The following is a 57,671-nucleotide window of genomic DNA, read 5'->3' as shown; positions in this document are numbered from 1 at the left end:
CGACGGCTCACATTCCCTGTGCAGGTCAGTCGATGACTTTGGCCGACTTGATGAACACAGGATCGGCAGGAACGTCTTTCATGCCGCCGCGAGTGGTGGTCGGCGTGTTGACGATGATGTCGACAACGTCCATGCCTTTGACGACTTTGCCGAACACCGCATAACCATCGCCGGTGTCGAGGAAGTCGTTGTCTTTGACGTTGACGAAGAACTGGCTGGTGGCCGAATCCGGGTTCGAAGTGCGGGCCATCGACAAGGTGCCACGGACGTTATGCAAACCGTTTTTCGATTCGTTCTTGATCGGCGCTTTGGTGTCTTTCTGTTGCATCTGTTGGGTGAACCCGCCGCCCTGGACCATGAAGCCCGGGATCACGCGGTGGAAAATCGTGTTGTTGTAGAAGCCGCTGTTCACGTAATCAAGAAAGTTCTTGGTACTGATCGGTGCCTTGACCGCGTCCAGTTCGATTTCGATCTGTCCATTGGTGGTTTCCAGCAGCACATGCGGGGCTTTGGCGGGCGTGGCGGCCATCAGGTTGGCGGCGAACAGAACGGAGCCGGCGACGAGGGCGATTTTTTTCAGCATGGGTCAGTGATCCTGATTGGTGGTGTCGACTGCGGTGAGAAACTCGAGCAGCGTTTGGTTGAAGCGTTCGGGTTGATCCAGCGGGGTGGCGTGGCGCGAATCGGCGATCACCACCAGCCGCGCATCGGGCAGCAGTTTTACATAGGTTTCTTTCAGCGCGACCGGCGTGTAGTCACGGTCGGCGGCAATGATGAGGGTTGGACAGGCGACCTTCGAAAGTCGTTCCTGAACGCCCCAGCCGACAATGGCATCGAAGCTGGCGAGATAAGCATGTTTGGCGTTTTTTGCCCAGCGCTCGGCCATTTTCTGACGCAAATCGGCTTGCTCCGGTTTCGGAAACAACTTGCCGCCCAGCGCTTTGCCGATGGTGCCGAGGCTGAGGACGCGCATCAGGCTCCAGCGCTTGAACCACTGCCAGTAATCGTCGCGACTGCGCAATTTGACCTCGGGTGCGCTGTTGACGATGCACAGGCTTTTGAGCAATTGCGGCTGATCGGTGGCCAGTTGAAAACCGATCATTCCCCCCATCGACAAGCCGACGTAATGCGTCGGGCCGAGGTTCAGGTGGTCGATCAGCGCGATCAGGTCGGCGCTGAACCCGGCGATGCTGTAACGCTCGCGGGGCTTGTCCGAGCGACCGTGGCCGCGCACGTCCGGGACGATCACCCGGTAGCGGGCGGCGAGCGCCGGGATCTGCATTTCCCAGTCCAGCGTGCTCGAACCCAGCCCGTGGACCAGCAGCAATGGAGCGCCGTGGCCATATTCCTCGTAGTGCAGGTTGCAACCTTCGTGTTCGAAATAGGCCATGCAATTGCTCCGTGTCAGGCTTGTTCTGGTGCGGCGAAAGGTGCATCCAGCGGCGCGGTATCGAAGGTGCGCAGCAGGTCGATAAGAATCTGCGTCGCCGGGCCGAGGGGTTTGTCCTTGTTCGAATACAGGTAAAAACTCGGATTACGGCTGCCGCCCTGGTCCAACGGTAGCAGCTTGAGCGTGCCGTCCTTCAATTCGCGTTCGATCATGTGCCGTGGCACCCAGGCAAACCCCAGGCCGTTGCTGACAAACGTGGCGGCGGTGGCGAGGCTGCCGACGGTCCAGCGCTGTTCGGCGCCGAGCCAGCCGACGTCGCGTGGCTGCTGGCGGCCGGAGTCGCGGATGACCACTTGCATCTGGGTTTCGAGGTCCTGAAAACTCAGTTCGCGGTTCAAGCGGTGCAAGGCGTGATCGGGGTGCGCGACAGCGACGAATTCAACGTCGCTGAGCTCCGCGCCGAGGTAACCGGGGATGCTGAAACCGGTGATGGCCAGATCGGCCACGCCTTCGAGCAACACTTCTTCCACGCCCGACAACACCTCTTCGCGCAGGCGCACGCGGCAGCCACGGCTTTGCGGCATGAACGCGGTGAGGGCGCGCACCAGGCGCGCGCTCGGGTAGGCAGCATCGACCACCAGACGCACTTCCGCTTCCCAGCCTTGCTCCATGTGATGGGCGAGGTCTTCGAGTTGGCTGGCCTGTTTGACCAGTTGTCGCGAGCGGCGCAGCAACACGCCGCCGGCCTCGGTAAGCACGGCTTTGCGACCGTCGATGCGCAACAGCGGCACGCCGAGTTGGTCCTGCATGCGGGCGACGGTGTAGCTGACAGACGATTGCGAGCGATGCAGCGCTTCGGCGGCCTGGGCGAAACCGCCGTGGTCGACCACGGCTTGCAATGTTCGCCATTGATCAAGCGTCACGCGGGGCGCTTTCATGATGAGCTCCTCTTGTCCTAAGCTGGCGGTCCTTATTGGAGACTGCCGAATGAAAAAATTCTGTTATGGGGTGTCGGGTTGTGTCTTGTTGGCGCTGTTGCCGCTGACCGCGCAGGCCTATCCGATCGATGTCAGCAAACAGCTCAATGGCCTGAGCATCGATTACAACGCCTTCGACACGGACAACGACATCGCCTCCATTCAGGTCAATAACTACGGCAACACCGACGCGACCTGCCGGGTGGTGTTCAACAATGGACCGGAAGCACCGCGCACCCGCACCATCGAAGTGCTGGCCGGCAAGCATAAAAACGCGACTGCCAAGTTCACCCGCGAAATCATCAAGATGCGCATCACGCTGACCTGCACCCCGAAATAAGATAAATCCCTGTAGGCGCGAGGCTTGTGTGGCGAGGGGGCTTGCCCCCGTTGGGTCGCGAAGCGGCCCCAAAACTTCCACCGCAGTGTTTCAGCTGAACCGCGATGGCTGTAATACGACCGCTTCGCAGCCGGACGGGGGCAAGCCCCCTCGCCACAGAAGTTGATTGATGCATCGCTTGATGAGCTTATAAACGAATTTATCGATGCGTTATAGCAGTTATTTGCGCTTTTTCATCGATATGACTCTGTTTAATCTCCACTCCATCGCCTTACAGCATTCTCAGATGGAGCCTACAAGCCATGTCCAACGTTCTGATCGTTGAAAGCAGCGCCCGTCAGCAAGATTCGGTTTCGCGCCAACTGACCCAGACCTTCATCAGCCAGTGGAAAGCCGCGCACCCGGCCGATCAGATCACTGTTCGTGACTTGGCCATCAATCCGGTGCCGCACCTCGACAGCAACCTGCTTGGCGGCTGGATGAAAGCGGCGGACCAACGCAACGACGTCGAACAGGCTTCGCTGGACCGCTCCAATCAATTGACCGATGAATTGCTCGCTGCCGATGTGTTGGTAATGGCCGCGCCGATGTACAACTTCGCGATCCCGAGCACTCTCAAAGCGTGGCTCGACCACGTGTTGCGGGCCGGCGTGACGTTCAAGTACACCGACACTGGCCCGCAAGGCGTGCTCACCAACAAGCGCGCCTACGTGCTGACCGCTCGCGGCGGCATCTACGCTGGCGGCCCGGCGGATCACCAGGAACCGTACCTGCGCCAGGTCATGGGTTTCATCGGCATCCACGACGTCACGTTTATTCACGCCGAGGGCATGAACCTGGGCGGCGACTTCCAGGAGAAGGGCTTGAACCAGGCCAACGCCAAGCTTTCCCAAGTCGCTTGAGGGTTTTAATCGCCAGATAATCGCTGGCTGTTCAAGTGACCTGGCGCAACCCCTTCAAGGCTTTACGCGCATCGACCTCCCTTTGCACTTGTTGCTCCTGAGTGCTGTAGCCCGATTGAACGCATTAGCGAGATCGGGCTTTTTTTTGCCCGGGATTTGCGTGTTCTCGCGATTGATGACAAAACCCGCTATCGTCGCCGCCATTCAAAACGAGGCGAGCATGGGCTATCTAATTTTTGTCACGCTGATCCAGGCGTTTTCCTTCAGCCTGATCGGCGAATACCTGGCCGGGCACGTCGACAGTTACTTCGCGGTGCTGGTGCGAGTGGTGCTGGCGGGGCTGGTGTTTATTCCGCTGACGCGCTGGCGTTCGGTCGAGCCGGCGTTCATGCGCGGCATGTTGCTGATCGGCGCGTTGCAGTTCGGCGTGACCTACGTCTGCCTGTACCTGAGTTTTCGCGTGCTGACGGTGCCGGAAGTCTTGCTGTTCACCATCCTCACCCCGTTGCACGTGACGCTGATCGAAGACGCACTGAACCGCCGCTTCAACCCGTGGGCGCTGGTCGCCGCGCTGGTAGCCGTGGCAGGCGCGGCGGTAATTCGCTACGACCGCATCAACCCGGACTTCTTCATGGGTTTCCTGCTGCTGCAACTGGCCAACTTCACCTACGCCGCCGGGCAAGTGCTCTATAAACACTTGGTCGCGCGGCATCCGAGCGACCTGCCGCATTACCGACGCTTTGGCTATTTCTACCTCGGCGCATTGGCGGTGGCGTTGCCGGCGTTCCTGCTGTTCGGCAAACAGAATTTCTTGCCCGAAGCGCCGCTGCAATGGGGCGTGCTGGTGTTCCTCGGGTTGGTTTCGACGGCGCTGGGTTTGTATTGGTGGAACAAAGGCGCGTGCCTGGTGAACGGCGGGACGCTGGCGGTGATGAACAACCTGCACGTGCCGGTGGGGCTGCTGATCAATCTGCTGATCTGGAATCAGCACGAAGAACTGGGGCGACTGTTTCTCGGAGGCTCGGTGATTCTGATGGCGGTGTGGATCAGTCGGTTGGGTATCCGCAGACCTGCAATCGCACACTGAACCCTGTGGGAGCGAGCTTGCTCGCGATAGCGGTGTGTCAGAAACATCGATGTCGGCTGACACACTGCTATCGCGAGCAAGCTCGCTCCCACAAGGGATTGTGGTGCTACATCAGGTGTTTTTCAGGCTCCGGAATGTGGCTCGCACCCAGCACCGCCGGCAGCAACCCGGCCCTTAAATCACCGCCACTCGGCTGCTGATACAGGTTCAAGCCAAACTCCGGCAGCACCGCCAGCAGATAATCGAAAATATCGCCCTGAATTCGCTCGTAATCCGCCCACACCGTGGTGCGGGTGAAACAGTAGATTTCCAGCGGAATGCCCTGCGCCGTGGTTTGCATCTGGCGGACCATGCAGGTCATGTTCGGCTGGATCTCCGGATGACTCTTCAGATACGCCAAGGCATAAGCGCGAAACGTGCCGATATTGGTCATCCGCCGCCGATTGGCCGACATTGCCGCAACGTTGCCCTGGGCCTCGTTCCAGGCCTTGAGCTCGGCTTGTTTGCGGCCGATGTAGTCGGTCAACAGATGCACCTGCGACAGCTTCAACTCTTCGTCATCGCGGACAAATCGCACGCCGCTGGCGTCGATAAACACGCTGCGCTTGATCCGCCGCCCGCCGGACTGCTGCATCCCGCGCCAGTTTTTGAATGACTCGGACATCAGCCGCCAAGTCGGAATCGAGACAATGGTTTTATCGAAGTTCTGCACTTTGACTGTGTGCAACGTGATGTCCACCACATCACCGTCGGCGCCGACTTGCGGCATCTCGATCCAGTCGCCGACCCGCAGCATGTCATTGCTGGTCAGCTGCACACTGGCGACGAACGACAGCAACGTGTCCTTGTAGACCAACAAAATCACCGCCGACATCGCGCCCAGACCCGAGAGCAACAGCAGCGGCGACCGGTCGATCAGCGTCGCGACAATGATGATTGCGCCGAGCACGTACAAGACCATTTTCGTCAGTTGCACGTAGCCTTTGATCGAGCGGGTGCGCGCGTGTTCGGTGCGCGCGTAGATGTCCAGCAGCGCACTAAGCAGGGCGCTCGCCGCCAGCAGCAGGAAGAGAATAGTGAAGGCCAACGCGACATTGCCGAGGAAAATCAGGCTGGTTTTGCTCAGTTCCGGCACCAGATAGAGGCCGAACTGGATCACCAGCGACGGCGTCATTTGCGCCAGTCGATGAAACACCTTGTTGTGCCGCAGGTCGTTGACCCAGTGCAGCGCCGGTTGGCGGCCGAGCATCTTGGTCGCGTGCAGCATCAGGTAGCGCGCCACTCGTCCGAGGACCAGCGCGACGATCAGCAGCAGCATCAGCGCCAGGCTGGAATGCAGGAGCGGATGCCGGTCGAGGGCGCCCCAAAGGTCTTGGGCATTGAGCCAGAGCTGTTTGATATCCATGGGTGAAAACGGTTCTTCTGTGGGTTGCGTCGGGGCGATTAGAGCATTTAAGACGCTGCGGATGACGTTTGGAGACTCATCGGGCAACAAAATAGCCACTGTTTACTGTCGTTTGCATAAAGAAACTCGGCCTGCGCGCTCGAAACCGGTAACCTATGCAGCTGTTTTTTTGTATTTCTTCGAGGTAGCACCCGTGTTTTCCGATTTCGCCCTGCACGAACGCCTGCTAAAAGCTGTGGCCGAGCTTAAATTTGTCGAGCCAACGCCTGTGCAAGCAGCGGCTATTCCGCTGGCGCTGCAAGGGCGTGACCTGCGGGTGACAGCGCAAACCGGCAGCGGCAAAACCGCTGCGTTCGTTTTGCCGATCCTCAACCGCTTGATCGGCCCGGCCAAAGTCCGCGTCAGCATCAAGACCCTGATCCTGCTGCCGACCCGCGAGCTGGCACAGCAGACCATCAAGGAAGTCGAGCGCTTCGCCCAGTTCACTTTCATCAAGTCCGGCCTGATCACCGGCGGTGAAGACTTCAAGGTCCAGGCCGCCATGCTGCGCAAGGTGCCGGACATCCTCATCGGTACGCCGGGGCGGATGATCGAGCAACTGAACGCTGGCAACCTCGACTTGAAAGAAGTTGAAGTGCTGGTCCTCGACGAAGCCGACCGCATGCTCGACATGGGTTTTGCCGAAGACGTGCAGCGTCTGGTGGCAGAGTGCACCAATCGCCAGCAGACCATGCTGTTCTCCGCCACCACCGGCGGTTCGGGCCTGCGCGAGATGGTCGCCAACGTCCTGAACAACCCTGAGCACTTGCAGCTCAACAACGTCAGCGACCTGAACGCGACCACCCGTCAGCAGATCATTACCGCTGACCACAACCAGCACAAAGAACAGATCGTCAACTGGCTGTTGGCCAACGAGACCTATCAGAAGGCCATCGTATTCACCAACACCCGGGCCATGGCCGACCGCATCTACGGCCGTCTGGTGGCGCAGGAATACAAGGCGTTTGTGCTGCACGGTGACAAGGACCAGAAGGATCGCAAACTGGCGATCGACCGTCTGAAGCAGGGCGGAGTGAAAATCCTCGTCGCCACCGACGTCGCCGCGCGCGGCCTCGACGTGGAAGGCCTGGACTTGGTGATCAACTTCGACATGCCACGCAGCGGCGACGAATACGTACACCGTATCGGTCGTACCGGGCGTGCCGGCAACGACGGCCTGGCGATCTCGCTGATCTGCCACGGCGACTGGAACCTGATGTCGAGCGTCGAGCGCTACCTTAAGCAGAGCTTCGAGCGCCGCACCATCAAGGAAGTCAAAGGCACCTACGGCGGACCGAAAAAGGTCAAGGCCTCGGGCAAAGCCGTTGGCGTGAAGAAGAAAAAGGTCGACGCCAAGGGCGACAAGAAGAAAACCGGCGCCAAGGCCCCGACCAAACGCAAAATCGCCAACCGCCCGAAAACCGACGCACTGTCGCTGGTGAGCAAAGACGGCATGGCCCCGCTCAAACGCCGCAAGCCGGAAGCGCCTGCTGCTGAGTAAACCTGAGGCAAGGACCTGCTGTGGCGAGGGAGCTCGCTGTGGCGAGGGGGCTTGCCCCCGTTGGAGTGCGAAGCGCTCCCGGTTTTTTTTCTGGCTCGCTGCACAACCCAACGGGGGCAAGCCCCCTCACCACAAAAGCTTGCGCACCACAGGTTCAGTGCAACGCCTGCTGACCCAATAAAAAACCCGGACAATGTCCGGGTTTTTTTATGCCCAACGTTTATCAGCTCCCGAGCAAACCACTGCTGTCAGCATCAAAACCCTGCTTCGCCCGATCAGCCGCAGGTTTGAGCAACGCCAGCAGCGCCGCTTCGCTGTACAACTGAGTGACCGCCAATTCCTTCGGCGTCGGCTCAATCGGGATCAGCACGTCTTCACCGTCGGCATGCAGCCAGATCGCCACCAGATGAATCGCCGAGACAAACAGCACACGCAATTCGACGGTTTTACCCTGCAATTGCGCCGACTGTTCCGCCAGTTTCAGCGCGCCAACCGTGGCGGCCGCGATGACCCCGTGGTTCAGCGAGGCGAACTCGACGTGGCCGCGCACGTCCGCCAGTTGCGCATCGGCAATCGTCACGCCGTCAGCGAATACCAGGTAATGCCAGTCGCCGACCTTGGCGTCTTGCAGACCTTTGCCGTGGCTCAAGTCCTCCAGACTCAGCGAGTAACCGCGATAGGCCTCGCTGAGGCTGATCTTGCTCGCGGTCGCATTGGCAAACTGGCGATTAACCCCGAAACCTTTGGTGTGCAGCGCCGCTTGCAGCGCCGGGCGTAATGTTTGCACGCCGTTGGAAGGCGCCTTTGGATAAGTCAGTTGCATGATCTCGCCCTCCTAGTTTTTCGCAGTGAAGTAAGTGTTGGTCCAGTTGCCGCCGCCGTTATACGAACCGGGGAACGAGTTCAGCGCGCGCGTCGAATAGCCGTAGATCGAATCGGCGATCAACAGGTAGTTGCCGTTGGTCCCGTAGATCGTCAGGAAGTGCGCGCCACCGCCGTACCAGGCGCAGCGCAGACCAATCGGTCGGCCCATGTTGATCTGGTTCTGAATCGCCGACATCTGCAGCGAGCCCTGATTCATCCCGTTGAAACTGCGCGTGGTGCGCAGCGCCGAATCGAGATAGCCATAGACGTTGCACGGGCCCGGTTGATTGCAGCAATTGCGATCCAGGTTAGCGCTGGCCACACCGCATTGCGTCCACGACCCGGTGCCGTAATAGTTGCCGACCGACGCCGACACCGCGGCCCAGCACCAGTTGCTTTGCGTCTGTTGCTGCATCGTGAAGTTGAGGCTGGCGGCGGCCTGCGCGTTGAGCGGTGCCGCCGATTTGGCGTCGACCAGTTGCGCGTCGAGCAAGTGATCGAGCAGGCACCTTGGCAGGGTTTCGCCGGTGAATTGCGTTGCTTCAGTGGTTAACATTTTTCAATCCTCCATGAGAGAAAAAACAAGCTCCAGCTTGTGATGGTGTTGCGATTTTGCTGAGCCGCTGATGGCGGGCTCGAAGTAACATTAGGATGTAATATGCGTTAACGCAAACATAAAAATGCATTAATGCAAAATCATGCACAAAAAAATGCAGCCTGAAGCATCTGCCTGAGGCTGCTTTTGTGAACTGGCTGTTAGCTGTCGGCCTTCTTCTCGGCAGTCCCCAACTCTTTCAGGCGCTGATCGATCAACTGGCACTTGTCCGGCAAATCGGCGCTGGCGGTGCCGAGATCCATCTTCTGCAATTCGTCGTTGATCTCTTTGGCTTTCTCAGGGTTCTGCTGAGTGAGCTTGGTCACTTCCTTGGCCAATTGCTCACGTTTGATCGTGGCTTCTTCGGGCGTGCAGGCCCAGGCGGGCAAGGCGCAGGCAAGCGTGGCGGCGAGTGTCAGTTTGAGTAAGGTTTTCATCGGCGAGGCCTCGGGGTTCCGTGTCGGGCGGGTTATTCGGTTGAGGGTGAAATGGCATGAAAAGTTCAGCTTGTCGGCATCGGCACGGCGAGTAGGCTGAATGCTCTCGCACAATCAACCGTCCGCATTCCTTCAATAACACGTTAGTATCGACGCCAATCATTAAGGAGCCCATACATAATGCGCGGCAGTGAATACGCCCAGCTACGGGCTTTCGTAGCGGTGGTCGAGCATGGCAGTTTCGTGCGGGCGGCCGCTCATCTCGGCATGTCGGCGTCGGCCCTGAGCCAGACTATCCGCCAACTCGAAGAGCGCCTCGAGGTGCGTTTGCTCAATCGCACCACGCGCAGCGTCTCGCCCAGCGATGCCGGCGCGCGGCTGTTGTTGCGTTTGCAACCGGCGCTCAACGAAGTGGACGCGGCGCTGGCCGGCATTGCGCAGACGCCCGGTGCGCCGCCCAGTGGACGTTTGCGCATCAACGCGCCGAGGGTGGCGGCGGTGCACTATCTGGCGCCGTTGCTGGGGCCGTTCCTCAATACGTATCCGGGTGTGAGCCTCGACATCGTCACCGACGAACGCCCGGTGGACGTGGCGAGCGGTGGTTTTGATCTCGGCATTCGGCTCGGGGAAAGTCCCGAGGACGACCTGATCGCTGTGGAGCTCAGTGGCCACTTGGAAATGATGGTGGTCGCCTCACCGGCCTATCTCGAGCAGTTCGGCACGCCGCACACGCCTCACGATCTGAGCGAGCATCAGTGCCTGTCTTTCCGCGAAGCCAGCGGCGGCAGTCTTTATCCCTGGGATTTCGAGCGTGGCGGCGAACGGCTGGCGATTTCGGTCAATGGTCCGTTGGAGGTCACTGAGCCGGAAATGCTCACCCGCGTGGTGCTGGCAGGGGCGGGCATTGCCTACCTGTTCGAGCATCAGGTGCGCGAGCACATCACTTCCGGGCGGCTGGTGCATTTGCTGGCGGAATGGACGCCGGCCTTTCCCGGGTTTTACTTGTATTACCCCAAGCAACGGCAGACGGAACCGGCGTTGCAGGCGTTTGTGGATTTTGTGAAGAAGCCGCTGCGGCCGGATTCTTGATCCGCGTGTGGGAGAGAGCTTGCGCGGCCTACCAGCGCTGCGATGTCGGATGTCCGTGAGCAGGCTCGTTCCCACATTGGAGCGGATGGGTGATCACTTTTTATGGCAGCAACTGGACGAACCCTCGTCGTCATATTTGTCATGGTGTTTCACCCACTCCATGATTTCCTCTTCGTTACGGCCCTTCGGCGTCAGGTCGAGGTAATTGTAGGCGCCGACCAGCAGGTCCAGACCGCGTGCATAGGTTGAGTAGGTGTGAAAAATGTCACCACTTTCGTTGCGATAAAACACGCTCAGCCCGGGGAGTTCTTCCTCGGTCCAGTCGGATTTTTCGTAGTTGTACGTAGCCTTTCCAGCCGCGACATCCTCGGCCCGGGCGGAGACGCCAAAGTCGTAGTTGAAGTCGCAACCTTCTGACGACAGCCAGTCGAACTTCCAGCCCATACGACGCTTGAAAGCCTGGAATTCGGCGAACGGTGCGTGGGAAACCACCACCACTGCGACGTCATGATGGGCCAGATGCAAATTGGCGCCGTCGATGTGGTCGGAGAGGAACGAGCAGCCGTCACAGCCTTCGCCCCAGCCCTTGGCGAACATGAAGTGATAGATCACCAGTTGGCTGTGGTCGCCGAACAGGTCAGTGAGTTTCAGTTCGCCGTTGGGGCCCTGGAAGCGGTAATCCTTGTCGATCTTTACCCAGGGCAGGGCGCGGCGTTCGGCGCTGAGCCGGTCGCGTTCTTTGGTGAAGGCTTTTTCGTCGGCCAGGTGTTGCTTACGGGCGGCGATCCATTCTTCCCGCGATACCACGGGATGATTCTGCAGGTTCATCGGATTTCTCCTGCGCAGTGTGGGGCGTTCACTTACACAGCCTAGTCGTCTGAGGTGCGCGGATTTCGACATACCGCCGGTCGGTACTGCTCGAAAACCCGGCTGAACGGCTGCCGGCCGCGCGGGTCACAACCAATGAAGGCCATCACACACTCTGGCTTGGAGGTTGAAAGGATGACGACTTATAACTGGGATTTGATCGAGCGCTTGTTGCACGAAGTGCAGCACGCTGACAGCAGCTTCGCCCCACGGGCTTATGCCGAGGATCACGCCGCTGCCAAGGCAAATGAAGAGGACGGTGCGCCAGCCGAGAACCTTGATCACCTTAAAGCGGTGGCCGGCGAGTACGAAAAGTTATTGCTGGAGCGGGGTTTTATCGAGCCTCTGCCGGAAGAAGAGGGTGGCACTGGTTCTAACTACAAATTGACGCCGCGTGGCTCGAGTCTGCTCAGCCTGATCGACAGCAGCATTCCGGGTAACGACCATCCACGCCAAGTGCTGGATGAACAGGAAGATGCGCTGGATGAGCTGACGTTTGACGAAGTCGCATCGAAAGCGCAAATCGCCTGATCAACACGAAACCCATGCAGGAGTGAGCCTGCTCGCGATACCGAAGTGACATTCGACAGCAATTTCGAATGTTATCCCGCTAGCGCGAGCAGGCTCACTCCTGCATTTGATCTGCGTTCGGCTTAGCTTTGCTTAGCAGCTTTCAGGCATTTCAGATCGTTGAAGTCTTTTCTCACACCTTCGATCTTCTTCAACAGGCGCTGGCGCTGTTCCGGCGTGCTCTCGGCCATCAAATCCACCAGCAAGCTGCGCGCTTGTGCTTCGGTGTTGTCGTAGGCCTGCCGGTAAGCCGGTGTCCATAAACTCTCGCGATTGACCAGAAGCGTCTCGATTCGTTGTGGGAATTCTGCACTTTGGCGCTGCGCCACGGCCGCGCTGAACTGGTTCTGCCAATGTGCGCGGTTGGCGATCCATTGCTGATTCTGATCTCCCAAGGCGTTCGACCACGCGCTTACACGCTGCTGCTGAGTCGGGCTGAGCGGTCCAAGCCAGTCGTTCAGGCGCTTGTTCATGCGTTCGCTGCGTTCCTTGATCTGCTGCGCGAGCGACGGCTTGAGGTATTCCTCCTGACGCTTGCGCTGGTCCTTGGCAAACGCCTCGTTCATTTCCGCGACTTGCTGATCATCCAGGCCCTTCAGCAATTGAATGGCCGACGGGGTAATTTCCTTGGCCGTTTGCGCAATCGCCTGTTTGGCTTCCTGAGTGCGCGTCTTGAGCGCCTCGTCGGTGACCTGGTTGGCCTCGACCATTGCCTGCAACCGGTCGAGCCAATCCAGATAACCGGGCAGTTGCGTGGTGCAGTGCCAACTCAGGTGTTCCTTGAGGCGCTCGTTGAACCAGCCTTTCTGCTCGCCGCTCATGTCCAGGTAGTCGCCGAGCGTCCACGGAATGATCACGTCAAGGTTGCGGTAAGCCAGGCCAACGCGGCTGCATGCGCCGAGGGCGAGGCTGATGATGAGGAGGAGGGCGACGCGTTTGAACCAGCACGACATGGTCGAGTCCTTGCGAAAGCCTGGCTTCTGAGGGGTTGTCTATCAGAACGCAAGATAAGCCCGGCAGTTCAAGCCGATCAATAAAAGGCGCGTTCGGCCTTCAACGTGACCAGCCCGTCGCACTGACTGTTGTGCCCGGAATAGGCCGAACAATCGCTGCCGCTGAGGTTGGAGTCGCTGTAGATCAAGTCGAGGTCGACGCCCATGAAGGCGCGGGACAATTGCAGCGACCAGTCGGTAAAACTGCTGATCGAACCACTGTCGACCGAGACCGGCGTGTTCAGTTGGTGGGTGGTGTATTTCATGCTGATGCCGATGCCGAACGGCTGGTTGCCACCGAGGTCGGCGAAGACCGTGCTGTTCTGTTTGTCGGGATCGTTGCTGAACGCCGCGCCGAAGCGGCTGCCGAGAAAAGTCAGGCCGCCGAACAGCTCCTGGCTGTCGAGCGTGTCCACTTTCGGGTAGCTGTATTGGATCATGCCGACTTCGTAGCCGAGGGTGCGGTCGAAAGGCTGCTTGAAACCCATGTAGGAATCGATTTCAAGGTTGCTGCCCGGATTCAGACCGGCGCTCGGTGACCACTGGCCGACGTAGAAACCGCTGTCGTGGCTGAGGTCGAGGCCGCCGTGGAATGAACCGGTGGCGGCGGGCTTCACCAGGCCTTGGGCCATGCTGCGGCTGGGGGTGGTGCCCAATTTCAGATCGAAGTCACCCAATTCGCGCTGGAAGATTTGCGCGTTGGCTGACGAACACGACAAGAGGAGGCTGCCGAGCAATAGATAAGAGGGTTTGAGCATGCATCACTCCATGAACAGCGAGGAGCAGGAACCAAAAACCTACTGAAACGCTTGATCTAGACGTGTGCAAGCATACCGGCGAATGCTCGGCATCGAAGGCCGTTCGTCGATTTTTGCAATATTGAGGTTTTTTGCGCGGGCTGCGGAGGGCGTTTCGGGAGTGGTTCAGAAGTGTTGCGGGGAGGTTCCAGTCGAAGCGCTTCGAAGCTCAAAGCGCTTATGGACCAGTTGAAGCAGGCCTTACTTTTTGCCGAGCGTGATTTGCTTGGACGGGCCGAATGTCTGGCCGCTGACGCCTTTGGCAATTTGCTGGATCTCGCCACCAGACTTGAGGAAAGCAGCGATCTGATTGTTGATCGATTCGCTGGTTTCAACGGCTGGAGCTGGCTTTGCTTTGCTGTTGGATGCTTTTACACGCATGGCGGCCATTAACCTGTAGAAAATTAACTTGGCCAGGCATAGTACAGGAAATACTTGACAATTGCTTGGCAAATATCCCCCTGAAATAACCGAGGCTATTGCTCGATTATTCGCAAATTATTGTTCGAAATATCCGCCTAAGCTGCTGTTTTAAATAACAACAAGGCGATTCGCGTGGCGCCTGCGCAGCAGCAAATATTGATGAAGACCGAGCAATCCGTCGGACGAGCGGCCGTATCACCTTCGAGCAGCCCAGCAAAATAAAGGCTTGCAGAGGATTTTCTCGCGCCACCGGGCCGGGTGGCGAACGCAGCTCGCAAAACCGGGTAGAATGCCGCCCACGCAATGAGGGTATTGGAAATGGCTTTAGTCGGGCGCTACAACAGTTTGCAAGTGGTTAAACACACTAACTTCGGTTTATATCTGGACGGCGGCGCGGATGGCGAAATCCTGCTGCCGAATCGTTATATCCCCAAAGATATTCCCAGCGAAGATGAAGATTGGCTCAACGTTTTTGTTTATCTGGACAGCGATGACAAACTTATCGCAACTACCGAAACACCGAAAGTTCAAGTCGGTGAATTCGCCAGTTTGAAAGTCGTTGAAGTCAACAGCATCGGCGTGTTCCTCGATTGGGGTTTGCCGAAGGACCTGTTGCTGCCGTACTCCGAAGAAAAACGCCAGATGACGGCGGGCGAGTACGTGGTCGTACACGTATACCTCGACAAGCACACCCGCCGCATCACCGCGACTGCGCGCCTCGATCGTTACCTGGACAAGATGCCGGCCAACTACACGCCGGGTCAGGAAGTTGATTTGCTGGTGGCCGAAGCGACCGACATGGGCTTCAAGGCCATCATCAACAACAAGCACTGGGGCTTGATTCACAAGAACGAAATCTTCAAGTTCATGCGCGCCGGTAAAGAAGAAAAGGGCTTTATCAAGGAAGTGCGCAGCGACGGCAAGATCAGCCTGAGCCTGCAACCGGTCGGCGAAGAAGCCGCCACCAGCCTGAACTCGAAGATCCTCGCCAAGTTGCGCGACAACAACGGCACGCTGCCGATCAGCGACAAGAGCGATCCGACCTTGATCAGCAGCATGTTCGGGGTCAGCAAAGGCAACTTCAAGAAGGCCATCGGCGCGTTGTACAAGAACGGCCAGATCGTCATTCACGCGGATCGCATTGAACTAAGCTGACCTCGCACCGGCCCATGTAGAACATGCAGGACCAGTAAAACGCTGCTCCCGCGCCGGTGTTCACTTGAGGTCGGTCTGATGAAAAAAATCCTGTTCGCTTACGTCGGCACCCTGCTGGCGTTTCTGCTGCTCGACGGCCTCTGGCTTGGCGTATTGATGGCGCCGACCTATCACGCGCTGCTCGGTTCGCTGATGCTCGAACAACCGCTGCTGGTCCCGGCAGCGGCGTTCTATCTGTTGTATATCGTTGGATGCGTGGTGTTTGTCGTGTTGCCGGCGCAGAGCTGGCAACGCGCGGCGCGGCTCGGCGCATTGTTGGGGCTGGTGGCGTACGGCACGTATGACTTGACCAACTGGGCGACATTGAATGGCTGGCCCGCGCAACTGGCGTTGATGGACATGGCGTGGGGCACGTTGGCAACTTGCCTTGCTTGCGTTGCCGGATATTGGCTTGCGCGCAAAGCGCTGTAAGCCATCTTGCGCGCGACAACAGCAGTGCTTGCAGGCGGCTTTTTCCGGCCAACTGGTTAATAATCGACAGCACACATTTTTCGCCCCGGCGATGCCTGGTCAACAGGCACGCCGGGGCTTTGTTTTGACTGTCGAGTGACTGCCATGGATTGTGTTGTCGAGGTGTTCCGGTGAGCGTTACAAGGCGTAGCGCCGATGGCTTTGCCCTGCAAGTGATGCTCGGGCTGTGCCTGATCTGGGGCGTGCAGCAAGTGATGATCAAATGGGCGGCGCCGGACATCGCGCCGGTCATGCAAGCCGCCGGGCGCTCGGGAATTTCCGCGTTGCTTGTAGGAATTCTCATCTGCTGGAAGGGTGGTTGGGATCAAGTCAGCCATACCTGGCGCGGTGGACTACTCGCCGGCGGGCTGTTCGGCCTGGAGTTCCTGTTTATTTCCGAAGGCCTGCAACTGACGACGGCCGCGCACATGTCGGTGTTCCTCTATACCGCGCCGATTTTCACCGCGCTGGGCGTGCATTGGTTGCTGCCGAGTGAGCGTTTGCGCCCGGTGCAATGGCTGGGGATTGTGCTCGCGTTTATCGGGATCGCTATCGCGTTCGCTGGCGGCGTGTCGTGGGACAACCTCGACCGGCGCATGTTGCTCGGCGATGCGTTGGGCGTACTGGCCGGCGCGGCGTGGGGCGCGACCACCGTGGTGGTGCGGGCCTCACGCCTGTCGGAAGCGCCGGTAACGCTGACCTTGTTCTATCAATTGATCGTCGGTTTTGTCGGCTTGTTGCTGATCGCGGTGCTCAGCGGCCAAGTCACCCACGTCAGCCTGACCACCGTGGCGGTGGCCAGCGTGCTGTTCCAGGGGCTGGTGGTGTCGTTCTTCAGTTACCTGACCTGGTTCTGGTTGCTGCGCCGTTATCTGGCGGCCAACCTGGCGGTGTTTTCGTTCATGACGCCGTTGTTCGGCGTCACGTTTGGCGTGGTGCTGCTGGGCGAAGAGTTAAGCCTGAACTTTGTGATCGGCGCGGTGCTGGTGCTGCTCGGCATCACATTTGTCAGCGCTGAGCAGTGGGTTCGCCGTCGTTTGCGCAAAGCCCTCGGCCAGAACTGAGCGGGCTCAGCGACAAGCCGCCGGCAATCAACAAGCCGCTGCCGGCGACCACCAGCGCTGGTTGCAAACCACCGCTGAAATGGCTGCTGATGGCGGCGAGCAGCGGCCCGGCGAGCTGACCCAGGGCAAAGCATGCGGTGAGCAATCCGGCGTTGCGTTGGGTGGCGTGCGGCGCCAATTCCCGCGAGCGTTGCATCACCAGTTGCATGCACGCCAGGAACGGCCCGCCGCAAAGGATCACGCCCAGCGCGAGGCCCAGGCCGCTGCCCAATAAGCAGGCAAATACCCCGAATCCTTGCAGCCACAAAGTCGCCATCAGCCAGTGCCGCGTGGCATTCGGGTTGTGCCGACGAAGACTGACGAGTACAACGCCAATCGCCGCGGCGAGGCCGAAGCACGGCCAGAACAAGTCCGCCATCCACTGCCCATGGGGCTGGCCACTGAACTGCGCGTTGGCCATCTGCGAGAGAAAGGTCGCCGGGATGATGTAGCCCAAACCGTACAGCGCGTAGATCACGCCGAGGCGAGCAATGCCTTGATTGCCCGCAGTGCTGACGGTCGGTGCCGAGCTGACCGTGGCTGCCGGTTGCGGCAGGAACGGCAAAATGCCCAACAGCATGACCAGCGCGACGGCGGCATACACCAACCACAAAGTGGCGGAGGTTTGCCCCAGCAGGTGTGAGCCCAATGCCAACAAACCTGTGAGAAAAATCCCCAGACCTGGTCCGGCGAATACCAGCGCGCCCAACCGAGGACGGCCAGCCGCAGCGGCTAACGGCTGGCTTAACGCCGAGATCATCACCAGCACCCAGGCGCTGGCCACGCCGGTGCCGAAACGCAAAACAAGGTGCGACCAAAAGCCGTCGGCCCAGAACGATGCCAGCGTCAGCAGCACGCACAACCACAAACCGCCGAGCAGTCGCAGCCTCACGTGGTGGTGACGCCGCGCAAACATCGCGTCCACCGCACCTACGAAGTAGCCGAGGTAGTTGGCCGCAGCAATCAGACCAGCGGCGGTCAGGTCGATCTGACCTTCGCTGAGCAAGTGCGGCAGTTGCGGCGTAAGGGCGAAACGCCCGATGCCCATGGCCATCATCAGTGCTATGAAGCTGGCGGATAAGCGAATCAGCGGACTCATGGTCGGCACTCCTGCAATTGGATCGATGACCGTCAGGCTAGGACTGATTGACTTTCTTTAAAAATGAATAATAGTGAGCAACTTGTTCTGATTTGGAGAGGGTCGTGGAATTCAGCCAATTGCGGATCTTTCAGGCAGTGGCTCAGGAAGGCTCGATCACCCGCGCCGCCGAACGCCTGCACCGAGTGCCGTCGAATCTGTCGACGCGCCTTAAACAACTGGAAGAGCAACTCGGCGTAGAGCTTTTCCTCCGTGAGCGTCAGCGTTTGCAGCTGTCACCTGCAGGAAAAGTCTTGCTGGACTACACCGCCAAGCTGTTTGCCTTGCATGACGAAGCCAGCGCGGCAGTGCAGGGCGGGCAACCGGCCGGCGACTTTGTGCTCGGCACCATGTACAGCACGGCGGCGATTCACCTGCCGGGATTGCTCGCGCGTTATCACCGCACTTATCCGGCGGTGAACCTGCAAGTGCAGTCCGGCCCCAGCGGCGAATTGCTTGAAGGTCTGCTCACCGGGCGCCTCGATGCGGCGCTGGTGGACGGTCCGCTGGAACTCGCCGGGCTCGACGGTGTGCCGCTGTGCGACGAACGGCTGGTGCTGATCAGCGAGGCCGATCATCCGCCGATCCGCAGTGCGCTGGATGTGGAAGGGCGCTCGGTGTTTACTTTTCGCCAGGGTTGTTCGTACCGGATGCGCCTCGAAGCGTGGTTCGCCCATGACCGCGCGGCGATGGGGCGAGCAATCGAGATTGAATCGTACCCAGGCATGCTCGCGTGCGTGATTGCCGGTTCTGGTGTGGCGCTGATGTCGGAGTCGATGCTCGCCAGCCTGCCGGGCCGTGAGAGCGTCGCGGTGCACCCGCTGGCCGAGCCGTTCGCCAGCGCCACGACGTGGCTGATGTGGCGCAAAGGCATGCTCGGCGCGAATTTGAACGCGTGGCTGGAGCAGCAGCAGTTGGTTTATCCAACAGCGCTACCACAGGCTTTGGCGACGGCTTGAACTATCGGTCAATAATTTTGATCAATTCAGTAACAGATCATTGCGATCTTCGGCGAGCATTGCGTAGGACTTCGGACTATTATCAGTGCGAAGTGGCTACAGAATTTTCGCCACTCGGCACTACCCTGAAGGGGGCACCATGAAAGAGAAAATCGAAAACTGGCTGCACGATCTGGGTGTTGCACTCGGTCTGATTGAACCGCCTATGCAACCTGTGCCAATCCGCACGGACGACGAACAGCGCCGACGCCAACCGCGCCGCCGCTAAGGGCCCCATCTCCCGCAGCTGCCAGCACCGTTTTGTAGCAGCTGCCGAGCACCGCGAGGCTGCGTTCGACTGCGCAGCAGTCGCCGAACCTGGCGCACTTGAATTCCATTTTCACGACGACGTTGTTGCCGAACGCAGCCTCGCGGTGCTCGGCAGCTGCTACAGGTGCGCGTTGTGTCTAGCGCTGGCTGATATTCAACAGACATCTGCTCCCATTCCCTCAGTTTTCTTCAGACGAAAAAAAACGGGTGTGGCAACCGACGCCACACCCGTCGAAGAAAACATCAAGTCGTTACAAGCCTTACGCAGCGCTCGCCACTACTGCCGGGCGACGCGACAGCAGACTCACCACCACGAAACTCACCAGACTCACGCCGAGGCTGTAGTAGATCGGCGTGTTGGCGTCGAAACCGTCCTTGACCATGAAGATCAGCGCCGTTGCGAAACCCAGGCCCATGCTGGCGATGGCGCCGGAGGTGGTCGCGCGTTTCCAGAAGATCGCGCCCATTAACGGAATCAGCATGCCGCCGACCAACAGGTTGTAAGCCAGCGTCAGCGCGCTGATCACGTCGTTGACCACCAGCGCAATCCCGAGGACAGCGATACCGGTCAGCAGGGTGAACAGGCGGTTGATGCCCAGGCTCGACTGCTTGCCGCCCCGCAGTTTTGGCAGCAGGTCTTCGGTCAACGTGGTGGAGGCGGCGAGCAGACCGGCGCTGGCGGTGGACATCATCGCGGCCAGTGCGGCGGCGATCACCAAGCCACGGATGCCGTCCGGCAAGGACAGTTTGACGATGGCGGCGAAGGCGTTGTTGACGTTGTCCAGGTCCGGAATCAGCACGTGAGCGGCCATGCCGATCAATGCGCAGGCGAGGCCGTAGAGAATGCAGTAGAAGCCTGCGAAGGTGCCGGCGTACTGGGCGATTTTTGCGGTTTTGACCGTGAACACGCGCTGCCAGATGTCCTGGCCGATCAGGATCCCGAAGAAGTAGATCATGAAGTACGTGATGATCGTGTCCCAACCGATCGTGGTGAAATTGAACGCGGTCGATGGCAGTTTCAGCACCAATTCATCCCAGCCGCCGACGCGGTACAGGCAGATCGGCAACAGGATAAACATCAGGCCGACGGTCTTGATCACGAACTGGACGATGTCGGTCAGGGTCAGCGACCACATGCCGCCGATCGCGGAGTAAACCACCACTACACCACCACCGAGCAGCACCGACATCCAGAACGGCAAGTTGAACAGAACTTGCAGCACGGTGCCGATTGCGAGGATCGAGGTCACGCCGATCATCAGCGCGTAGGCCAGCATGATCGCCGCGCTCGCCGAGCGGGCCATCGGGTTATAGCGTTTTTCCAGGACTTGGGTAACGGTGTAAATCTTCAGTTTGAGCAGCGGTTTGGCGAGGAACAGGTTCAGCGCAACAATCCCGCAACCCAGCGCGGCGCACAGCCAGAAACCGGAAATGCCATGCACGTAGCCCAGGCGCACGGTGCCGACGGTCGACGCACCGCCCAGCACGGTGGCGGCCATGGTGCCCATATACAGCGTGGGGCCGAGGTTGCGACCGGCGACGAGGTAATCTTCGTTGGTCTTGGCTTTGCGCATGCCGAAGTAACCGAGCACAAGCATCGCGGCGGCGTAGATGAGGACGACGAATAAATCCAGGGCCATGGTGGCGTGTCTCCGATTGTCTTTTTTATGGTGAGGCTGAAATTCAGTTCCCGTAGGAGCGAGGCCTGCCCGCGAAGGGGGCTGCGCGGTCGGTCAGACTGAGCGCGTGATCGTTCTTCGCGGGCAAGCCTTGCTCCTACAGGTCATTCGTTGGTCAGGCGGCTTGTCGCAGTTCAGGCTCGGGGGCGGCTCCCTTGCTGCGAGCATCCTTCGGGCCGAACACTTCCCGTGGTTCCGGAAACATACTCAGCAGCGCCAGGTACACCAGCGACGCCAGTCCCAAAGTCACCGGCAAGCTGATGTCGATGCCGCCGGCCAGATCGCCGAGCACACCGACGAACTGCCCCGGCAGGTTGACGAAGCACAAACCCACTAGCGCACTCGGGATCCACGCGCCCAGACCGCGCCAGTTCCAGCCGTGGGTGAACCAGTAACGCCCACCTTTTTCGCCGCGAGTGAACACTTGCAGGTCGTCCGGGCAATAGAATCCGCGACGCACAACGAGGCCGATGATCATGATCACCATCCAAGGCGTGGTGCAGGTGATGATCAGCACAGCGAAGGTCGAGACGCTTTGCACCAGGTTGGCGGCAAAGCGCCCGATGAAGATGAAAGCGATCGACATCACGCCGATCAGCAACGTCGCTTTGACCCGCGACAACACGCGCGGGAACACGCTGGACATGTCCAGGCCGGTGCCATAGAGGGAAGTGGTGCCGGTCGACATGCCGCCGATCACCGCGATCAGGCACACCGGCAGGAAGAACCAGCTCGGCGAAACTGCCAGCAGGCCGCCGACGTAATTGTTCGCGGCGATGTAGTCCGGTGCCTTGATCGCAACGATGGTCGCGGTGGCGAGGCCGAACAGGAACGGGATCAATGTTGCGAGTTGCGCGCCAATCACCGCCAGCATGATCCGAGCCTTCGGCGTTTCTCGCGGGATGTAGCGCGACCAGTCGCCGAGGAAAGCGCCGAAGGAAATCGGATTACTCATGGCCACCAGCGCGGCACCGATGAAGGCTGCCCAGAAACCCGCCTGACCGACCGCGACGGTGCCGGCGAACTGGCTGTCGAAGGTCGGCGCGAAAGCAAAGATGCCGAGCAGGAACAACAGGCTGGCGGCCCATACCGCGATGCGATTGACCCACAACATGAAGCGGAAACCGTAGATGCACACGGTCAGCACGAGGATCGCGAACAAACCGTAGGCCAGGCCCAGCGTCAGGTCGGTTTCCGGCAGACCGATCAGGCGTTTGGCGCCACCGATCAGCGCATCACCCGAGCTCCACACCGACAACGAGAAAAACGCGATAGCGGTCAGCAGCGACAGAAACGAGCCGACAATCCGCCCATGCACACCAAAATGCGCACCGGAAGACACGGCGTTGTTGGTGCCGTTGAGCGGACCGAACAGGCCCATCGGCGCCAGAATCAGCGCGCCGAGCACCACGCCCAGCACAATTGCCCACACGCCGGCCTGAAACGACAGCCCGAATAACACCGGAAAACTGCCGAGTACCGCAGTGGCGAAGGTATTGGCGCCGCCGAAGATCAAGCGAAACAGATCGCTGGGTTTGGCGTCGCGCTCATGGTCGGGGATCTGTTCAACCCCGTTTGTTTCAATGCTGCTAAGGCTTTTTTCTTTGTTGTTGTTATTCATGATCAGCTCCGATCATAAAGGCGCGCTCATCGTGCGTGAGCGTCACCTGTTTGGCTAAGGGGGTGGCAGCCCTTCCGGCATCGCGGACAAATGTTCATGACAGGCCAGCCATAGGCCTTGTTGTTCTTGGCCAGACGCTTGTTTTTTGAAAACAATCGTCTCGCGCTCCTGGCTGAAATGTTGCTCCCCTTGCATGCGCAGCTCGGTGGCGACGTCATGGATGAAAATCGCCACATCACCTTGCAGGCTGACGAAGGCGTTGCTCGAGGTGCACGAAAGCACTTCGAAGCCATCCTCGGCGCGCCAGTTGTCCCACAACGCCTGATAGGCGTCGCGCGACAACAGTGGCTGTCCGAGGGTGTAGAACACGAAGCTCGCGTCGCTGCTGAATGCACCGAAATAAGCTTCGCGATCGTTACGGGCGAAGGCGCTCACCAGATTGGCGGCGGCTTGCAAAACCTCATCGCGCTCGTTCATGACCAGCCCTCAGCGGTGTGCTACGCCAGGCAGTACGCAGAGCATTTCGTAAAGCAGATTGGCGGCGAGCAGCGAGGTGTTGCCGGTGGTGTCGTAAGCCGGCGAGACTTCTACCAGATCGCAACCGACGAGGTCGAGGCCCTGGCAACCACGGACGATTTCGATCGCCTGAATGGTAGTCAGACCGCCGATTTCCGGGGTGCCGGTGCCAGGCGCCCAGGCCGGGTCAATGCCGTCGATGTCGAAGCTCAGGTATACCGGACCGCCGCCGACTTTCTCGCGGACTTCGGCCATCAGCGGTGCCAGGGATTTGTGCCAGCACTCTTCAGCCTGAACCACACGGAAACCTTGTTTGCGGCTCCAGTTGAAGTCTTCGGAAGTGTAACCCTGCGCCCGCAGGCCGATTTGCACGACGCGATCCGGGTCCAGCAGACCTTCTTCGACGGCGCGACGGAACGTGGTGCCGTGGGCGATTTTCTCGCCGAACATGTGATCGTTGACGTCGGCGTGGGCGTCGATGTGCACCAGCCCGACCTTGCCGTGCTTTTTATGGATCGCCCGCAGGATTGGCAGCGTGATGGTGTGGTCACCGCCGAGGGTCAGCGGGATCACGTCGTGTTCGAGGATGTTGTGGTAGGACTCTTCGATGATCCGCACGGCGTCGAGCAGGTTGAAGGTGTTGATCGCTACGTCACCGATGTCGGCAACCGACAGCGAGTCGAACGGCGCGGCGCCGGTCGCCATGTTGTACGGGCGGATCATCACCGATTCGGCGCGGATTTCGCGAGGTCCGAAACGAGTGCCGGGGCGCAGCGAAGTACCGATGTCCAGCGGCACGCCAATGAAGGCGGCGTCGAGGCCGGCAGCGGTAGGCAAGTGGGGGAGTCGCATCATGGTGGCGATGCCGCCGAAGCGCGGCATTTCGTTGCCGCCCAGTGGTTGGTGAAGAATCTTGTCCACGGGTAGGGCCTCATCGTCGTTGTTTTATTTATGTCGGCGCGCCGTTCTCGGAAGGTCGGGCACCGCTGTGGCCGGATGATGCGAAATGTAGTGGGCAGGAAGAATCGCTACGGGCAAATACTTAGTTCAGATTTTTCTAAACTAATGGCTGAAGGGGGATTAGACTTTGCGGCATTGAGTTTTGTACTCGCCTCAAGAACGACCCCTCACCCTAACCCTCTCCCCAGAGGGTAGAGGGGACTGACCGAGGTGTTCTCGGGAATTACATCGACCTGCAATATCGAGTCGAACTCAGGATTTGAAAGTCATGGAGATCGGCTCCCTTTTCCCCTCTCCTCGGAGGGTAGAGGGGACTGACCGAGGTGTTCTCGGGAATTACATCGACCTGAAATATCGAATCGAACTCAGGATTTGAAAGCCATGGAGATCGGCTCCCTTTCCCCCTCCCCTCAGGGGGTAGAGGGGACTGACCGAGGTGTTCTCGGGAATTACATAGACCTGAAATATCGAATCAAACTCAGGATTTGAAAGCCATGGAGATCGGCTCCCTTTCCCTCTCTCCTCAGGGGGGAGAGGGGACTGACCGAGGTGTTCTCGGGAATTACATCGACCTGAAATATCGATTCAAACTCAGGATTTGAAAGCCATGGAGATCGGCTCCCTTTCCCCCTCGCCTCAGGGGGTAGAGGGGACTGACCGAGGTGTTCTCGGGAATTACATCGACCTGAAATATCGAATCAAACTCAGGATTTGAAAGCCATGGAGATCGGCTCCCTTTCACCCTCTCCTCAGAGGGTAGAGGGGACTGACCGAGGTGTTCTCGGGAATTACATGGACCTGAAATATCGAATCAAACTCAGGATTTGAAAGCCATGGAGATCGGCTCCCTTTCCCCCTCTTCTCAGGGGGTAGAGGGGACTGAACGAGGTGTTCTCGGGAATTACATCGACCTGAAATATCGAGTCAAACGCAGGATTTGAAAGCCATGGAGATCGGCTCCCTTTCCCCCTCTCCCCCGTGGGGAGAGGGTTGGGGTGAGGGGGGGATTCAACAGGCAACACATTTCTAAAGCCCGGAGCTCCCATGGCCAATGCTTTACCCGACCTGAAACTCCTGCGTATTTTTGTCAGCGTGGTGCGGCATCAGGGGTTTGCCAACGCCCAGCAAGAGCTCAACCTCTCGACCTCGGCGATCAGCACCTACATGAGCCAGCTCGAAGCGGCGCTCGGTCTGGTGCTGTGCCATCGCGGGCGCGGTGGGTTCAGCCTGACCAGCAAAGGCGAGTTGTTTCATCAGGAAACCTTGCGGCTGCTGGGCGAACTCGAAGGTTTCGAGCAATACGCCGCCGCGTTGAAAGGCGAATTGCGCGGCACCCTCAACCTCGGCGTGATCGATTCGACCGTCAGCGACAAGGCCTTGCCTTTCGCCGAAGCCATCGGCGCCTACAGTCAGGAGCACCCGGCGGTGCATTTGCACCTGTCGGTCATGAGCCCTTACGAACTGCAACTCGGCGTGCAGGACAACCGCCTCGACCTCGCCATCGGCGCGTTTTCCACGCGCATGAGCGGGTTGGTCTACATGCCGCTGTACCGCGAACAACACTGGTTGTATTGCAGCAGCCGCCATCCGCTGTTCAGCGAACGGCGCATCCCCGAGCAAGTCATCACTCAGCAACGCATGGTCGGTCGGGGTTATTGGAGCCAAGCTGAACTGGCGCGCCACGGTTTCAAACACAGCGCCGCGACGGTCGAAAGTATGGAAGCGCAACTGATTCTGGTGCTCTCCGGTGCCTACATCGGCTACCTGCCGGAGCACTACGCGCAGGCGTGGGCCGACAAGGGCGATTTGCGCGTATTGCTGCCGGCGACGTTCGGCTATCAGGCGCCGTTCTCGATGATTGTGCGCCGTGGCCGCAGTCGCGAACCGCTGATCCAGACGTTCCGCGATCTGCTTAAAGCGCAGCTCAACCAGGCTGCTTGAAGGAAAGGCCCGTATGCCCAGAATCCACTGCCCGCGCTGTCTGCGCCCACAAACCCATTGCTTGTGCCCGATGATCCCGCGCCTTGACAGCCGCACGCGGGTGTTGCTGTTGCAGCATCCGAGCGAAGTGAACCATGCGTTGAACACCGCGCGACTGGCGGCGCTGGGGCTGACCAATGCCGAGTTGATTGTCGGCGAAGTGTTCGAGGATTTGCCGAGCCTGTTGAACCGGCCGGGGTATCAGGCGCGGTTGTTGTTCCCCGCCGATGACGCGCAGCCGTTGCAGGCGTATGCCGAAAATGCTCTGCCGTTATTGCTGGTGGTCCCTGACGGTACTTGGCGCAAGGCGCGCAAGATGTTGCACCTCAATCCGCTGCTGGCGGCGTTGCCGCGTGTGACGTTGGCGGGCGGCGGGGTGTCGCGGTATCGACTGCGCAAGGCCCCGGGGCCAGGGGCGTTGTCGACGGTGGAAGCGATTGTGCAGGCGCTGCAGGTGCTGGAAGCGCCGACATCGTTCGAACCGCTGTTGAAACCGTTCGAGGCGCTGATCGAAGGGCAGATTGCGGCGATGGGCGAGGAGACTTACCAGCGTAATCACGGCCCGAAATAGGCTGCGCCTGAAAGGGCCTCATCGCGAGCAAGCTCGCTCCCACAGGGTTTGAGTCGTACACAAATAATGAGCACAGCACACAACACTGTGGGAGCGAGCTTGCTCGCGATAGCGCTGTAACCATCACAGCAAATTCCAGCCAGGGACTAGCGCTCGCGCATCGCCTCGGTCCGCGCTTTCAGCACCGGTTTGAGCAGGTAATCCAGCACGCTTTTCTCGCCGGTAATAATGTCCACCGTCGCCACCATTCCCGGAATGATCAGCAGCGGTTTGGCGTCGCCGCCCAAATGGTTTTTGTCGGTGCGAACCTGGATCAGATAGAAGCTATTGCCCTTGTCATCGGTGATTGTGTCCGCGCCGATTAGCTCAAGCTTCGCGCTCAATCCGCCATAAATCGTGTAGTCGTAGGCACTGAACTTGACCATGGCTTTCTGGCCCGGGTGCAGGAACGCCACGTCCTGCGGGCGGACCTTGGCTTCGATCAGCAAGTTGTCTTCCAGCGGCACGATTTCCACCATGTCGCTGCCCGGTTGCACCACGCCGCCAATGGTGTTGACCTTCAACACCTTGATGATCCCGTGCACCGGCGACACCACCGTGGTGCGGGTCACGCGGTCTTCGATGGCGATGCTCGACGCGGTGATTTTCGACAGGTCGGTGCGCTTCTCATTCAGCTCCTTGGCCGCGTCCGAGCGGAAGGATTGCTCCGATTCGTCGATCTTGCTTTTGATCTCGTTGATCGCCGATTCCGCCCGCGGAATCGCCAGCGTCGTCGCATTCAGCGAGCCGCGAATTTCCACCGCGCTGCGTTTCAACCGGAGGATTTCCACCGGCGAAACCGCGCCCGTGCCAACCAGCGGCGCCGACATGTTCATCTCTTGATTGAGCAACGCCAAGCTCGAACTGAACTGCCCCTGTTTCGAGCGGAATTCCGCCAGTTCCTGGGTTTTTTGCCGAAGTTGTTCCGTCAGCGTGCGCTGCTCACTGGCCAGTCGACGCTGGCGTTGTTCGTACAGCGAACGCTCGTCTTCAGCGACTTGCGGTGCCTTGGCGATCACCTCCGGCGACAGCTTGAACGGCCGTCCTTCAGCCTCGGCCGACAGCCGCTCGACTTGCGCGGTCAACGCATAACGATCCGCCTCGCTCTCACCCTTGTTCGACAGAAACCGCGTGTCATCGAGGCGCAGCAGGGTGTCGCCCTTGTTGACCATTTGCCCTTCGCGAACAAAGATTTCGGTGACGATGCCGCCCTCGAGGTTCTGGATGACCTGGATTTTGCTCGACGGAATCGCCTTGCCTTCGCCCATGGTGACTTCTTCGAGCACGGCGAATTTGGCCCAGACCAGTCCGGAAATCAGCAACCCGGCGGCCAGCCACACGGTGATCCGCGACAGGCGCGGCGAATCCTGCAGCGCCGCGCCGGCGGTTTCCGGCATGTATTCGCTTTCCGCACTCTTGCTGAAACTGCCGAAATAGCCGCGATCCTTGGGTGTGTTGTGCGAAGTGTCGGACGATGAACGCGCCATGGGTAGCTCCTAGACCGCCGCAGAGCCGACACGGCCCTTGCGCAATGCATCGATGACCGCTTCTTTCGGACCGTCGGCGACGATCCGCCCGTTGTCCAGCACCACCAGCCGATCCACCAGGCTCAGCATCGAAGTGCGGTGCGTGACCAGCAGCAGGGTTTTGCCCTCGACCCAGGTGTGAAGTTTTTGCCGCAGAACGTCTTCGCTGCTGTTGTCCATCGCGCTGGTCGGTTCGTCGAGCAGCATGATCGGCGGGTCGAGCAACAATGCGCGCGCGAGCAATACCGCTTGGCGCTGACCGCCGGAAAGCAACTGGCCTCGCTCACCGACCGGGCGGTCGAAGCCTTGCGGATGTTGCCGGGCAAGCTCCGTGACACCGGTCAATTCGGCGACTTCGAGCATGCGTGAATCGCTGATGTATCGCGCGCCGAGCGTCAGGTTGTCGCGCAGGCTGCCGGCCAGCAGCGGCAAGTCGTGGGCGACATAACCGATCTGTTGGCGCAGGTCGGCGACGTCGAGTTGCCGCAGGTCGAGGCCATCGAGCAGCAGTTGGCCGTCTTCCGGTGTGTAGAAACCCATGACCAGCCGCGCCAGAGTGCTTTTGCCCGAACCGCTACGGCCGATGATGCCGATCCGTTCGCCGGGTTTGACGCTGAAACTGATGTTGGCCAGCGCCGGGGCATTCTGGCCGTTGTAGTGAAACGTCACGCCGTTGATGTCCATCGCGCCTTGCAGCTGCGTACGCTCCAGCGGCCGTTGTTTGGCGTCGCGTTCCTGCGGCAGCGACATCAGCGCGTCGGTGCTTTTCATGGTCAGTTGCGCTTGCTGGTAACGGGTGATCAAACCAGCGATCTGTCCCAGCGGCGCGAGCACGCGGCTGCCGAGCATGTACGTCGCGACCAGCGCGCCGACGCTGAGGTTGCCGGCGATGATGCTGTAGACCCCGGCGACGATGGTCGCCATGCCAGAGAATTGCTGGATGAACAGCGTGCCGTTGGTCGCCAGCGCCGAGAGATTGCGCGCGTGGCTGTCGAGGCGGGTGAGGGCGCCGTGGGTGCTTTCCCATTTGTGCTGGCGTTCGCTTTCAGCGCTGCAAGCCTTGAGCGTTTCCAGGCCGCCGAGGGTTTCGATCAGCAATGCCTGGCGTTCGGCGCCGAGGCTCAAACTCTTCTGCACGGTGTCGCGCAGACGCACCTGGATGATCATCGCGAAAATGATCGTGATCGGAAACGCCAGCAGCGGAATCACCACCAGCCAGCCGCCGAGCAAACCGATGACTACCAGCATCAGCACGGCAAACGGCAGGTCGATCAGGCTGGTCAGGGTGACCGCGGTGAGAAACTCGCGCAGGCCCTGGAAGTCATGAATGCTCTGGGCAAAACCGCCGATGGTCGCCGGCCGCGACTTCATCGACATGCCGGTGATGCGTTCGAACAGCGTCGCCGAAAGAATCACGTCGGTTTTCTTGCCGGCGGTGTCCAGCAGATGCGCGCGGACCACGCGCAGCACCAGTTCAAATCCGGTGCCGATCAATAGACCGATCGCCAACACCCACAGGGTTGAGGTCGCCTGGTTCGGCACCACGCGGTCGTAAGTCTGCATGACGAACAGCGGGACCATCAGCCCCAGCAGGTTGATCAGGAAACTCGCAAGAATCGCGTCGCTGTACAGCCATTTCGACAGTTTCAGCGTGTCGCGAAACCACGCTTCGACCCGCGGCACCAGTGGTGAGCGCAGGTCTTCGAGTTCATGGCGCGGCCGGGCGAATAACGCCTGGCCGCTGTAATTGGTGGTCAGCTCTTCGAGGCTGACCCATTGTTCGCCGCCCTCGGCTTCGCTGGGCAGAATCAACAGTTGCCCATCATCGCCGAAGCGCCGCAGTACGGCGGTTCGACCGTTATTAAGTAGCAATAGCACCGGCAAGTTGAGCGCAGAGATATCCGCCAGATCTCGGCGCAGCAAACGCGCCTGCAAACCGGCCCGAGCGGCTGCGCGCGGCAGCAGGTCGAGGCTCAGGCGTTGCTTGTTTAGCGGCAGGCCGGCACTCAGGCTGGCGCGACTGACCGCCGCGCCATGCAATTTGCAGAGAATCAGCAGACCGTCCAGAAGCGGGTCATCGAAGCTCAGGCGCGGGTCAACACCCGTGTTGCCGGGTTCCATGCTGGTCAAATCGAGCGCTCCCGTTGTTGGCAAAGACATCTACACATCGCCTCGCGCACGGAGCTGCCGAAGGCTGCGAGGTTTTGTCACTGGGATTTAGCCCCGGAACAAAAAACTGCAGCCTGCGATAGCACCTGCTGGGGTTATCTCAGTTCTGGCAAACGCGCTTCGTTCTTCACTTCGCTGGAGGCGATCGCATCGGCAGGCAACACCACGCGTTGTTTGCTCAGCAACAGGCCCATGTTCGAGAGCACGCGGTACATCGAGTATTCCTCGGTGTAGCGCACTTCGGTGTAGCGACGGTTGGCGTTGTAGAGCTCGTTTTCACTGTCGAGCAAGTCGAGCAGGGTGCGCTGGCCGAGGCCGAACTGGTCCTGATACGCCGCACGTACGCGTCGAGTGGTCTCGGCGTATTCGCGAGCGGTCGGGGTTTGTTTCTTCGCATTGACCATGGCGTTCCACGCCAGGTGAATGTTTTCGTTGAGCTGGCGCAAGGCGTTGTTGCGGATGTCCATCGCCTGATTGATCTGGTGCGCGTCGGACGCCAGACGGGCCTTGTCGCTGCCGCCACGGAACAGGTTGTAGTTCATCACCACGCCGACACGCCACTCGTTGTCGTGACCTTCGTCGCCCTGCACGTTGTTGTTCGCGCCGACTGCCGCTTCAGCGTCGAAGCGCGGGTAGAACGGCGACTTGGCAACTTCGTACTGGCTCTCGGCCGACTGCACGTCAGCCTGCGCGGATTTCAGGTACGGGTTGTTTTCGACCATGCTCTGCTGGGCTTCCGGCAGGGTGTTCGGCAACTCGCCACGGGTCGATGCCGGGGCTTCGAGCTCATCCGGCATGCGCCCGACGACGTTGAAGAAGTTCGACTCGGCGTCGGCCAGATCCACTTCAGCGGTGTCGAGGTTGTTCTGCGCCAATGCGCGACGGGCGGACGACTGATCGGAGTCGGCGTTGCTGCCGACGCCGCGCTGGGTGCGCAGGCCGATCTGGTCGTTGACGCGCATGTGCGCCTGCAAGTTGTTGGTCGCCAGCGTCACCAGTTCGCGGCGTTTGAGCACTTCGAGGTAAACCTCGATGGTGCGCAAGGCCAGATCCTGAGCGGTGCCCTGGGCGTAATAGGCACGGGAGTTGGATACGCCTTTGGTGCGCTCGACTTCATTCGAGGTGTTGAAACCGTCGAACAGCATCTGCCGCAGACGCAGCTCCGACTGGGTGTACGTGAGGATTTCGGTGTTGTGATTACCGAACGCCCGAGTGTTGGTGTTATCGCTGTAGCCGCGCCCGTAAGCGGCGTTCAAATCCACCGACGGATAGAAGCCCCCTTTGGCGACTTTCACTTGTTCATCGGCCGAAAGGCGCGCGTCCACACGCGAAGCAAGCTCGGGGTGAGTTGCGATGGTGCTTTGGATCGCATCGGTCAATGACATGGCCTGAGCCTGGGAAGTGCAGGCCATGGCCAGCAAAATCGCGCTGCAGAGGGGGGTAAAGAGGCGCATGGGTACTTCTCCCTTGTTTCCTATGGTGCTTAACTGTCGTCAAATGTTTGACGTTATTTTTAGTAAAACCGTTTCACTCTTGTAACAACAGAGCTAAGAACATTCTAGCGAAAACCTAAGAAGATTTTCTTCTAACGCTTATTCCAAAAAAAACTTATGCGCTCTAAAAAATCCGGCACATTGTTCAAACCGAAAGCCCTTGAATTACTAGCCTTACAGAGCTTGCAGGGGTTTTAAGGAAAGTTCCATCCACTTAGCGAAAAAGAGTGGAGAAGTGTTGGAGGGGAGGGAAGTGGGACGGTTTTCGAGCGGCATTTTTTTGTCACTCGAGTGATTCAACACCGTTACGCATCGTTCGCCGGGAGATTTTTCCGCTGGTAAGACCCAATGCCATTGATTGCACAGGGTTTTTATTCCAGGCAGGACTAGTTGGCCCGCGAGCGAAACGCCTGAGGAGAACGTTGTCGGAAACGCGATTTACCTCGGTAAACGCTTTTTGATCGACGATCCGCCGGGTGGACCGCTTCGCCGTCAGCACGTTTTTCACACCACCAGGTGCCGACAGCGGTTGGCAGCGCAGGAGATTTGCACATGGCTACGCTCATCGGAATCGTCAGTAAGGTTATTGGTCAGGTGTTTGCGGTCGCGAGCGACGGTACCCGACGTGCATTGATCGAGGGCGACAGACTGTTCGCCGGCGATCAATTGGTCACCGGGGCTGAAGGCGCGGTGGCTGTGCATCTGCAAAATGGCCAGGAACTGACGCTCGGGCGTGGCAGCAGCCTGCAACTGACCGCACAACTGCTCGCGCATCAGGCGCCGCATGTCGAAACTGCCGATGCGGTGACGCCAAGTCAGGGTCAACTGACGGACGTCGAGCAATTGCAACAAGCCATCGCCGCCGGTGAAGACCCGACCAAGGTCGGCGAAGCCACTGCGGCCGGTCCGGAAGGCACAACCACACCGGGTGGTGCAGCGGGCGGCGGGCACAGTTTTGTATTGCTGGAAGAAGTCGGTGGCCGGGTTGATCCGAACATTGGTTTCCCGACCGAAGGCTTCGGCGGCATTCCGGAGTTTCCGGAAGAGCGGCGCAACGCTGATGTCGATCAGGGTGACGACGCACCTGCGGTGGTCGTGCCGCCCGTGAACAATATCGTCACCCTCGGCGGCCTCGATAACGCTGGCGGTGAATTGACCCTCAACGAGGCCAATCTGCCGGACGGCTCGGCAGCCAATTCGGCGGCCCTGACGCAGAGCGGCACTTTCACGGTGAACGCGGCCGATGGCCTGCAGAGTCTGAGCATCGGCGGCATCAACGTGATCAGCGGCGGCGTCGCGGCAGGCTTCCCGCAATCGATCACTTCGCAACTCGGCAACACCCTGACCGTCACTGGTTACAACCCGGCGACCGGCGTCGTCAGCTACAGCTACACCCTCACCGGCAACGAAACCCATTCGGCCGGCGATGGCGCCAATAACCTCAGCGAACAATTCACCGTGGTCGCCGTCGACACCAATGGCGACACCGCCACCGGTTCGCTGGACGTCAACATCACCGACGACGTGCCGCTCGCCATCGACGACAACAACGGCGTCGCTTCGGAAACGCTGCTGACGCTCAATGGCAACGTGCTGACCAACGACGTGCAGGGCGCCGATCGCGTGCCTGTCGGGCCGAACAGCGGCCCGATCACCCCCGGCACGTTCGCCGGGACTTACGGCACGTTGGTGTTGAACGCCAACGGCACGTACACCTACACGTTGAATACCAGCGACGCCGATTTCAAAGCGCTGACCGGTGGCGGCAACGGCACCGAAACGTTCGCCTACACCCTCACCGATGCGGACGGCGACAGCAGCACGGCCAACCTGGTGCTGCAGATCCAAAACAATGACGATCCCGTGAGCATCGGCGGCCTGAACATTGGCGGCGGCGAGCTGACAATCTTCGAGAAAAACCTCAGCGAAGGCAGTGCGCCGGATGCGGCAGCGCTGACCCAAAACGGTACGTTCACCATCACCGCGCTGGACGGCGTGCAGGCGCTGACGATCGGCGGCATCAGCGTGGTCAGCGGCGGCGTGGCGGCAGGTTTCCCGCAATCAATCGCCACCGGTTTGGGCAATACCCTGACCATCACCGGGTTCGATGCGACGACCGGTGTGGTCAGTTACAGCTACACGTTGAATGGCAACGAAGCGCATCCGGACGCCAATGGTGCGAATGGTTTGCCTGAGCAATTTGCGGTGACCGTGGTCGACGACAACGGCACCACGGCGACCGGTTCGCTGGACGTCAACGTCGTCGACGATGTGCCGCAGGCAGTCAACGACAGCAACGCTGACACCGCGTCCGAAACCTTGCTGACGCTCAACGGCAACGTGCTGACCAACGATGTGCAGGGCGCCGATCGCGTGGCTACTGGCCCGATCACTCCAGGCACGTTCGCCGGGACTTACGGCACGTTGGTGTTGAACGCCAACGGCACTTACACCTACACCCTGAACACCACCGACGCCGATTTCAAAGCGCTGACCGGTGGTGGCGACGGCACGGAAAACTTCACCTACACGTTGACCGATGCCGACGGCGACACCAGCACCGCAACCCTGGTGTTGCAGATCCACAACAACGACGATCCAGTGACGATTGACGGCCTCAACGTCAACGGTGGCGAGCTCACGGTTTTCGAGAAAAACCTCGAACTTGGCAGCGCACCGGACTCCACCGCGCTGACCCAAAACGGTACGTTCACCATCACTGCGCTGGACGGCGTGCAGACGTTAACTGTCGGCGGAATCGCTGTCGTCAGCGGCGGTGTATCCGCCGGATTCCCGCAATCAATCGCCACCGGTTTGGGCAACACGCTTACCATCACCGGGTTCGATGCAACCACCGGCGTCGTCAGCTACAGCTACACATTGAACGCCACTGAAACCCACGCGAATGCCGACGGCGCCAACAACCTGCCTGAGCAATTTGCCGTCACCGTAGTCGACGATAACGGCACCACGGCCACCGGGTCGCTGGACGTCAATGTCATCGACGACCTGCCGCAAGCAGTCAACGACAGTAACGCTGATATCGCGTCCGAAACCTTGCTGACGCTGAATGGCAACGTCCTGACCAACGACGTCCAAGGCGCGGATCGCGTCGCCACTGGCCCGATCACTCCAGGCACATTCGCCGGGACTTACGGCACATTGGTGTTGAACGCCAACGGCACGTACACCTACACCCTGAACACCACAGACGCTGATTTCAAAGCGCTGACCGGTGGTGGCGACGGCACGGAAAACTTCACCTACACGTTGACCGATGCCGACGGCGATACCAGCACCGCAACGCTGGTTTTGCAGATCCACAACAACGACGATCCAGTGACGATTGACGGCCTCAACGTCAACGGTGGCGAGCTCACTGTTTTTGAGAAAAACCTCGAACTTGGCAGCGCACCGGACTCCACTGCGCTGACCCAAAACGGTACGTTCACCATCACTGCGCTGGACGGCGTGCAAACGTTGACCGTCGGCGGCATCAGCGTGGTCAGCGGCGGCGTATCCGCCGGATTCCCGCAATCAATCGCCACCGGTTTGGGCAACACGCTGACCATCACCGGGTTCGACGCAACCACCGGCGTTGTCAGCTACAGCTACACATTGAACGCCAACGAAGCACACGCGAATGCCAACGGCGCCAACAACCTGCCTGAGCAATTTGCTGTCACCGTCGTCGACGATAACGGCACCACGGCCACCGGTTCGCTGGACGTCAACGTCATCGACGATGTGCCGCAAGCAGTCAACGACACTAACGCTGATATTGCGTCCGAAACCTTGCTGACGCTGAATGGCAACGTCCTGACCAACGACGTCCAAGGCGCGGATCGCGTGGCCACTGGCCCGATCACTCCAGGCACATTCGCCGGGACTTACGGCACGTTGGTATTGAACGCCAACGGCACTTACACCTACACCCTGAATACCACAGACGCCGATTTCAAAGCGTTAACCGGTGGTGGCGACGGCACGGAAAACTTCACCTACACGTTGACCGATGCCGACGGCGATACCAGCACCGCAACGCTGGTTTTGCAGATCCACAACAACGACGATCCAGTGACGATTGACGGCCTCAACGTCAACGGCGGCGAACTCACCGTATTCGAGAAAAACCTCAGCGACGGCAGTGCCCCGGATGCGGCAGCACTGACCCAAAACGGTACGTTCACCATCACCGCGCTGGACGGCGTGCAAACCCTGACCGTCGGCGGAATCGCTGTCGTCAGCGGCGGCGTGTCTGCCGGATTCCCGCAATCAATCGCCACCGGTTTGGGCAACACGCTGACCATCACCGGGTTCGACGCAACCACCGGCGTTGTCAGCTACAGCTACACATTGAACGCCAACGAAGCACACGCGAATGCCAACGGCGCCAACAACCTGCCTGAGCAATTTGCTGTCACCGTCGTCGACGATAACGGCACCACGGCCACCGGTTCGCTGGACGTCAACGTCATCGACGATGTGCCGCAAGCAGTCAACGACACTAACGCTGATATTGCGTCCGAAACCTTGCTGACGCTGAATGGCAACGTCCTGACCAACGACGTCCAAGGCGCGGATCGCGTGGCCACTGGCCCGATCACTCCAGGCACATTCGCCGGGACTTACGGCACGTTGGTATTGAACGCCAACGGCACTTACACCTACACCCTGAATACCACAGACGCCGATTTCAAAGCGTTAACCGGTGGTGGCGACGGCACGGAAAACTTCACCTACACGTTGACCGATGCCGATGGCGATACCAGCACCGCAACCCTGGTTTTGCAGATCCACAACAACGACGATCCAGTGACGATTGACGGCCTGAATGTCGCTGGTGGCGAACTCACCGTATTCGAGAAAAACCTCGAACTCGGCAGCGCACCGGACTCCACCGCGCTGACCCAAAACGGTACGTTCACCATCACCGCGCTGGACGGAGTGCAGACGTTGACCGTCGGCGGCATCAGCGTGGTCAGCGGCGGCGTGTCTGCCGGATTCCCGCAATCAATCGCCACCGGTTTGGGCAACACGCTGACCATCACCGGTTTCGACGCAACCACCGGCGTTGTCAGCTACAGCTACACATTGAACGCCACTGAAACCCACGCGAATGCCAACGGCGCCAACAACCTGCCTGAGCAATTTGCCGTCACCGTGGTCGACGATAACGGCACCACCGCCAATGCAACGCTGGACGTCAACATCATCGACGACCTGCCGCAGGCCGCCAATGACAGCAACGCCAGCACCGCGTCGGAAAGCTTGCTGACGCTCAACGGCAACGTCCTGACCAACGACGTACAAGGCGCCGACCGCGTAGCTACCGGGCCGAATGCCGGGCCTGTCACTCCAGGCACCTTCACCGGCACTTACGGCACCCTGGTCCTTAACGCCAACGGCACTTACACCTACACCCTCAACACCAGCGACGCCGATTTCAAAAACCTGCACGGCGGCGGCAACGGCACGGAAACGTTCGCCTACACGCTGACCGATGCCGACGGCGATACCAGCACCGCTAATCTGGTGCTGAACATCCACAACAACGATGACCCAGTGACCCTCAACGGCCTCGACGTCGCGGGTGGCGAGCTGACCGTCTATGAGAAAAACCTCAGCGACGGCACCAGTCCCAACGCCACGGCCCTGACCCAAAGCGGCAGCTTCACCGTCACCGCGCTCGACGGTTTGCAGACCTTGACCGTGGGCGGGCTCAACATTGTCAGCGGCGGCGTGGTCGCAGGCTTCCCGCAATCGATCGTCACACCGCTCGGCAGCACGTTGACCGTCACCGGTTACAACGAAATTACCGGCGTGGTCAGCTACAGCTACACGCTGGTGGATAACGAAACCCATCCAAACGCCAACGGCGCCAACAGCATCACGGAAAACTTCACCGTGGTGGCGACCGACACCGACGGCAGCACTGCGACCGACCAGATCAACGTCAATATCGTCGATGACCTGCCGACCGCACACCCGGACAGCGCAACGGTGGCGGAGGGCGCGACGATCTCCGGCAATGTGCTGGATAACGACATCGGCGGCGCCGACGGTCCAGCGCTCAGCGGCGCGGTAGTGGGCGTGCGTGTTGGCGGCGACACCTCGACCTCGGCCATCGGTGGCTTGGGCACCAACATCAACGGCACCTACGGCTACCTGACGCTGGACGCCAACGGCAACGCGGTTTACCACAGCAACCCGAACGCCGTGAACGGCCCGGGCGCCACCGATGTGTTCACCTACACCGTGCGCGATGCCGATGGCGATGAAAGCACCACGACCATCACCATCGACGTGTCGAATAGCTGCATCAAAGCGGCCAGCGACAGCGACGTCACGGTCTACGAAAAAGCCCTCGACCTGACGAAGGATGGCCAGGACCTGGCGGCCGGCACCGTGGTCGGCAGCGATCCGACCAGCAGCGGCGAAACCGCCAGCGGCACGTTGGTCGGCTCGGTCACCGGCGCTATCGGCGCGATCACCTACAGCCTGGTTGGCAGCGCCAATGGCAACTATGGACAGATCCAGCTCAACGCCAACGGCACGTACACCTACACCCTGACTTCGCCGGCCAGCACCACGCCGCACGCCAACGATGGCGCGAACACGTTGACCGAAAGCTTCACTTATCAGGCCACCGATTCGCTGGGCAACATCACCAGCAGCACCACCGTCGTCAACATCGTCGATGACGTGCCGAAAGCCGTGAATGACAGCAACGTCGCCACGGCTTCGGAAAGCCTGTTGACCCTCAATGGCAACGTGTTGACCAACGACATTCAAGGTGCCGACCGCGTTGCAACCGGGCCGAATGCCGGACCGGTGACCCCAGGCACTTTCACCGGGACTTACGGCACTTTGGTGCTGAACGCCAACGGCACCTACACCTACACGCTGGACAGCAATGATGCCGACTTCAAAAACCTGCACGGCGGCGGCAATGGCACCGAAACCTTTGCCTACACCCTGACCGATGCCGACGGCGATACCAGCACTGCCAACCTGGTGCTGAACATCCACAACAACAACGATCCGGTGACGCTCAATGGCCTCGACGTCACGGGCGGCGAGCTGACCGTCTACGAGAAAAACCTCAGCGACGGCACCAGCCCCAATCCGTCAGCGCTGACCCAGAACGGTACGTTCACCGTCACCGCCCTCGACGGTCTGCAAAGCCTGAGCGTCGGCGGGATCAACGTGGTTGTCGGTGGCGTGGCGGCAGGCTTGCCGCAATCGATCGCCTCGCCGCTCGGCAGCACGTTCACCATCAACAACTACAACGCGACCACCGGCGTGATCAGCTACAGCTACACCCTGGTCGATAACGAAAGCCATCCGACCGCGAATGGCGCCAACAGCCTCACGGAAAATTTCACCGTGGTGGCGACCGACACCGATGGCAGCACCGCGTCGGGCCAGATCAACGTCAACATCGTCGATGACCTGCCGACCGCTGCTGCCGACACTGGCACCGCGATCGAAGGTGCGACCGTCAACATCAGCGTGCTCGGCAACGACGTGCTCGGTGCCGATGGCGCGGCGGCGGGCGGGGCGGTGATCGGCGTGCGCGCCGGCAGCAACACCGGCACCTCGGCGGTGGGCGGGCTCGGCACCAACATCAATGGCACCTACGGCTACCTGACGCTGGATGCGGCGGGCAACGCGGTGTATCACGCCAATCCGAACTCGGTGGGCGTGGCCGGTGCGACCGACACGTTCGTCTACACCGTGCGCGATGCCGACGGCGATGAAAGCACCACCACGATCAAAATCAACGTCACCGACAGCGGCCTCAAGGCTGCGGTCGATCAGGACGTAACGGTCTTCGAAAAAGCCCTCGACCTGAGCAAGGACGGCCTCGACCTGGCGCCCGGCACCGTCATCGGCAGTGACCCGAGCAACACCGGCGAAACCGCCACCGGCACGCTGGTCGGCGCCGTCACCGGCGGCAGCGGCGCGCTGACTTACAGCCTGGTCGGCAGCGCCACTGGCACTTACGGGCAGATGCTGCTCAACGCGGACGGCAGCTACACCTACACGCTGACTTCGGCGCCGAAAACTTCGCCGAGCGCCAACAATGGCGCGGATACCCTGAGCGAAAGTTTCACTTACAAAGCCACCGACGCGCTGGGCAACAGCACCACCAGCACCATCGTCGTCAACATTGTCGATGACGTGCCAAGAGCCGTGGCCTCTGAACGTTCGGTCACCGCGGTGGAAATCGATTCCAACCTGCTGCTGGTGATCGACGTGTCCGGCAGTATGGCGGACGCTTCCGGTGTGCCGGGCCTGTCGCGGATGGCGCTGGCCAAGCAGGCGATCAGTGCTCTGCTCGACAAGTACGACGACCTCGGCGATGTGCGCGTGCAGATCGTCACCTTCAGCAGCAGCGCCGCCGACAAGACCCCGATCTGGGTCGATGTCGCCACGGCGAAGTCGATCATTGCGACGCTGACGGCGGGCGGCGGCACCAACTACGACGCGGCGGTTGCGGCGGCGAAACTGGCGTTCAACACCTCCGGGCAACTGACCGGTGCGCAGAACGTCGGCTACTTCTTCTCCGACGGCAAACCTACCAGCGGCCAGGAAACCGGCACCGCCGACGAAGCAGCGTGGAAGGCTTTCCTCGACGCCAACGGCATCAAGAACTACGCGATTGGCCTGGGTAGCGGCGTCAGCAGTGCCAACCTCAATCCACTGGCTTACGACGGCAGCACCCACACCGATACCAACGCGGTGGTGGTGACCGATCTCAACCAGCTCAACTCGGTGCTGTCGGGCACGGTGCAGGGCGCTCCAGTCACCGGCACCTTGCTGGATGGCGGCACTTTTGGCGCGGATGGCGGTTTTATCAAATCCATCGTCGTCGATGGCACCACCTACACCTACGACCCGAAAGCCAACGGCAATCAGGGCTCGCTGAACTTCAGCGGCGGCGCCAACAAAGGCACGTTCAACACTGTCGACAACACCCTGAGCATCGCCACCAGTAACAGCGGCACGCTGGTGGTGAACCTCGACACCGGCGAATACAACTACATCTCGCAGAAAACCACGGCCGTGGTGATCACCGAGAACATCGGTTTCACCGTCAGCGACAATGACGGCGACCTGGCCAGTTCGTCGCTCACCATCAAAGTGATCCCGAACGCGGCGCCAGTTGCGGCCGATGACAACGTCATCACCAACGTGCTGTCGAGCAACATCGTGGTCCCGGGCGAACTGCTGCTGGCCAACGACACCGACGCCAATGGCGATCCGAAAACCGCGACCCCGACCACGTTCAACACCGGTTGGGTGGCCAAGGGTGCCGACTTCACCGGGACTGGCGCGGTGGGCTTCACCGGCACCGGCAACAACGCGGCCAACCAGGCCTTGGCCGACGTACGCAACTCGTTCGCGGCCAACTCTGCAACGATGACCGCCGTGCTGCTGGTCAGCGGCTACCTCGGCGCGGTCGCCGCTAGCAACGCCAACGATGAAGACATGATCACGGTGAAACTGAAACAGGGCGAAACCCTTAATCTCGATCACAACCTGGCTGCCGGTCATGTCGCCATGGAGTACTCGCTCAACGGTGGCGCGTTCGTCGCCATCGCCGACGGCGGCACCATCAACGCGACGTCCGATGGCACTTACCGGATTCACGTGACCAACATCACCAATACCAGCGGCACCAACACCACGGCGGCCGAAAACTATCAGCTGTCGATGAAGATCAACTACGCCGGCGCGCATGATCTGACGCCGGACTTCCACGGCACCTACACCGCCAACGATAACCATGGCGGCAGCGACACGGCGAACGTGACCATCAGCTATCAGGACGGCCATACCCTCACCGGTACGGCGGGCGATGACGTGTTGGTGGCCGGCACCGGCAACAACATCATCAACGCCGGCGACGGCAACGACGTGCTGACTGCCGGCAACGGCAACAACGAACTGCACGGTGGCGCCGGCAACGATTTGCTCTACAGCGGTCTGGGCAATGACCTGCTCGATGGCGGCACTGGCAGCGACACCGCCAGTTATGGCCATGCCACCGCCGGGGTCACGGTCGATTTGAGCCTGCTGACCGCGCAAAACACCCTCGGCGCCGGCACCGATACGCTGCTGGGTATCGAGAACCTCACCGGTTCCAATTTCAACGACACCTTGCGCGGCGACAACAACAGCAACGTGATCAACGGTGGTCTGGGCAACGACGTGCTCAACGGTGGCGGCGGCGATGACTTCCTGATTGGTGGCCTCGGCAACAACACCCTGACCGGTGGCGCCGGCGCCGACACCTTCAAATGGCTGGCGGGCAACAGCGGCCATGACGTGATCACCGACTTCACCCCAGGCACCGATCAGCTCGACCTGTCACAACTGCTACAAGGGGAGAACGGCACGGCCGCTTCGCTGGATGACTACCTGCACTTCAAAGTCACCGGCAGCGGCGCCTCGCTGGTCACCAGCATTGACGTCGGCGCAATGGCCGGCGCCACGCCGAACCAGACCATCGACCTGGCCGGCGTCAACCTCGCCAGCCAGTACGGTGTAACGCCGGGCGCGGGCGGCGTGGTGGCCGGCGGACACGACACGGCGACGATCATCACTGGCATGCTCAGTGACCACTCGCTGAAGGTCGATACCGTGTGATGCCGCAGGGCTGAAACGACAAAACCCGCCATACCTTTATGGGGTGGCGGGTTTTTTTGTCTGATTTTAGTGATGCGTTGGGGGGCGAGGTTGTGAAACACCGACCCATTGCAGGAGTGAGCCTGCTCGCGATTAGGCCTGCGCCAACCCTGCAAAACCTATGTTGCTGAAATCAAATCCCACTGCCCAGAAAACAAGCTTCATCCGCATCCAGGTGCTGATCCAACTCTCCAACCTTCAACAACTCTCCAACCTTCAACAACTCCCCAACCTTCAACAACTGCGCATCCAGCGACCGGCGACTCACCACCTCATCGTCCTCAATCCGCAACTGCTTGTACGACAACAGCAGCGTGCCGCCCGCGAGTGTCTTCAGATGCTTGCCCGCCACCGGAATGAAAAAACCTTGCCTGTCACGAACCTCTTCGGCACTCGGCCGATAGCCGTCCAATTTCGGGTTATACGTGCTCAGGTCTGCGCGCACGCCCAGCCAGTCCAGCGCAAAGACGTGACCCGCACGGGCAGTTTTATTGAACGGAATATTCACTTCGATGCCGGCCAGCGCCGGGTCCAGCGTGCCTTCTTCCTCATCTTCCACAATCGGGCTGGCCAGATGTTCCGTCTCGCCCACGACATTGATGAAGCGCCGCAACGATGACTGGATAATCATGCCGTTGCGTTCCAGAGAATAGAAACACGTCACCTGAGTGTTCACCAATGCCCGTGCGGTGGCACTCGGCACCCGCGCGAACACCACCGTAGGCGGGGTGCCGACGATGATCTGGCGATTTTGACTGCAGATGCTTTCGCCCTCCGCGCTGACGCCGGCGAAGTGCAGGATGATCACGTCCCTGTGGCAAAAATCGCTGATCGATTCCGCCCAAATCTGCACCACCAGATCCTCACCGCGCAACGAATCCAGGTGCAAATCGCTGCCGCTGGTTTTGCTGATGATCGGCGCCGGCAGTGGCGATTTGCCGAGCCTGACCTTGACCCGCGCCGGCGGGCACCCACCGGCCGAAACATTGCCCACTTGATCGGCGACGCTGAACGAAACCTGCAGACCCTCCGGCCCGGTGTCCCTGGCCTTGAGAATGGTTTCGCGGCTGACGTGAATCACCAGCGGATTTTCCAATGGGTCGTCGATATGCGCCTGGGTCACCGCTTCGGAAAAGATCAGCAACCCGCCCCAACTCAACGTGCAGACATCGCCTTCGGCCATGTTGGGGTAGGGCAGCAGCGTGTCGCTGTCCGGCCTGGCGGCGATGGTGATGTCGACGCCATCGCCGACGTTATCGGTGGTCACGCCATCGCGCAGGATCTCGCCGGCAATGTCCATGTACAGCGCAGAGTGCTGGTCGTGCAGCGGGTCGGGGTTGTCGCCGCCGGGGATGTCGAGTTTGACCAGCAGTTGCAGGGGCGGATCGAAGGTCTCGGCCATTTGGTCGCGCCGTGTCAGGCGATAAGCCAACGTGTACGACCCGGATTGCACAGCCCTTGGCGGCAGCCATAACGTTGTGCGCTCAGTGACCTCGACTGGCTCGCTGATCACCTGTTGATCAATCATCCGGTTATTCAGCAACAGCTCGACTTTGTCGCCCAGTGCCTTGCCTGGCCACGGTGCGATCCAGACTTTCATTCCATGCTCAGGATAATTGCCCAAGGCAGCCGCGAAATTGATCCCGAGTTCGCCCGATGGCAGCTGCAAACCGTCGCAGATTTGCGGTTGGGGCAACGCTGGCGATGCGAGGTTTTTAACGGATTGGGCTATCACATTCGACACTCCTGTCGCTGGAGTGCGACAGCAGAATTACAAACTCAAATGCGAAAACTGGAAACTGTCAGATCTGACAGTAGCGACGCTGGGGCGATGTGTTGTAGTCAGGGTTTGCGCAGGGTTTTCTGGCGCAGGATGTAAATCGTCACCAGCACTGCGCTGGTCAGCATGAACCCGCGCGCCCACGGCATCGGCACCAGGTAACAGGAGAAGAGAATGCTCGCCCACATCAGGCCGATCGCGTAGACCTTGCCCTTGAGCGGAATGCCGCTGCCATCCAGATAACCGCGAATCCACGGCCCAAGCCGCGGGTGTTCGACCAGCCAATGATAGAAACGCGGCGAACTGCGGGCGAAACAGGCGGCCGCCAGCAGCAGGAAAGGTGTGGTGGGCAATACCGGCAGGAAAATCCCGATCACCCCCAACGCTACGCTCAGCCAGCCGATGGCCAGCAGCACGTAGCGCAACATCAGGGAGCGGTTGCCTATGGGGTTGTCCATAGGCAAGACCTTAGTGGTGACGTGGCTTGAGAATCGCCGGTTTTTCGTCAGGCGCCTGGCACAGCAGGTACAGCGCGGTCAGGGCTTCCGGGATCTGCACGATCATGTCGTCCATCAGGTTGGCGTCTTTGGCGATGTCTTCGAACTCAGGCTGTTCGTCGAACAGACCGGAACCGACCATGATCGGCAGGAGCATTTCGCTGACTTCGTCTTCGGCGGTTTCGAACCAGGCCGCTTCACGCAGGAACACGCCTTCCATGAAACCGATGCACCAGCCGCGCAGGTCGGAATCGTCCGGCTCTTCGCCGAGGTCGAGGTCGCAAGGCAACTCGAACTCTTCGTCGGACGCCAGTTGGCGGGCGATGTGGGCCTTGAGTGCGAGCAGGGTCGATTCGATCGCTTCACGCTCGGTGTCGTCGGCGTAATGCGGCTCTTCGGCGAAGAGTGCGTCGATCCATTCACGATCGGGAACGCTTTCGGAGCAGATCGACAGCGCCGTCAGATAGCCGTGGGCGGCCACGTAGTCCAGCGCCTCGTCATGCAGCTCGTCAGCGTCGAGGAAGACTTGCAGGCGGGTTAGTTGCTCAGCGAAGGACATTAAAAGCTACCTTGGGGAATTAAACAGATGCGCGAATTCTAGGCCTTCTTGAGCATGCAGGCCAGCCGCGCGGCATATTTGCTGCCTTGGGACCTCACAAACAGCGCAATCCCTGCAGGCGTGAGCCTGCTCGCGATAGCCTCGACCGGATTGCGATTGCTGCGCAATCGAACGGGGGCAAGCCCCCTCGCCACACAAGCTCGCTGCCACAGGGTTATGCAATGTTTGTCGGCATGTGTCTTCTCAGCGGCGCCCATTGCCGGGGAGGGCTCGGGTATACTCGCGCGTTTTGTGATGCCCTGCTGGCGTCGCGGCTGAAATGTGAAGCGTCATGCAATGCGCACTTACGATTTGTCAGTGCAGCGAGCATGGTTGTGAACCAGCCTTGCAGGGATGTTTCGGTGATTTTTGGAGTTTTTATGCTCGAACAGGCTCAACGCGTCCTCAAGGACATCTTCGGCTACGACAGTTTCCGTGGCCGCCAGGGTGCAATCATTGAGCGCGTGGCCAATGGCGGCGACGCTTTGGTGCTGATGCCTACCGGTGGCGGCAAGTCCTTGTGTTTCCAGGTCCCGGCGCTGCTGCGCGAAGGCCTCGCGGTGGTGGTGTCGCCGCTGATCGCGCTGATGGACGACCAGGTCGCCACCCTCGAAGAACTCGGCGTCGCTGCCGCCGCATTGAACTCGACCCTGAGCGCCGAACAACAGCGCGACCTCGCGGCCCGGATCAAGCGCGGCGAAGTGAAAATGCTCTATCTGGCGCCCGAGCGCCTGGTCCAGCCGCGCATGCTGGCCTTCCTGCAAAGCCTGGAAATCGCCCTGTTCGCCATCGACGAAGCGCATTGCGTGTCGCAATGGGGCCACGACTTCCGCCGCGAATACCTGCAACTGGGGCAATTGGCCGAGCTGTTTCCGAACGTCCCGCGCATCGCCCTGACCGCCACCGCCGACAAGCGCACCCGCGAAGAAATCGTCGATCGCCTGCATTTGCAGAATGCCGAGCGCTTCCTGTCGAGTTTCGACCGGCCGAACATTTTCTATCGCATCGTTCCCAAGGAGCAGCCGCGCAAGCAATTGCTCGCGTTCCTCACTGAGCGGCGCAGCGACGCCGGCATCGTCTATTGCCTGTCCCGCAAAAAAGTCGACGAAGTCGCGGTGTTCCTCAGCGAACAGGGCTTCCCGGCGCTGCCGTATCACGCCGGCCTGCCCAACGAAACGCGCTCGCTGCACCAGAAACGCTTCCTCAACGAGGAAGGCCTGATCATGGTCGCCACAGTGGCGTTTGGCATGGGCATCGACAAGCCCAACGTGCGCTTCGTCGCGCACCTTGATTTGCCGAAATCGCTTGAGGCGTATTACCAGGAAACCGGGCGTGGCGGCCGTGATGGCTTGCCGGCAGATGCCTGGATGGCCTACGGCCTGCAAGACGTGGTGATGCTCAAGCAGATGCTGCAAAACTCTGAAGGCGACGAGCGGCACAAACGCCTGGAGCAGCACAAACTCGACGCCATGCTCTCGCTTTGCGAAGAAACCCGCTGCCGCCGCCAGACGCTGCTGGCGTACTTCGACGAAGACATGCCGGAGCCGTGCGGTCATTGCGACAACTGCGTCGATGGCGTGCAGACCTGGGACGCCACCGAGCCCGCGCGTCAGGCGCTTTCGGCGATTTACCGGACCGGCCAGCGTTACGGCGTCGGCCATTTGGTCGATGTCTTGCTCGGCAAGGACAACGAAAAAGTCCGCAGCTTCGGCCATCAGCATTTGTCGGTCTACGGGGTCGGCAAGGCCATGGGCGAGAGCGAATGGCGTTCGCTGTTCCGCCAGCTTGTCGCCCGTGGACTGGCTGACATCGACCTCGAAGGCTACGGCGGCCTGCGCCTGAGCGACAGTTGCCGGCCGTTGCTCAAGGGCGAAGTGACCCTGGAACTGCGCCGCGATCTGAAGCCGCAGACTACCGCGAAAAGCAGCAAGAGCCAGGCCAGCCAACTGGTCCGTGGCGAAGAACGCGAACAGTGGGAAGCGTTGCGAGCCCTGCGCCGCAAACTCGCCGAAGAACATGGCGTGCCGCCATACGTCATTTTCCCCGACTCGACCTTGCTCGAAATGCTCCGCAGCCAGCCGGCCTCGCTGGCGGAAATGGCCACGGTCAGCGGCGTCGGCGCGCGCAAGCTCGAGCGTTACGGCGAAGCCTTCCTCGAAGTGCTCGGCGGTCAGGTCGAGGCACCGAAAGTGGTCGCCGATGTTCGCCACGAGCTGATCACGCTGGCCCGCGCCGGCATGACGCCGCTGCAGATCGCCGGCCAACTGCAATGCTCGGAAAAGAATGTCTACACCATGCTGGCCGAGGCGATCGGCAAGCAGCAGTTGTCGCTGGAACAGGCGCTGGACCTGCCGGAAGAGCTGATGGGCGAAATCCAGGACGCGTTTCTCGACGGCGAAGGCGAGTTGCCGGCCGTGACGGAAATTGCCGCGTTGTTCGCTGGTCGCGTGCCGGAAGGTGTTTTGTATTGCGTGCGAGCAGCGCTGCAATCCGAATTCGAGATTTGAAGTTTGAGATTTAAGTGACCGGGCGCACTGATGTAACGATTCACTACGGAGCAAGCCTTGCCTATAGCGAAAGGTCATGCTTAGCTGACTAATAATTAGTTTTTCTCTATTTCAGTCTAATCATGAGTTTTTTATGCCGTTAACTGATCAACATCGCTTTGGCATGCAATTGGCCCAGATGTCTCGCGGCTGGCGCGCCGAACTGGACCGCCGACTGGCTGGCCTGGGATTGTCCCAGGCGCGTTGGCTGGTGCTGCTGCACCTCGCACGCTTTGAAGACGCGCCGACTCAGCGCGAACTGGCGCAAAGCGTCGGCGTCGAAGGCCCGACCCTTGCCCGATTGCTCGACAGCCTGGAAACCCAGGGTCTGGTGCAGCGCCAATCGGTACTCGAAGACCGCCGCGCGAAGAAGATCGTCCTCTGCGCACCGGCCCGGCCGTTGATCGAACAAATCGAAACCATCGCCACACAGTTGCGCCGCGAGTTGTTCGAAGGCGTCGACGAGGCGGATTTAAAGGTCTGCATGCGCGTCCACGGGCACATTCTGGGCAACCTCGAAAAGTCTTGAGGTAAAACCTTCCGCCGACTTTTTGAGATACCCCGTTGGGCAGACTATAAAGAACTACTAGGCGATATCGTGTTCGTACCGGATGTGCGAACGCGTACGGTTGGTTCTGCTTAATCTAAGGGATGCTCATGCTCGAAAGTTGGCGCGTGGTTTTGCGGTGTTGCAGCCGTCTGCTTCTGGTCGGTGCTGCAATCAGCTACTCGGCATTGGCGCCGGCCCTGGGGTTGGGTGAGATCACGCTGCATTCAGCGTTGAACCAGCCGTTCAGCGCCGATATCACTTTGATCGATGCGGGCGGTCTGGCCGAAAGCGATCTGTCGGTCAGCCTCGCGACAGCCGAAGAATTCGGTCGAGCGGGTGTTGAGCGGGTGTTTTTCCTCAACAACCTCAAGTTCAAACCGATCCTGCGCGGCAATCGCACGATCATCCGCGTCACCTCCAGCAAACCGGTCAACGAACCTTTTCTGAATTTCCTCGTGCAGCTCAATCAGCCCAACGGCCGTTTGCTGCGCGAATACACGGTGCTGATCGATCCACCGGGTTCACCGGGCATCGTTCCGGCGACTGATGAACCGGCCGCCGACGAACCGACCTCGGGTTTCCCCCGCGTCGAACCCGCCGTGGCGCCGGCTCAAGCTGCGCAAGGCAAGCGTCCAGCGCAATCCGCTGCGACGCCCCAACCTGCCGCCGCAGCGGCCAATGAAGCAGTGGCCGAACAATTGGCCGCCAGCGTCCTGCCGAACCAGCAACTGCAAAAAACCATCGATGAACTGAACGCCAGGCTGAAAACCCAGGAAGAGCAGATTGCCGACCAGCGTAAGCAGGTCAGCGACTTGCAGACTCAGCTCGCTGAAGTCGCGCAAAAACCGGCCGCCGCGCCGATCCCCGTGGCGCCCGCGCCGGTTGCGGTTGAACCCTCTGAATCGCCCAATTGGCTGCTGATTGCCGCGTTGCTGGCGCTGATTCTGCTGCTGGCATTGGCCGCGTGGTTGCGCCGCCGGCGCCAGCCAACAGTCACCGAACCTTTAGCGGTTGCGCAGGCTGAGGTCGAGCCCGAGCATGATCTTCATCCGCAACCGATCAGTATCTCTTCGGATCACGGCCACCACGAAGACGCGCCCGTCGGCGATGTGATGGAAGGCGTGGGGATTTACCTGGCTTACGGGCGTTTTACCGAGGCCGCGAACCTGTTGCGCGAAGCGCTGGCCAAGGATCCGCAACGCAGCGATCTGGCGTTGCACTTGCTTGAGGTGCTGGGCAAACAGGGCGATGTCGCAGCATATGACGCGCAGGAAAGCAGCCTGCGCGACGCCGGCTATGATCCGCAGCAGCTCGCCGAACTGCGTGCGCGATTCCCGAAAGTGGCGGGCAGGGCGCCAGTGGTCGCGCCAGTTGCGCCGGTTTTGGCAGCGGTCCCAGCGGCGGTTGCGCCGTCGGCCGTCAGTGATGACTTCCAGTTGAACCTCGACGATCTGTCGATGGATTCCAATTGGGACCTGGTCAGCCCGTTCGAGAACTCGTCGCCGTCGCTGGCGAAAACACCGCCAGTGCAGGAAGCGGCGTTCACCTCCAATCTGCACGTGCTGCCCGACGTCTTCGAAATGCCCGACGAGCCGACGCCCGTCGAGTCACTCCTTGACGAACCATTGCTCGATGAAAATGAGCTGGAATGGGACGCTGTCCCTGATACGCAAGCGCTGGACGATGATTTCCTCGACGCCTTCAACGAGCCCGGTCAGTCGCTGGAGCTTGAGCCCTTGACCGCTAACGCTGCGGACAACGCCAGCAAACTTGAGCAAGCGCAGACCTGCATCGACGACGGCGATCTCGACAGCGCCATCGAATTGCTCAACGAGTTGCTCAAGGACGGCGACGAACCTCTGAAGCAAACCGCGCGCAGTCTGCTCGCCGGTATCCGTTAGCACCGTCAGCTCATTCCCATTGCAACAGGGAGCCTGGTCGCGAAAGCGCTTTGTCAGCCAACGCCGGTGTTGACTGACAGGCGCCTTCGCGAGCAGGCTCGCTGGCACTTTTTTGATCTTCCGGGCTCAGGAGCTTCAGCGATCATGGCCGTACAAAAAGCGGAAATTGTCATCACCTATTGCACACAGTGCCAGTGGCTGTTGCGCGCAGCGTGGCTGGCGCAGGAACTGCTCAGCACCTTCGGCGATGACCTGGGCAAGGTGTCGCTGGTGCCGGGCACGGGCGGGGTGTTTCATATCTTTTGTGATGACGTGCAGCTCTGGGAGCGCAAGGCCGATGGCGGTTTCCCCGAAGCCAAAGTGTTGAAGCAGCGCGTGCGCGATCAGATCGACCCGCAGCGCCACCTCGGGCACAACGAACCCACTCAGTGAGACGCGGCTTCGGCTGCGACGGCTTTCTTGCTGCTGGCGGATAAACGACTGGAGAGCACAATCGCGACGATGATCAGCGCGCCGCCGAGCAGCATGCGCGGTGTCGGGTTTTCATCGAACAGCAGCCACGCCACGCTGATGCCGTAGACCGGTTCCAGCGCAAATACCACGGCGGCGGTTCGCGCCTTGATCACCGCCAGACTGGCGACGAACAAACTGTGCGCGACGCCGGTGCAGAACACCCCGAGCAGACCGATCCACAACCAGTCGAGGGGGCGCACTTCGCTCAACTGCGGCGCGGCGAACGGCAGCAGGCACAGCGCGACCACCACGTTCTGGCACAGTGCCGCTTGCACCGCCGGAATGCGCCCGGAACTGGCGCGGTTGGTCAGCGACAGCAGGGCGAACAACAAACCTGAGCCCACCGCCCAGAGCAAGCCGGTGGTGGCGCCGCTGGCGAGGTCGAAGTGCGGCGTGACCAGCACCAGGCCGATGCTGACCAACACCACCAGCAGAATTTCATTGGCGCGGATCCGCTCGCGGAAAATCAGTCCTTCGAGGATCACCGTGAAGGCCGGAAAACTGGCAAACCCCAACGTCGCAATCGCCACCCCGGCGACTTTGACCGCGATGAAAAAACTCACCCAATGCCCGGCCAGCAGCAAGCCGCTGAGCAGCAAACGCCGCCAGTCGACGGCTTCGAGTGTCTGCCAGCGGGTAGTGCTGGCAAACCGGGCGAAGACGGCCAATGCGAGCACCGCGAATGCCGCGCGCCCAAACACGATAACGCCGGGGGAGGCGGCCGCGAGTTTGCCGAACACGCCGGTCAGGCCAAACATCAATGCGCCGATATGCAGTGCGCCGAGGGCGGTACGGGGAGTCATTGTGATCCTTGATAAACGTTGGAGGCCGACAGGCATCCTCTCTGTAGCAGCTGGCGAAGCCTGCGTTCGGCTGCGCAGCAGTCGTGAATTCAGACGATGCGGTGCATCAGCAAGGATGCGCACTCAGGTTTGACGACTGTTGCGCAGCCGGACCCAGGCTTCGCCAGCGGCTACATTTAATCGCGCAACGGTCTCGCGTGTCTGTCGGCAAACTAGCGACTTTTGTCGCCGGCCTCGCGTCGCAGTTTCCCCGGCGAGGCTCCGAACTCGCGCAGCACTGCCGCAGCAAACGCGCTTTGCGAACTGTAACCAACCCGGCAGCCGATCTCGCCAATCGGCAACGCCGAATCCCGCAACAAGCCCACCGCCATGTGCAGTCGACGGCTGCGAATGTAGTCCATCGGCGTCTGCCCGCATTCGGCGACGAACCGCGCATGCAAGCGCGCCGCCGACAACCCGGCAATCCGCGCCAGGTCCGCCACTTGCAGCGGATACGCGGCGTATTGATCGATGTGCGCATTCAGCGCCGCATACGGCAGGCGCCGGCCACCGATCACTTCGGCTTTGACGTTGTTCAGGCTGGCGAGCAACAACACCGCCCCTTGCTGGGCAATCAGCGGATCGCTCACCGGACTGTTCGCCAGCCAACTGACCAACTGGCTCTGCCCGGCATCCAGCGGCAGGCGTCCGGCGTTGTCGAGCAAGCGGCGGCTGGCGTCGGCATGTTCCCCCAGCGATTGCGCGAGCCATTGGTCGCTCGGCACATCCAGCACCAGGCAACGGCTGCCATTGGCGCTGCCGCAGGCGTGATGCATGCCGGACGGCACCACCACAAAACTTTGCTGGATCACCTGACTGCCACGCCCGTCGACCTCGAAATCCAGCGCGCCCGACAGCCCGAACACCAATTGCGCGTGGTCGTGGCTGTGGATGATCAAGTCTTCGGTGTATTGGCGCAGCGTGAGGATCGGTCTCATCGCAGGTCTCCTGGCAAAGTGCGGCCAGTCTACACCGGCTCGGCGTTATCACAGGCGTGGTCACAGGCGTTGGCACAGGCCTTGTCACAGGACTGACGCGCGACTGTCACAGGCGATTAACCGGCCCGGCGCACGCTGCTGAAAACATCGCAGAGGGTTGCCCATGACCAGCGCCGAGCTCGCCCGACCCAGCCGTAAACAACGTGTGCGCACTTTATGGATTTCCGACGTGCACCTCGGTACACGGGATTGTCAGGCCGAGCACTTGTCGCACTTTCTCAAGGGTTACCACGCCGACAAGGTTTACCTGGTGGGCGACATCATCGATGGCTGGAAACTGCGCGGCGGCATGTATTGGCCGCAGGCGCACACCAATGTGATCCGCCGCTTGCTGACCATGAGCAAGCGCGGCACCGAGGTGATCTACGTCACCGGCAACCATGACGAATTCCTGCGGCGTTATTCGAAGCTGATTCTGGGCAACATTCAGTTGGTCGATGAAGCGGTGCACGTCACCGCCGACGGCCGTCATCTGTTAGTGATTCACGGCGATCAGTTTGATGTGATCACCCGTTATCACCGCTGGCTGGCATTCCTCGGCGACTCGGCCTACGAGTTCACCTTGACCCTCAACCGCTGGCTCAATCACTGGCGCGCGCGTTATGGCTACGGCTATTGGTCGTTGTCGGCGTACCTCAAGCACAAGGTGAAAACCGCGGTCAGTTTCATCAGCGACTTTGAAGAAGCCATCGCCCACGAATGCGTCAAACGCGGATTGCACGGGGTGGTGTGCGGGCACATTCACCATGCCGAGATTCGCCAAGTGGGCGGCGTCGATTACTTGAATTGCGGCGATTGGGTCGAGTCGTGCACGGCGCTGATCGAACATTGGGACGGCTCGATCGAGCTCTATCGCTTGGCCGACGCGCAGGCGCGCGAGGCCGAATTGAAAGCGCTGAAAATTGCGGAACCGGCTTAGGCAGGTTCGACGCCTTCGCGGGCAAGCCTCGCTCCTACCGGAGAAAGCATGCCCATCGTAGGAGCGAGGCTTGCCCGCGAAGGGGCCATCACGATCACCCTGAAACTCAGGCCGGCGCGTGTTCTTGCATCGCTTCCTTGTAGATCGAGTTTTTCGGTTGCGCGAACACGCGTTGCATCATCGGTTCGAAAAAGCTCAGCGGCAGGCTTTCATAGGCCGGATCAAACGCCGCCGCATCGTACTTGGCGCAGAACTCGATGGTCGCCTGGTACTGCGGATGGTCGCTGAATTGTTCGCGCAGGTGCCGATCCATGCCCAAGTGATGGAAGAAGTAATAACCCTGGAAGATCCCGTGTTTCTCGACCATCCACAGATTGTCGGCGCTGATAAACGGCTTGAGAATCGCCGCCGCAATGTCCGGGTGATTGTACGAACCCAGCGTGTCGCCAATGTCGTGCAACAGCGCGCAAACCACATATTCCTCATCGCGGCCATCGCGAAAGGCACGGCTCGCGGTTTGCAGCGAATGGGTCAGGCGATCGACCGGGAAGCCGCCAAAGTCGCCCTCGAGCAACTTCAGGTGCGCGACGATTCGTGTCGGCAATTGCCGTGCGTAGGCACTGAAATCTGCGGCGATGATCGCCCAGTCTTCTTGCGTGCCGTCCTGCATATGGGTGAAGCGAGCATTGGCGTTCATCGGCGATCTTCTTGTTTTCAACGAAGTTGGGCGGGGTTTGCCCGGGTTTTGCCTCAGTGTAGAAGCTCACCACGGCCGCGCAGTGGCTGCGCGGGACGCATTGCTGGCCCGCCGAGCCTAGAACGGCACGCGGCCGAGAATCATGTCGCGGTACATGACGAAATCGCCGAGCAGGCTGTAGAACGGATGCTGAAAGGTTGCCGGACGATTCTTCTCGAAGAAGAAATGCCCGATCCAGGCGAAGGTGTAGCCGGCCAGTGGCAGGGCGATCAGCAACATCCATGCGCCACGGCCGATGGTCAGCGCCAGAATGAAAATCACCAGCGTGGTGCCGATAAAGTGCAGTCGTCGGCAAGTGCTGTTGGCGTGTTCGCTGAGGTAGTAAGGGTAAAACTCAGCGAAGCTGTTGAAACGCTTGGTGTTTTCCACGACTGCGGTCTCTGTATTTGTTCTGTGGCTGTCAGTTGATTGTTGCTCTGACGGCAAGATGTTCTGCGGGTAGCTTATTTGAGTCTAGAGTGATCATTGGTAACAGCCAGTGACAATGGGCGCCACTTTAGTATCCTTCGGTAATTGGCCGTAGCATGCGGCTCATCATTTAAGTAAACGCCATGAGCGAACGAACGACTTCTGCAAGCTGGGCGATGGGGATTGTCAAAGCACTGGAAATGGACGGCCTGGATTGCCGGGTGTTGTTCAAGCAGCTGGGGCTCGATTACGCATCGCTGGATGATCCGGATGCGCGCTTCCCGCAAGATTCGATGACGCGGCTGTGGCAGCGCGCGGTCGAGCTGTCGGGGAACCCGGCGATTGGCCTGAACATGGGCAAAGTGGTGCGACCGGCGTCTTTTCATGTCGCCGGATACGCGCTGATGTCCAGTCAGACACTCGCCGAAGGGTTTCAGCGGCTGGTGCGTTATCAGCGGATCATTGCCGAAAGCGCCGACCTGAGTTTCCGCCTGCTGGATGAGGGTTACGCGCTGATCCTGACGGTCCACGGCGACCATCTGCCGCCGACCCGTCAAAGCGCCGAAGCCTCACTGGCTTGCGCGCTGGCCCTGTGCGGCTGGCTGACCGGGCGCACGTTGCAACCGCGCAAAGTGCTGGTGCAGGGCGATGAGCCGGCGGATCTCGAACCGTACAAACAAGCCTTTCATGCGCCGCTGGTGTTCAACGCGCCCTACGATGCGCTGATCTTCGAACGCGCCGACATGGAAGCACCGCTGCCTACGGCCAACGAGGCGATGGCGCTGCTGCATGACCGTTTTGCCGGTGAATACCTGGCGCGGTTTTCCGAAAGTCGCGTGACCCACAAGGCGCGGCAAGTGCTGTGCCGTTTGCTGCCTCAAGGCGAGCCGAAGCGCGATACCGTCGCGCAAACCCTGCATTTATCGCAACGCACCTTGCAGCGCCGGTTGCAGGAAGAGGGCACAAGTTTCCAGACCTTGCTCGATGACACCCGACGCGAATTGGCCGAGCAATACCTGGCGCAGCCGAGCATGACCCTGCTGGAAATCGCCTATCTGCTGGGCTTCGCCGACCCGAGCAACTTCTTTCGCGCCTTCCGCCGCTGGTTCGACGCCACGCCCGGCGAGTACCGCGCGCGGTTGCTCGATGCGCCGAAGCAGGTCAGTGACGCCAGAACGCCGGAATACACAGAACAAACACGGTAATGATTTCCAGTCGGCCGAGCAGCATGCCGAACGAGAGAATCCACTTGGCCGCATCCGGCAACGTCGCGAAGTTGCCTGCCGGGCCAATCGTTTCGCCCAGGCCCGGACCGACGCCGGACACGGTGCTGGCGGCGCCGGTCAGCGCGGTCATCCAGTCGACGCCGAGCAGCGACAGGAGCAGGGCGATCACGCAAATGGTGATGGCGAAAAAGAACGAGAACGTCAGGATCGAACGGACGATTTCTTCGTCGAGTCGGTGGCCGTTGTACTTCTGCTTGATCACCGCGCGCGGGTGAATCAACTGGTTAAGGTTGGCCTTGAGCAAGATATAGGCGACCTGGAAACGGAAAATCTTGATCCCGCCCGCGGTCGAGCCGGAACAGCCGCCGACGAAGCCCAGATAAAAGAACAACATCAGCGAGAAATTGCCCCAGAGGCTGTAGTCGCCCAGCGCAAAACCGGTGGTGGTGATCACTGACGTCACGTTCAGCGCGACGTGGCGCAGTGCTTCGAGCCAATGCAGGTTGGTGGTCCACCAATACCAGGTGCCGAGTACCAGCCAGGTCACCAGCAACATGCCGAGCAAACCCTGCACTTGCTGATCCTTGATCAGCGCTCTGCGATTGCCGCGCAAGGTCGCCACGTACAGGGTGAACGGCAGGCTGCCGAGAATCATGATGACTACCGCGACCCAATGCACCGCAGGCTGTTTCCACTTCGCCAGCGACAGGTCGGAGGTGGAGAAACCACCAGTGGAAATCGCCGACATCGCGTGGTTGATCGCGTCGAACAGGCTCATCCCGGCCCACCAGAACGCCAGACTGCCGAGAATGGTGATGCCGACATACGCCGCAACGATCAGCCGCGCAACCATGTGCGAGCGCGGCATGACCTTTTCCGAGCGGTCCGAAGATTCGGTCTGGAACAGACGCATGCCACCGATTCGCAGCAGCGGCAGAATCGCCACCGCCATGCCGATGAAGCCGATGCCGCCGATCCAGTGCAGCAACGAGCGCCACATCAGAATGCCGGGCGACATGTCGTCGAGGTGATTGAGCACTGTGGAGCCGGTCGCGGTGATGCCCGACATGCTTTCGAAGAATGAATCGGTGTAGCTGATGTGTTGGGTCAGCAGAAACGGCAACGCGGCGAAAATGCACACCACCAGCCAACTGCTGACGGTCAGCAGGTACATGTCGCGCGGACGCAGATGCACGTGTTCCGGGCGGCCGGGGATCACCAGCGCGAGGCCGGCGACGAAGGTGATCATGCTCGCCCAGAGGAACGACGGCAGATCGCCCGTGCGGTCGAAAATCACCAGCGTGGCCATGGGCACGACCATGGCGATGGCCAGCGTGATCAGGAAGATGCCGATGATAAATCCAATAATGCGTAAGGTCGGCAACGCCATGAAGTGCGCTCGGGCAGTAATAGGGAAGGGCGCCATTCTACCTGC

The 57,671-nt window shown here is 60.2% G+C and carries 47 protein-coding genes; 20 read left to right on the top strand and 27 right to left on the bottom strand.

Annotated elements, in window-relative coordinates:
* Positions 1-25: 25 nt before the first annotated feature.
* From BLU01_RS05250 to BLU01_RS05240, 3 genes are read right to left on the bottom strand one after another with little or no spacing between them, the layout of a single operon-like run.
* The gene (locus tag BLU01_RS05250; RefSeq protein ID WP_092271643.1) at positions 26-583 is read right to left on the bottom strand and encodes a peptidylprolyl isomerase; all 558 of its coding nucleotides are present in this window, start codon (positions 581-583) and stop codon (positions 26-28) included.
* Positions 584-586: 3 nt separating this feature from the next.
* A complete protein-coding gene (locus BLU01_RS05245; RefSeq protein ID WP_092271640.1) occupies positions 587-1,390 on the bottom strand; it encodes an alpha/beta fold hydrolase in 804 nt (267 codons plus the stop codon).
* Positions 1,391-1,404: 14 nt separating this feature from the next.
* Positions 1,405-2,328: a LysR family transcriptional regulator gene (locus tag BLU01_RS05240; RefSeq protein ID WP_092271637.1), complete on the bottom strand. Its 924-nt coding sequence runs from the start codon at positions 2,326-2,328 to the stop codon at positions 1,405-1,407.
* Positions 2,329-2,377: 49 nt separating this feature from the next.
* Between BLU01_RS05240 and BLU01_RS05235 the strand changes: the two genes are divergently transcribed.
* The 3 genes from BLU01_RS05235 to BLU01_RS05225 all read left to right on the top strand — a co-directional run bounded on the left by BLU01_RS05235 (position 2,378) and on the right by BLU01_RS05225 (position 4,696).
* Positions 2,378-2,707 carry a 3-phosphoglycerate kinase gene (locus BLU01_RS05235; RefSeq protein WP_092271634.1) on the top strand — a complete coding sequence of 110 codons (330 nt, stop codon included), beginning with the start codon at positions 2,378-2,380 and terminating at the stop codon, positions 2,705-2,707.
* A gap of 302 nt (positions 2,708-3,009) precedes the next feature.
* The gene (locus BLU01_RS05230; RefSeq protein ID WP_092271631.1) at positions 3,010-3,609 is read left to right on the top strand and encodes an FMN-dependent NADH-azoreductase; all 600 of its coding nucleotides are present in this window, start codon (positions 3,010-3,012) and stop codon (positions 3,607-3,609) included.
* A 220-nt stretch (positions 3,610-3,829) separates the two neighbouring features.
* Positions 3,830-4,696 (top strand): carboxylate/amino acid/amine transporter, encoded by an 867-nt coding sequence (locus BLU01_RS05225; protein ID WP_092271628.1) that lies wholly within the window; start codon positions 3,830-3,832, stop codon positions 4,694-4,696.
* A gap of 106 nt (positions 4,697-4,802) precedes the next feature.
* On the opposite strand, the gene BLU01_RS05220 is transcribed toward BLU01_RS05225, so the two are convergent.
* Complete coding sequence (locus BLU01_RS05220) at positions 4,803-6,101, bottom strand: mechanosensitive ion channel family protein (protein ID WP_092271627.1); 1,299 nt, start codon at positions 6,099-6,101, stop codon at positions 4,803-4,805.
* Positions 6,102-6,294: 193 nt separating this feature from the next.
* On the opposite strand from BLU01_RS05220, the gene BLU01_RS05215 reads away from it, so the two are divergent.
* The gene (locus BLU01_RS05215) at positions 6,295-7,641 is read left to right on the top strand and encodes a DEAD/DEAH box helicase (RefSeq protein WP_092271626.1); all 1,347 of its coding nucleotides are present in this window, start codon (positions 6,295-6,297) and stop codon (positions 7,639-7,641) included.
* Between the two features lie 223 nt (positions 7,642-7,864).
* Here the strand turns inward: BLU01_RS05215 and BLU01_RS05210 are convergent, their stop codons facing one another.
* The 3 genes from BLU01_RS05210 to BLU01_RS05200 all read right to left on the bottom strand — a co-directional run bounded on the left by BLU01_RS05210 (position 7,865) and on the right by BLU01_RS05200 (position 9,537).
* The gene (locus tag BLU01_RS05210) at positions 7,865-8,464 is read right to left on the bottom strand and encodes a hypothetical protein (RefSeq protein WP_092271625.1); all 600 of its coding nucleotides are present in this window, start codon (positions 8,462-8,464) and stop codon (positions 7,865-7,867) included.
* Positions 8,465-8,476: 12 nt separating this feature from the next.
* Positions 8,477-9,061 (bottom strand): papain-like cysteine protease family protein, encoded by a 585-nt coding sequence (locus BLU01_RS05205; RefSeq protein ID WP_092271624.1) that lies wholly within the window; start codon positions 9,059-9,061, stop codon positions 8,477-8,479.
* Positions 9,062-9,261: 200 nt separating this feature from the next.
* Positions 9,262-9,537 carry a hypothetical protein gene (locus BLU01_RS05200; protein ID WP_092271623.1) on the bottom strand — a complete coding sequence of 92 codons (276 nt, stop codon included), beginning with the start codon at positions 9,535-9,537 and terminating at the stop codon, positions 9,262-9,264.
* 180 nt (positions 9,538-9,717) lie between these two features.
* Between BLU01_RS05200 and BLU01_RS05195 the strand changes: the two genes are divergently transcribed.
* Entirely contained in the window at positions 9,718-10,626 is a 909-nt protein-coding gene (locus BLU01_RS05195) for a LysR family transcriptional regulator (protein WP_092271622.1), read from the top strand.
* A 93-nt stretch (positions 10,627-10,719) separates the two neighbouring features.
* On the opposite strand, the gene BLU01_RS05190 is transcribed toward BLU01_RS05195, so the two are convergent.
* The gene (locus tag BLU01_RS05190) at positions 10,720-11,454 is read right to left on the bottom strand and encodes a DUF899 domain-containing protein (protein ID WP_092271621.1); all 735 of its coding nucleotides are present in this window, start codon (positions 11,452-11,454) and stop codon (positions 10,720-10,722) included.
* Between the two features lie 174 nt (positions 11,455-11,628).
* Here BLU01_RS05190 and BLU01_RS05185 point away from each other — a divergent pair, with 174 nt between their 5' ends.
* Positions 11,629-12,024: a transcriptional regulator gene (locus BLU01_RS05185; protein WP_092271619.1), complete on the top strand. Its 396-nt coding sequence runs from the start codon at positions 11,629-11,631 to the stop codon at positions 12,022-12,024.
* Positions 12,025-12,146: 122 nt separating this feature from the next.
* Here BLU01_RS05185 and BLU01_RS05180 read toward each other — a convergent pair whose 3' ends face one another.
* From BLU01_RS05180 to BLU01_RS05170, 3 genes are all read right to left on the bottom strand, one after another.
* Complete coding sequence (locus tag BLU01_RS05180; protein WP_092271617.1) at positions 12,147-13,016, bottom strand: DUF6279 family lipoprotein; 870 nt, start codon at positions 13,014-13,016, stop codon at positions 12,147-12,149.
* A 77-nt stretch (positions 13,017-13,093) separates the two neighbouring features.
* Positions 13,094-13,813: a TorF family putative porin gene (locus tag BLU01_RS05175; protein WP_092271615.1), complete on the bottom strand. Its 720-nt coding sequence runs from the start codon at positions 13,811-13,813 to the stop codon at positions 13,094-13,096.
* Between the two features lie 240 nt (positions 13,814-14,053).
* Complete coding sequence (locus BLU01_RS05170; RefSeq protein ID WP_017337097.1) at positions 14,054-14,242, bottom strand: hypothetical protein; 189 nt, start codon at positions 14,240-14,242, stop codon at positions 14,054-14,056.
* 351 nt (positions 14,243-14,593) lie between these two features.
* Here BLU01_RS05170 and BLU01_RS05165 point away from each other — a divergent pair, with 351 nt between their 5' ends.
* The 3 genes from BLU01_RS05165 (at position 14,594) to BLU01_RS05155 (ending at position 17,004) form a co-directional block, all read left to right on the top strand.
* A complete protein-coding gene (locus tag BLU01_RS05165) occupies positions 14,594-15,430 on the top strand; it encodes a CvfB family protein (protein ID WP_092271612.1) in 837 nt (278 codons plus the stop codon).
* Positions 15,431-15,508: 78 nt separating this feature from the next.
* The gene (locus BLU01_RS05160; protein ID WP_092271610.1) at positions 15,509-15,901 is read left to right on the top strand and encodes a DUF2177 family protein; all 393 of its coding nucleotides are present in this window, start codon (positions 15,509-15,511) and stop codon (positions 15,899-15,901) included.
* A 170-nt stretch (positions 15,902-16,071) separates the two neighbouring features.
* Positions 16,072-17,004, top strand: a complete 933-nt coding sequence (locus tag BLU01_RS05155; RefSeq protein WP_092271608.1) for a DMT family transporter — start codon at positions 16,072-16,074, stop codon at positions 17,002-17,004.
* On the opposite strand, the gene BLU01_RS05150 is transcribed toward BLU01_RS05155, so the two are convergent.
* A complete protein-coding gene (locus tag BLU01_RS05150) occupies positions 16,949-18,142 on the bottom strand; it encodes an MFS transporter (protein ID WP_092271606.1) in 1,194 nt (397 codons plus the stop codon). The genes BLU01_RS05155 and BLU01_RS05150 overlap by 56 nt on opposite strands.
* A 104-nt stretch (positions 18,143-18,246) precedes the next feature.
* Here BLU01_RS05150 and ptrR point away from each other — a divergent pair, with 104 nt between their 5' ends.
* A complete protein-coding gene (ptrR, locus tag BLU01_RS05145) occupies positions 18,247-19,140 on the top strand; it encodes a putrescine utilization regulator PtrR (protein ID WP_092271604.1) in 894 nt (297 codons plus the stop codon).
* 139 nt (positions 19,141-19,279) lie between these two features.
* Positions 19,280-19,408 (top strand): PA1414 family protein, encoded by a 129-nt coding sequence (locus BLU01_RS28180; protein WP_256592735.1) that lies wholly within the window; start codon positions 19,280-19,282, stop codon positions 19,406-19,408.
* Between the two features lie 301 nt (positions 19,409-19,709).
* On the opposite strand, the gene BLU01_RS05140 is transcribed toward BLU01_RS28180, so the two are convergent.
* The 4 genes from BLU01_RS05140 to speB all read right to left on the bottom strand — a co-directional run bounded on the left by BLU01_RS05140 (position 19,710) and on the right by speB (position 24,186).
* The gene (locus BLU01_RS05140; protein ID WP_092271601.1) at positions 19,710-21,089 is read right to left on the bottom strand and encodes a sodium:solute symporter; all 1,380 of its coding nucleotides are present in this window, start codon (positions 21,087-21,089) and stop codon (positions 19,710-19,712) included.
* 154 nt (positions 21,090-21,243) lie between these two features.
* Entirely contained in the window at positions 21,244-22,749 is a 1,506-nt protein-coding gene (locus BLU01_RS05135) for a purine-cytosine permease family protein (protein WP_092271599.1), read from the bottom strand.
* Between the two features lie 54 nt (positions 22,750-22,803).
* A complete protein-coding gene (locus tag BLU01_RS05130) occupies positions 22,804-23,226 on the bottom strand; it encodes a YybH family protein (RefSeq protein WP_092271597.1) in 423 nt (140 codons plus the stop codon).
* Positions 23,227-23,235: 9 nt separating this feature from the next.
* Positions 23,236-24,186 carry an agmatinase gene (gene speB, locus BLU01_RS05125; protein WP_092271595.1) on the bottom strand — a complete coding sequence of 317 codons (951 nt, stop codon included), beginning with the start codon at positions 24,184-24,186 and terminating at the stop codon, positions 23,236-23,238.
* A gap of 1,083 nt (positions 24,187-25,269) precedes the next feature.
* On the opposite strand from speB, the gene BLU01_RS05120 reads away from it, so the two are divergent.
* Positions 25,270-26,166, top strand: a complete 897-nt coding sequence (locus tag BLU01_RS05120; protein WP_092271593.1) for a LysR family transcriptional regulator — start codon at positions 25,270-25,272, stop codon at positions 26,164-26,166.
* Positions 26,167-26,179: 13 nt separating this feature from the next.
* Entirely contained in the window at positions 26,180-26,776 is a 597-nt protein-coding gene (locus BLU01_RS05115) for a tRNA-uridine aminocarboxypropyltransferase (RefSeq protein ID WP_092271591.1), read from the top strand.
* A gap of 146 nt (positions 26,777-26,922) precedes the next feature.
* Here the strand turns inward: BLU01_RS05115 and BLU01_RS05110 are convergent, their stop codons facing one another.
* The 3 genes from BLU01_RS05110 to BLU01_RS05100 all read right to left on the bottom strand — a co-directional run bounded on the left by BLU01_RS05110 (position 26,923) and on the right by BLU01_RS05100 (position 31,964).
* Entirely contained in the window at positions 26,923-28,302 is a 1,380-nt protein-coding gene (locus tag BLU01_RS05110; RefSeq protein ID WP_092271589.1) for an HlyD family type I secretion periplasmic adaptor subunit, read from the bottom strand.
* A gap of 9 nt (positions 28,303-28,311) precedes the next feature.
* A complete protein-coding gene (locus BLU01_RS05105) occupies positions 28,312-30,471 on the bottom strand; it encodes a type I secretion system permease/ATPase (RefSeq protein WP_092271587.1) in 2,160 nt (719 codons plus the stop codon).
* A gap of 134 nt (positions 30,472-30,605) precedes the next feature.
* Positions 30,606-31,964, bottom strand: a complete 1,359-nt coding sequence (locus BLU01_RS05100) for a TolC family outer membrane protein (RefSeq protein ID WP_092271584.1) — start codon at positions 31,962-31,964, stop codon at positions 30,606-30,608.
* A gap of 591 nt (positions 31,965-32,555) precedes the next feature.
* Here BLU01_RS05100 and BLU01_RS05090 point away from each other — a divergent pair.
* Positions 32,556-42,662 (top strand): retention module-containing protein, encoded by a 10,107-nt coding sequence (locus tag BLU01_RS05090; RefSeq protein ID WP_231987131.1) that lies wholly within the window; start codon positions 32,556-32,558, stop codon positions 42,660-42,662.
* A gap of 172 nt (positions 42,663-42,834) precedes the next feature.
* On the opposite strand, the gene BLU01_RS05085 is transcribed toward BLU01_RS05090, so the two are convergent.
* The 3 genes from BLU01_RS05085 to BLU01_RS05075 all read right to left on the bottom strand — a co-directional run bounded on the left by BLU01_RS05085 (position 42,835) and on the right by BLU01_RS05075 (position 45,537).
* On the bottom strand, positions 42,835-44,301 hold the full coding sequence (locus tag BLU01_RS05085) for a hypothetical protein (RefSeq protein ID WP_157720141.1): 1,467 nt from the start codon (positions 44,299-44,301) through the stop codon (positions 42,835-42,837).
* A gap of 242 nt (positions 44,302-44,543) precedes the next feature.
* Entirely contained in the window at positions 44,544-44,939 is a 396-nt protein-coding gene (locus BLU01_RS05080; protein WP_092271579.1) for a YbaN family protein, read from the bottom strand.
* Positions 44,940-44,949: 10 nt separating this feature from the next.
* Positions 44,950-45,537: a UPF0149 family protein gene (locus tag BLU01_RS05075; protein WP_030130067.1), complete on the bottom strand. Its 588-nt coding sequence runs from the start codon at positions 45,535-45,537 to the stop codon at positions 44,950-44,952.
* Positions 45,538-45,956: 419 nt separating this feature from the next.
* Here BLU01_RS05075 and recQ point away from each other — a divergent pair, with 419 nt between their 5' ends.
* The 4 genes from recQ to BLU01_RS05055 all read left to right on the top strand — a co-directional run bounded on the left by recQ (position 45,957) and on the right by BLU01_RS05055 (position 51,005).
* On the top strand, positions 45,957-48,083 hold the full coding sequence (gene recQ, locus BLU01_RS05070) for a DNA helicase RecQ (protein ID WP_092271577.1): 2,127 nt from the start codon (positions 45,957-45,959) through the stop codon (positions 48,081-48,083).
* Between the two features lie 133 nt (positions 48,084-48,216).
* Positions 48,217-48,651: a MarR family transcriptional regulator gene (locus BLU01_RS05065; RefSeq protein ID WP_092271575.1), complete on the top strand. Its 435-nt coding sequence runs from the start codon at positions 48,217-48,219 to the stop codon at positions 48,649-48,651.
* A gap of 128 nt (positions 48,652-48,779) precedes the next feature.
* Complete coding sequence (locus tag BLU01_RS05060) at positions 48,780-50,573, top strand: FimV/HubP family polar landmark protein (protein WP_092271573.1); 1,794 nt, start codon at positions 48,780-48,782, stop codon at positions 50,571-50,573.
* 144 nt (positions 50,574-50,717) lie between these two features.
* Complete coding sequence (locus tag BLU01_RS05055; protein ID WP_092271571.1) at positions 50,718-51,005, top strand: SelT/SelW/SelH family protein; 288 nt, start codon at positions 50,718-50,720, stop codon at positions 51,003-51,005.
* Here the strand turns inward: BLU01_RS05055 and BLU01_RS05050 are convergent.
* The gene (locus tag BLU01_RS05050; RefSeq protein ID WP_092271569.1) at positions 50,999-51,889 is read right to left on the bottom strand and encodes a DMT family transporter; all 891 of its coding nucleotides are present in this window, start codon (positions 51,887-51,889) and stop codon (positions 50,999-51,001) included. The two genes, BLU01_RS05055 and BLU01_RS05050, sit on opposite strands and share 7 nt — an antisense overlap.
* Before the next feature lie 212 nt (positions 51,890-52,101).
* Positions 52,102-52,866, bottom strand: coding sequence for a helix-turn-helix transcriptional regulator (locus BLU01_RS05045; RefSeq protein ID WP_092271566.1), 765 nt, complete (start codon positions 52,864-52,866; stop codon positions 52,102-52,104).
* A gap of 163 nt (positions 52,867-53,029) precedes the next feature.
* On the opposite strand from BLU01_RS05045, the gene BLU01_RS05040 reads away from it, so the two are divergent.
* Entirely contained in the window at positions 53,030-53,845 is an 816-nt protein-coding gene (locus tag BLU01_RS05040; protein ID WP_092271564.1) for a UDP-2,3-diacylglucosamine diphosphatase, read from the top strand.
* 106 nt (positions 53,846-53,951) lie between these two features.
* On the opposite strand, the gene BLU01_RS05035 is transcribed toward BLU01_RS05040, so the two are convergent.
* Positions 53,952-54,542 carry an HD domain-containing protein gene (locus BLU01_RS05035; protein ID WP_092271562.1) on the bottom strand — a complete coding sequence of 197 codons (591 nt, stop codon included), beginning with the start codon at positions 54,540-54,542 and terminating at the stop codon, positions 53,952-53,954.
* Positions 54,543-54,659: 117 nt separating this feature from the next.
* A complete protein-coding gene (locus tag BLU01_RS05030; protein WP_092271560.1) occupies positions 54,660-54,971 on the bottom strand; it encodes a DUF962 domain-containing protein in 312 nt (103 codons plus the stop codon).
* Between the two features lie 182 nt (positions 54,972-55,153).
* On the opposite strand from BLU01_RS05030, the gene BLU01_RS05025 reads away from it, so the two are divergent.
* Complete coding sequence (locus tag BLU01_RS05025; RefSeq protein ID WP_218570642.1) at positions 55,154-56,215, top strand: AraC family transcriptional regulator; 1,062 nt, start codon at positions 55,154-55,156, stop codon at positions 56,213-56,215.
* On the opposite strand, the gene BLU01_RS05020 is transcribed toward BLU01_RS05025, so the two are convergent.
* Positions 56,172-57,626: a TrkH family potassium uptake protein gene (locus BLU01_RS05020; RefSeq protein ID WP_092271556.1), complete on the bottom strand. Its 1,455-nt coding sequence runs from the start codon at positions 57,624-57,626 to the stop codon at positions 56,172-56,174. The two genes, BLU01_RS05025 and BLU01_RS05020, sit on opposite strands and share 44 nt — an antisense overlap.
* Positions 57,627-57,671: the final 45 nt, after the last annotated feature.

Origin of the sequence: Pseudomonas prosekii, assembly GCF_900105155.1 — a bacterium.
In the GTDB taxonomy this organism is placed as follows: Bacteria; Pseudomonadota; Gammaproteobacteria; order Pseudomonadales; family Pseudomonadaceae; genus Aquipseudomonas; species Aquipseudomonas prosekii.
This window is presented reverse-complemented; position numbering and strand designations above follow the sequence as displayed.

Excerpts from the sequence above, each read along its gene's own strand:
- BLU01_RS05170 (WP_017337097.1), bottom strand. The coding sequence starts at position 14,242 with ATGGCCGCCATGCGTGTAAAAGCATCCAACAGCAAAGCAAAGCCAGCT.
- BLU01_RS05085 (WP_157720141.1), bottom strand. The coding sequence starts at position 44,301 with ATGAAAGTCTGGATCGCACCGTGGCCAGGCAAGGCACTGGGCGACAAA.
- BLU01_RS05205 (WP_092271624.1), bottom strand. The coding sequence starts at position 9,061 with ATGTTAACCACTGAAGCAACGCAATTCACCGGCGAAACCCTGCCAAGG.
- BLU01_RS05185 (WP_092271619.1), top strand. The coding sequence starts at position 11,629 with ATGACGACTTATAACTGGGATTTGATCGAGCGCTTGTTGCACGAAGTG.
- BLU01_RS05055 (WP_092271571.1), top strand. The coding sequence starts at position 50,718 with ATGGCCGTACAAAAAGCGGAAATTGTCATCACCTATTGCACACAGTGC.
- BLU01_RS05020 (WP_092271556.1), bottom strand. The coding sequence starts at position 57,626 with ATGGCGTTGCCGACCTTACGCATTATTGGATTTATCATCGGCATCTTC.
- BLU01_RS05230 (WP_092271631.1), top strand. The coding sequence starts at position 3,010 with ATGTCCAACGTTCTGATCGTTGAAAGCAGCGCCCGTCAGCAAGATTCG.
- BLU01_RS05050 (WP_092271569.1), bottom strand. The coding sequence starts at position 51,889 with ATGACTCCCCGTACCGCCCTCGGCGCACTGCATATCGGCGCATTGATG.
- BLU01_RS05075 (WP_030130067.1), bottom strand. The coding sequence starts at position 45,537 with ATGTCCTTCGCTGAGCAACTAACCCGCCTGCAAGTCTTCCTCGACGCT.
- BLU01_RS05080 (WP_092271579.1), bottom strand. The coding sequence starts at position 44,939 with ATGGACAACCCCATAGGCAACCGCTCCCTGATGTTGCGCTACGTGCTG.
- BLU01_RS05225 (WP_092271628.1), top strand. The coding sequence starts at position 3,830 with ATGGGCTATCTAATTTTTGTCACGCTGATCCAGGCGTTTTCCTTCAGC.
- BLU01_RS05220 (WP_092271627.1), bottom strand. The coding sequence starts at position 6,101 with ATGGATATCAAACAGCTCTGGCTCAATGCCCAAGACCTTTGGGGCGCC.
- BLU01_RS05180 (WP_092271617.1), bottom strand. The coding sequence starts at position 13,016 with ATGTCGTGCTGGTTCAAACGCGTCGCCCTCCTCCTCATCATCAGCCTC.
- BLU01_RS05065 (WP_092271575.1), top strand. The coding sequence starts at position 48,217 with ATGCCGTTAACTGATCAACATCGCTTTGGCATGCAATTGGCCCAGATG.
- BLU01_RS28180 (WP_256592735.1), top strand. The coding sequence starts at position 19,280 with ATGAAAGAGAAAATCGAAAACTGGCTGCACGATCTGGGTGTTGCACTC.
- BLU01_RS05160 (WP_092271610.1), top strand. The coding sequence starts at position 15,509 with ATGAAAAAAATCCTGTTCGCTTACGTCGGCACCCTGCTGGCGTTTCTG.
- BLU01_RS05135 (WP_092271599.1), bottom strand. The coding sequence starts at position 22,749 with ATGAATAACAACAACAAAGAAAAAAGCCTTAGCAGCATTGAAACAAAC.
- BLU01_RS05060 (WP_092271573.1), top strand. The coding sequence starts at position 48,780 with ATGCTCGAAAGTTGGCGCGTGGTTTTGCGGTGTTGCAGCCGTCTGCTT.
- recQ (WP_092271577.1), top strand. The coding sequence starts at position 45,957 with ATGCTCGAACAGGCTCAACGCGTCCTCAAGGACATCTTCGGCTACGAC.
- BLU01_RS05235 (WP_092271634.1), top strand. The coding sequence starts at position 2,378 with ATGAAAAAATTCTGTTATGGGGTGTCGGGTTGTGTCTTGTTGGCGCTG.
- BLU01_RS05040 (WP_092271564.1), top strand. The coding sequence starts at position 53,030 with ATGACCAGCGCCGAGCTCGCCCGACCCAGCCGTAAACAACGTGTGCGC.
- BLU01_RS05130 (WP_092271597.1), bottom strand. The coding sequence starts at position 23,226 with ATGAACGAGCGCGATGAGGTTTTGCAAGCCGCCGCCAATCTGGTGAGC.
- BLU01_RS05025 (WP_218570642.1), top strand. The coding sequence starts at position 55,154 with ATGAGCGAACGAACGACTTCTGCAAGCTGGGCGATGGGGATTGTCAAA.
- BLU01_RS05210 (WP_092271625.1), bottom strand. The coding sequence starts at position 8,464 with ATGCAACTGACTTATCCAAAGGCGCCTTCCAACGGCGTGCAAACATTA.
- BLU01_RS05150 (WP_092271606.1), bottom strand. The coding sequence starts at position 18,142 with ATGAGTCCGCTGATTCGCTTATCCGCCAGCTTCATAGCACTGATGATG.
- BLU01_RS05200 (WP_092271623.1), bottom strand. The coding sequence starts at position 9,537 with ATGAAAACCTTACTCAAACTGACACTCGCCGCCACGCTTGCCTGCGCC.
- BLU01_RS05035 (WP_092271562.1), bottom strand. The coding sequence starts at position 54,542 with ATGAACGCCAATGCTCGCTTCACCCATATGCAGGACGGCACGCAAGAA.
- BLU01_RS05175 (WP_092271615.1), bottom strand. The coding sequence starts at position 13,813 with ATGCTCAAACCCTCTTATCTATTGCTCGGCAGCCTCCTCTTGTCGTGT.
- BLU01_RS05115 (WP_092271591.1), top strand. The coding sequence starts at position 26,180 with ATGCCCAGAATCCACTGCCCGCGCTGTCTGCGCCCACAAACCCATTGC.
- BLU01_RS05165 (WP_092271612.1), top strand. The coding sequence starts at position 14,594 with ATGGCTTTAGTCGGGCGCTACAACAGTTTGCAAGTGGTTAAACACACT.
- BLU01_RS05090 (WP_231987131.1), top strand. The coding sequence starts at position 32,556 with ATGGCTACGCTCATCGGAATCGTCAGTAAGGTTATTGGTCAGGTGTTT.
- BLU01_RS05100 (WP_092271584.1), bottom strand. The coding sequence starts at position 31,964 with ATGCGCCTCTTTACCCCCCTCTGCAGCGCGATTTTGCTGGCCATGGCC.
- BLU01_RS05045 (WP_092271566.1), bottom strand. The coding sequence starts at position 52,866 with ATGAGACCGATCCTCACGCTGCGCCAATACACCGAAGACTTGATCATC.
- BLU01_RS05195 (WP_092271622.1), top strand. The coding sequence starts at position 9,718 with ATGCGCGGCAGTGAATACGCCCAGCTACGGGCTTTCGTAGCGGTGGTC.
- BLU01_RS05110 (WP_092271589.1), bottom strand. The coding sequence starts at position 28,302 with ATGGCGCGTTCATCGTCCGACACTTCGCACAACACACCCAAGGATCGC.
- BLU01_RS05120 (WP_092271593.1), top strand. The coding sequence starts at position 25,270 with ATGGCCAATGCTTTACCCGACCTGAAACTCCTGCGTATTTTTGTCAGC.
- BLU01_RS05250 (WP_092271643.1), bottom strand. The coding sequence starts at position 583 with ATGCTGAAAAAAATCGCCCTCGTCGCCGGCTCCGTTCTGTTCGCCGCC.
- BLU01_RS05240 (WP_092271637.1), bottom strand. The coding sequence starts at position 2,328 with ATGAAAGCGCCCCGCGTGACGCTTGATCAATGGCGAACATTGCAAGCC.
- BLU01_RS05190 (WP_092271621.1), bottom strand. The coding sequence starts at position 11,454 with ATGAACCTGCAGAATCATCCCGTGGTATCGCGGGAAGAATGGATCGCC.
- BLU01_RS05245 (WP_092271640.1), bottom strand. The coding sequence starts at position 1,390 with ATGGCCTATTTCGAACACGAAGGTTGCAACCTGCACTACGAGGAATAT.
- BLU01_RS05140 (WP_092271601.1), bottom strand. The coding sequence starts at position 21,089 with ATGGCCCTGGATTTATTCGTCGTCCTCATCTACGCCGCCGCGATGCTT.